This window comes from Variovorax sp. 770b2 (assembly GCF_900115685.1).
In the GTDB taxonomy this organism is placed as follows: domain Bacteria; phylum Pseudomonadota; class Gammaproteobacteria; order Burkholderiales; family Burkholderiaceae_C; genus Variovorax.
The window spans coordinates 226601-281676 of record NZ_FOXJ01000004.1 but is presented as its reverse complement, the minus strand read 5'-3'; the positions used below and the strand labels follow the sequence as shown (position 1 = coordinate 281676).

At 68.7% G+C, this 55076-nt stretch carries 56 protein-coding genes and 1 pseudogene (1 of these 57 cut by a window edge); 29 read left to right on the top strand and 28 right to left on the bottom strand.

Features of this window, described 5'->3' with window-relative positions; all coding sequences use genetic code 11:
* Window positions 1–29: 29 nt before the first annotated feature.
* Together BM133_RS23065 and BM133_RS23060 are read left to right on the top strand one after the other, a co-directional pair.
* Window positions 30–338 (top strand): hypothetical protein, encoded by a 309-nt coding sequence (locus BM133_RS23065; RefSeq protein WP_013543214.1) that lies wholly within the window; start codon window positions 30–32, stop codon window positions 336–338.
* 57 nt (window positions 339–395) lie between these two features.
* Entirely contained in the window at window positions 396–1382 is a 987-nt protein-coding gene (locus BM133_RS23060; protein WP_093438866.1) for an ornithine cyclodeaminase family protein, read from the top strand.
* Between the two features lie 9 nt (window positions 1383–1391).
* Here BM133_RS23060 and BM133_RS23055 read toward each other — a convergent pair whose 3' ends face one another.
* Complete coding sequence (locus tag BM133_RS23055) at window positions 1392–2540, bottom strand: threonine synthase (protein WP_093438864.1); 1149 nt, start codon at window positions 2538–2540, stop codon at window positions 1392–1394.
* A gap of 104 nt (window positions 2541–2644) precedes the next feature.
* On the opposite strand from BM133_RS23055, the gene BM133_RS23050 reads away from it, so the two are divergent.
* The gene (locus tag BM133_RS23050; protein ID WP_093438861.1) at window positions 2645–3271 is read left to right on the top strand and encodes a helix-turn-helix transcriptional regulator; all 627 of its coding nucleotides are present in this window, start codon (window positions 2645–2647) and stop codon (window positions 3269–3271) included.
* A gap of 14 nt (window positions 3272–3285) precedes the next feature.
* On the opposite strand, the gene BM133_RS23045 is transcribed toward BM133_RS23050, so the two are convergent.
* Window positions 3286–4266 carry a Bug family tripartite tricarboxylate transporter substrate binding protein gene (locus BM133_RS23045; RefSeq protein ID WP_093438859.1) on the bottom strand — a complete coding sequence of 327 codons (981 nt, stop codon included), beginning with the start codon at window positions 4264–4266 and terminating at the stop codon, window positions 3286–3288.
* Window positions 4267–4282: 16 nt separating this feature from the next.
* The gene (locus tag BM133_RS23040; RefSeq protein WP_256219321.1) at window positions 4283–5521 is read right to left on the bottom strand and encodes a pyridoxal-phosphate dependent enzyme; all 1239 of its coding nucleotides are present in this window, start codon (window positions 5519–5521) and stop codon (window positions 4283–4285) included.
* Window positions 5522–5623: 102 nt separating this feature from the next.
* Between BM133_RS23040 and BM133_RS23035 the strand changes: the two genes are divergently transcribed.
* Window positions 5624–6544, top strand: coding sequence for a LysR substrate-binding domain-containing protein (locus tag BM133_RS23035; protein ID WP_093438854.1), 921 nt, complete (start codon window positions 5624–5626; stop codon window positions 6542–6544).
* A gap of 10 nt (window positions 6545–6554) precedes the next feature.
* Here BM133_RS23035 and BM133_RS23030 read toward each other — a convergent pair whose 3' ends face one another.
* The 3 genes from BM133_RS23030 to BM133_RS23020 form a co-directional block, all read right to left on the bottom strand.
* On the bottom strand, window positions 6555–7208 hold the full coding sequence (locus tag BM133_RS23030; RefSeq protein ID WP_256219320.1) for a hypothetical protein: 654 nt from the start codon (window positions 7206–7208) through the stop codon (window positions 6555–6557).
* Between the two features lie 182 nt (window positions 7209–7390).
* Entirely contained in the window at window positions 7391–8395 is a 1005-nt protein-coding gene (locus BM133_RS23025; protein WP_093438851.1) for a response regulator transcription factor, read from the bottom strand.
* A 20-nt stretch (window positions 8396–8415) separates the two neighbouring features.
* Window positions 8416–12030 (bottom strand): hybrid sensor histidine kinase/response regulator, encoded by a 3615-nt coding sequence (locus tag BM133_RS23020; protein WP_093439385.1) that lies wholly within the window; start codon window positions 12028–12030, stop codon window positions 8416–8418.
* 107 nt (window positions 12031–12137) lie between these two features.
* Here BM133_RS23020 and BM133_RS23015 point away from each other — a divergent pair, with 107 nt between their 5' ends.
* Genes BM133_RS23015 through ureC form a run of 4 tightly spaced genes read left to right on the top strand, consistent with a single transcriptional unit; the run spans window position 12138 to window position 15096 of the window.
* A complete protein-coding gene (locus BM133_RS23015) occupies window positions 12138–12440 on the top strand; it encodes an urease subunit gamma (RefSeq protein ID WP_057591402.1) in 303 nt (100 codons plus the stop codon).
* 23 nt (window positions 12441–12463) lie between these two features.
* Window positions 12464–13063, top strand: a complete 600-nt coding sequence (locus BM133_RS23010; RefSeq protein ID WP_093438849.1) for a HupE/UreJ family protein — start codon at window positions 12464–12466, stop codon at window positions 13061–13063.
* Between the two features lie 5 nt (window positions 13064–13068).
* Entirely contained in the window at window positions 13069–13374 is a 306-nt protein-coding gene (locus BM133_RS23005; protein ID WP_093438846.1) for an urease subunit beta, read from the top strand.
* 3 nt (window positions 13375–13377) lie between these two features.
* Window positions 13378–15096, top strand: coding sequence for an urease subunit alpha (ureC, locus tag BM133_RS23000; protein WP_093438844.1), 1719 nt, complete (start codon window positions 13378–13380; stop codon window positions 15094–15096).
* A 9-nt stretch (window positions 15097–15105) separates the two neighbouring features.
* On the opposite strand, the gene BM133_RS22995 is transcribed toward ureC, so the two are convergent.
* Both BM133_RS22995 and BM133_RS22990 read right to left on the bottom strand, forming a co-directional pair.
* Window positions 15106–15498, bottom strand: coding sequence for a type II toxin-antitoxin system death-on-curing family toxin (locus tag BM133_RS22995; RefSeq protein ID WP_093438842.1), 393 nt, complete (start codon window positions 15496–15498; stop codon window positions 15106–15108).
* Window positions 15495–15719, bottom strand: coding sequence for an AbrB/MazE/SpoVT family DNA-binding domain-containing protein (locus BM133_RS22990; protein ID WP_093438840.1), 225 nt, complete (start codon window positions 15717–15719; stop codon window positions 15495–15497). The genes BM133_RS22995 and BM133_RS22990 overlap by 4 nt, the downstream gene beginning before the upstream one ends.
* A 64-nt stretch (window positions 15720–15783) precedes the next feature.
* Between BM133_RS22990 and ureE the strand changes: the two genes are divergently transcribed.
* Genes ureE through ureG form a run of 3 tightly spaced genes read left to right on the top strand, consistent with a single transcriptional unit; the run spans window position 15784 to window position 17753 of the window.
* Entirely contained in the window at window positions 15784–16377 is a 594-nt protein-coding gene (ureE, locus tag BM133_RS22985; RefSeq protein WP_093438838.1) for an urease accessory protein UreE, read from the top strand.
* 26 nt (window positions 16378–16403) lie between these two features.
* Complete coding sequence (locus BM133_RS22980) at window positions 16404–17084, top strand: urease accessory protein UreF (protein ID WP_093438835.1); 681 nt, start codon at window positions 16404–16406, stop codon at window positions 17082–17084.
* An 18-nt stretch (window positions 17085–17102) separates the two neighbouring features.
* Window positions 17103–17753, top strand: coding sequence for an urease accessory protein UreG (gene ureG / locus BM133_RS22975; RefSeq protein WP_093438833.1), 651 nt, complete (start codon window positions 17103–17105; stop codon window positions 17751–17753).
* Window positions 17754–17768: 15 nt separating this feature from the next.
* Here the strand turns inward: ureG and BM133_RS22970 are convergent, their stop codons facing one another.
* The 4 genes from BM133_RS22970 to BM133_RS22955 all read right to left on the bottom strand — a co-directional run bounded on the left by BM133_RS22970 (window position 17769) and on the right by BM133_RS22955 (window position 20516).
* Window positions 17769–18296, bottom strand: a complete 528-nt coding sequence (locus BM133_RS22970; RefSeq protein WP_093438830.1) for a hypothetical protein — start codon at window positions 18294–18296, stop codon at window positions 17769–17771.
* Between the two features lie 73 nt (window positions 18297–18369).
* Complete coding sequence (locus BM133_RS22965) at window positions 18370–18963, bottom strand: sensor histidine kinase (RefSeq protein WP_093438828.1); 594 nt, start codon at window positions 18961–18963, stop codon at window positions 18370–18372.
* Between the two features lie 17 nt (window positions 18964–18980).
* Complete coding sequence (locus BM133_RS22960) at window positions 18981–19274, bottom strand: hypothetical protein (protein ID WP_093438825.1); 294 nt, start codon at window positions 19272–19274, stop codon at window positions 18981–18983.
* A gap of 84 nt (window positions 19275–19358) precedes the next feature.
* Window positions 19359–20516, bottom strand: a complete 1158-nt coding sequence (locus tag BM133_RS22955; protein ID WP_093438823.1) for a porin — start codon at window positions 20514–20516, stop codon at window positions 19359–19361.
* A 248-nt stretch (window positions 20517–20764) separates the two neighbouring features.
* On the opposite strand from BM133_RS22955, the gene BM133_RS22950 reads away from it, so the two are divergent.
* The 3 genes from BM133_RS22950 to BM133_RS22940 all read left to right on the top strand — a co-directional run bounded on the left by BM133_RS22950 (window position 20765) and on the right by BM133_RS22940 (window position 24590).
* Entirely contained in the window at window positions 20765–21421 is a 657-nt protein-coding gene (locus BM133_RS22950; RefSeq protein ID WP_093438820.1) for a nuclease-related domain-containing protein, read from the top strand.
* A gap of 66 nt (window positions 21422–21487) precedes the next feature.
* On the top strand, window positions 21488–23890 hold the full coding sequence (gene bamA, locus BM133_RS22945) for an outer membrane protein assembly factor BamA (RefSeq protein ID WP_093438817.1): 2403 nt from the start codon (window positions 21488–21490) through the stop codon (window positions 23888–23890).
* A 16-nt stretch (window positions 23891–23906) separates the two neighbouring features.
* Entirely contained in the window at window positions 23907–24590 is a 684-nt protein-coding gene (locus BM133_RS22940; RefSeq protein ID WP_093438815.1) for a response regulator, read from the top strand.
* Here BM133_RS22940 and BM133_RS22935 read toward each other — a convergent pair.
* Both BM133_RS22935 and BM133_RS22930 read right to left on the bottom strand, forming a co-directional pair.
* Window positions 24565–24822: a hypothetical protein gene (locus BM133_RS22935; protein WP_256219318.1), complete on the bottom strand. Its 258-nt coding sequence runs from the start codon at window positions 24820–24822 to the stop codon at window positions 24565–24567. The genes BM133_RS22940 and BM133_RS22935 overlap by 26 nt on opposite strands.
* Before the next feature lie 80 nt (window positions 24823–24902).
* On the bottom strand, window positions 24903–25178 hold the full coding sequence (locus BM133_RS22930; RefSeq protein ID WP_093438813.1) for a hypothetical protein: 276 nt from the start codon (window positions 25176–25178) through the stop codon (window positions 24903–24905).
* A gap of 185 nt (window positions 25179–25363) precedes the next feature.
* Between BM133_RS22930 and BM133_RS22925 the strand changes: the two genes are divergently transcribed.
* The 7 genes from BM133_RS22925 (at window position 25364) to BM133_RS22895 (ending at window position 32313) form a co-directional block, all read left to right on the top strand.
* Window positions 25364–26947, top strand: a complete 1584-nt coding sequence (locus tag BM133_RS22925) for an ATP-binding protein (protein WP_093438811.1) — start codon at window positions 25364–25366, stop codon at window positions 26945–26947.
* On the top strand, window positions 26944–27639 hold the full coding sequence (locus BM133_RS22920) for a response regulator (RefSeq protein ID WP_093438808.1): 696 nt from the start codon (window positions 26944–26946) through the stop codon (window positions 27637–27639). The genes BM133_RS22925 and BM133_RS22920 overlap by 4 nt, the downstream gene beginning before the upstream one ends.
* Window positions 27640–27674: 35 nt before the next feature.
* Window positions 27675–29900 (top strand): YccS family putative transporter, encoded by a 2226-nt coding sequence (yccS, locus tag BM133_RS22915; RefSeq protein ID WP_093439382.1) that lies wholly within the window; start codon window positions 27675–27677, stop codon window positions 29898–29900.
* Window positions 29901–29998: 98 nt separating this feature from the next.
* Window positions 29999–30364, top strand: coding sequence for a hypothetical protein (locus BM133_RS22910; protein WP_256219317.1), 366 nt, complete (start codon window positions 29999–30001; stop codon window positions 30362–30364).
* Window positions 30365–30519: 155 nt separating this feature from the next.
* Window positions 30520–31218 (top strand): Bax inhibitor-1/YccA family protein, encoded by a 699-nt coding sequence (locus tag BM133_RS22905; protein WP_093438803.1) that lies wholly within the window; start codon window positions 30520–30522, stop codon window positions 31216–31218.
* Between the two features lie 21 nt (window positions 31219–31239).
* Window positions 31240–31785 carry an Rrf2 family transcriptional regulator gene (locus BM133_RS22900; RefSeq protein ID WP_093438800.1) on the top strand — a complete coding sequence of 182 codons (546 nt, stop codon included), beginning with the start codon at window positions 31240–31242 and terminating at the stop codon, window positions 31783–31785.
* Window positions 31786–31953: 168 nt separating this feature from the next.
* Entirely contained in the window at window positions 31954–32313 is a 360-nt protein-coding gene (locus BM133_RS22895) for a hypothetical protein (protein WP_093438798.1), read from the top strand.
* A 175-nt stretch (window positions 32314–32488) separates the two neighbouring features.
* Here the strand turns inward: BM133_RS22895 and BM133_RS22890 are convergent, their stop codons facing one another.
* Window positions 32489–33115: a TetR/AcrR family transcriptional regulator gene (locus BM133_RS22890; RefSeq protein ID WP_093438795.1), complete on the bottom strand. Its 627-nt coding sequence runs from the start codon at window positions 33113–33115 to the stop codon at window positions 32489–32491.
* Between the two features lie 132 nt (window positions 33116–33247).
* Between BM133_RS22890 and BM133_RS22885 the strand changes: the two genes are divergently transcribed.
* Window positions 33248–34471, top strand: a complete 1224-nt coding sequence (locus BM133_RS22885; RefSeq protein ID WP_093438793.1) for an ABA4-like family protein — start codon at window positions 33248–33250, stop codon at window positions 34469–34471.
* A gap of 6 nt (window positions 34472–34477) precedes the next feature.
* On the opposite strand, the gene BM133_RS22880 is transcribed toward BM133_RS22885, so the two are convergent.
* Complete coding sequence (locus BM133_RS22880; RefSeq protein ID WP_177224912.1) at window positions 34478–35458, bottom strand: tripartite tricarboxylate transporter substrate-binding protein; 981 nt, start codon at window positions 35456–35458, stop codon at window positions 34478–34480.
* 123 nt (window positions 35459–35581) lie between these two features.
* On the opposite strand from BM133_RS22880, the gene BM133_RS22875 reads away from it, so the two are divergent.
* The gene (locus BM133_RS22875; protein WP_093438790.1) at window positions 35582–36127 is read left to right on the top strand and encodes a MarR family winged helix-turn-helix transcriptional regulator; all 546 of its coding nucleotides are present in this window, start codon (window positions 35582–35584) and stop codon (window positions 36125–36127) included.
* A 135-nt stretch (window positions 36128–36262) separates the two neighbouring features.
* Here the strand turns inward: BM133_RS22875 and leuB are convergent, their stop codons facing one another.
* The 4 genes from leuB to BM133_RS22855 are packed head-to-tail and all read right to left on the bottom strand — an operon-like array spanning window position 36263 to window position 40453.
* Window positions 36263–37342, bottom strand: a complete 1080-nt coding sequence (gene leuB / locus BM133_RS22870) for a 3-isopropylmalate dehydrogenase (RefSeq protein WP_093438788.1) — start codon at window positions 37340–37342, stop codon at window positions 36263–36265.
* A 22-nt stretch (window positions 37343–37364) separates the two neighbouring features.
* The gene (gene leuD / locus BM133_RS22865) at window positions 37365–37970 is read right to left on the bottom strand and encodes a 3-isopropylmalate dehydratase small subunit (RefSeq protein WP_093438785.1); all 606 of its coding nucleotides are present in this window, start codon (window positions 37968–37970) and stop codon (window positions 37365–37367) included.
* A gap of 27 nt (window positions 37971–37997) precedes the next feature.
* The gene (gene leuC / locus BM133_RS22860; protein WP_093438782.1) at window positions 37998–39416 is read right to left on the bottom strand and encodes a 3-isopropylmalate dehydratase large subunit; all 1419 of its coding nucleotides are present in this window, start codon (window positions 39414–39416) and stop codon (window positions 37998–38000) included.
* Window positions 39417–39442: 26 nt separating this feature from the next.
* Entirely contained in the window at window positions 39443–40453 is a 1011-nt protein-coding gene (locus tag BM133_RS22855; RefSeq protein ID WP_093438780.1) for a Bug family tripartite tricarboxylate transporter substrate binding protein, read from the bottom strand.
* Window positions 40454–40553: 100 nt separating this feature from the next.
* On the opposite strand from BM133_RS22855, the gene gcvA reads away from it, so the two are divergent.
* Complete coding sequence (gene gcvA, locus BM133_RS22850; RefSeq protein WP_093438777.1) at window positions 40554–41453, top strand: transcriptional regulator GcvA; 900 nt, start codon at window positions 40554–40556, stop codon at window positions 41451–41453.
* Window positions 41454–41486: 33 nt separating this feature from the next.
* Here the strand turns inward: gcvA and BM133_RS22845 are convergent, their stop codons facing one another.
* Complete coding sequence (locus tag BM133_RS22845) at window positions 41487–42026, bottom strand: 4-hydroxylaminobenzoate lyase (RefSeq protein ID WP_093438775.1); 540 nt, start codon at window positions 42024–42026, stop codon at window positions 41487–41489.
* A 42-nt stretch (window positions 42027–42068) separates the two neighbouring features.
* Window positions 42069–42995, bottom strand: coding sequence for a tripartite tricarboxylate transporter substrate-binding protein (locus tag BM133_RS22840; protein ID WP_256219316.1), 927 nt, complete (start codon window positions 42993–42995; stop codon window positions 42069–42071).
* A 199-nt stretch (window positions 42996–43194) separates the two neighbouring features.
* Here BM133_RS22840 and BM133_RS22835 point away from each other — a divergent pair, with 199 nt between their 5' ends.
* The 3 genes from BM133_RS22835 (at window position 43195) to BM133_RS22825 (ending at window position 46575) form a co-directional block, all read left to right on the top strand.
* On the top strand, window positions 43195–44190 hold the full coding sequence (locus BM133_RS22835) for a LysR family transcriptional regulator (protein ID WP_093439377.1): 996 nt from the start codon (window positions 43195–43197) through the stop codon (window positions 44188–44190).
* 89 nt (window positions 44191–44279) lie between these two features.
* Window positions 44280–44990, top strand: a complete 711-nt coding sequence (locus BM133_RS22830; RefSeq protein ID WP_093439374.1) for a nitroreductase — start codon at window positions 44280–44282, stop codon at window positions 44988–44990.
* A 127-nt stretch (window positions 44991–45117) separates the two neighbouring features.
* Window positions 45118–46575: a catalase gene (locus BM133_RS22825; protein ID WP_093438770.1), complete on the top strand. Its 1458-nt coding sequence runs from the start codon at window positions 45118–45120 to the stop codon at window positions 46573–46575.
* A 48-nt stretch (window positions 46576–46623) separates the two neighbouring features.
* On the opposite strand, the gene BM133_RS22820 is transcribed toward BM133_RS22825, so the two are convergent.
* Window positions 46624–47937, bottom strand: a complete 1314-nt coding sequence (locus BM133_RS22820; RefSeq protein WP_093439372.1) for an aspartate aminotransferase family protein — start codon at window positions 47935–47937, stop codon at window positions 46624–46626.
* A 95-nt stretch (window positions 47938–48032) separates the two neighbouring features.
* Here BM133_RS22820 and BM133_RS22815 point away from each other — a divergent pair, with 95 nt between their 5' ends.
* The gene (locus BM133_RS22815) at window positions 48033–48887 is read left to right on the top strand and encodes a LysR family transcriptional regulator (RefSeq protein WP_093438767.1); all 855 of its coding nucleotides are present in this window, start codon (window positions 48033–48035) and stop codon (window positions 48885–48887) included.
* Between the two features lie 69 nt (window positions 48888–48956).
* Here the strand turns inward: BM133_RS22815 and BM133_RS22810 are convergent, their stop codons facing one another.
* The 5 genes and pseudogenes from BM133_RS22810 to BM133_RS22795 all read right to left on the bottom strand — a co-directional run bounded on the left by BM133_RS22810 (window position 48957) and on the right by BM133_RS22795 (window position 54033).
* Window positions 48957–50171 carry a dienelactone hydrolase family protein gene (locus BM133_RS22810; protein ID WP_093438765.1) on the bottom strand — a complete coding sequence of 405 codons (1215 nt, stop codon included), beginning with the start codon at window positions 50169–50171 and terminating at the stop codon, window positions 48957–48959.
* A gap of 47 nt (window positions 50172–50218) precedes the next feature.
* The gene (locus BM133_RS35560; RefSeq protein WP_256219334.1) at window positions 50219–50716 is read right to left on the bottom strand and encodes a flavin reductase family protein; all 498 of its coding nucleotides are present in this window, start codon (window positions 50714–50716) and stop codon (window positions 50219–50221) included.
* Between the two features lie 3 nt (window positions 50717–50719).
* Window positions 50720–51952, bottom strand: a pseudogene (locus BM133_RS35775) (styrene monooxygenase/indole monooxygenase family protein); the annotation flags it as partial.
* Window positions 51953–51966: 14 nt separating this feature from the next.
* A complete protein-coding gene (locus BM133_RS22800; RefSeq protein WP_093438760.1) occupies window positions 51967–53205 on the bottom strand; it encodes a styrene monooxygenase/indole monooxygenase family protein in 1239 nt (412 codons plus the stop codon).
* Between the two features lie 36 nt (window positions 53206–53241).
* The gene (locus BM133_RS22795; protein WP_093438757.1) at window positions 53242–54033 is read right to left on the bottom strand and encodes an SDR family oxidoreductase; all 792 of its coding nucleotides are present in this window, start codon (window positions 54031–54033) and stop codon (window positions 53242–53244) included.
* A 207-nt stretch (window positions 54034–54240) separates the two neighbouring features.
* On the opposite strand from BM133_RS22795, the gene BM133_RS22790 reads away from it, so the two are divergent.
* On the top strand, window positions 54241–55076 hold the 5' portion of the coding sequence (locus BM133_RS22790) for an AraC family transcriptional regulator (protein ID WP_093438755.1). It continues 178 nt past the right edge of the window; the window shows 836 of its 1014 coding nt (coding positions 1–836); the start codon lies at window positions 54241–54243; its stop codon lies beyond the right edge, outside the window.

Here is a 55076-nt window from a genome sequence, read left to right as displayed (position 1 = left end):
CTGTCTTGTTACGACCTACCGGATTACCCATGTATCGCCGCCTCGCCCCCGCCATCAGCCTGCACCAGGCTGCAGAAGGCTCGCCCACGCTGGGCGGCCTGATGGCACGCGCGCGCGACAGCGCCGAGCGCCTGAAAGCCGTGGAAGGGTTGATTCCGCCGGCCATGCGCGGCGCCGTGCAGGCCGGGCCCGCCGAGGGCGACGTGTGGTGCCTGCTGGTCAAGGGCAGCGCCGCGGCCGCCAAGCTGCGCCAGCTCGCGCCCATGCTCGTCACGCGGCTCAAGAACCGCGGCTGGGACGTGGCGACCATCCGCATCAAGGTGCACACGGGGCGCTGATCCGGCCTGCCGTCTCGTTCGATTGATTTTTTGTCTGGAAATAGATAATATTTCCAGATGACACCATCGACGTCGCCTGCCGACGCACTTCTCCTGCTGCTCGACAAGCACCAGGTCAGCGCCCTCCTCTCCCCCGACGACGTGCGCCAGGCCGTGCGCGAGGCCTTCGTTCTCCACAGCGACCGCGAGGGCCGCGTGTTCCCCGTCGTGCGGGAGCCCCTCTCCACGGGCGGCGTGTTCGGCATCAAGTCGGGCGACGTGCAGGCGCAGGGGCTGCTCGGCTTCAAGGCCGCCGGCTTCTGGCCCGCCAACCGGCAGCGCGGCGGCGAGCCGCACCAGGCGACGATCCTCTTGATCGACCCCGCCACGGGCCGGCCGCTGTGCGTGATCGACGGCAACGCGATCACGACCGTGCGCACCGGCGCAGCGGGCGGGCTCGGCCTGCAGCAGCTCGCACGGCCCGACAGCACGCGGCTTTGCATCTTCGGCACCGGCGTGCAGGCGCGCATCCAGCTCGACTTCGCGCTGCGCCTGCTGCCCTCGCTGCGCGAAGTTCTCTACATCGGCGCCGATGGCGGCCGCAACGCCGCGTTCGAAGACAACTTCGCGGCCCGCTGCAGCATCGCGCCCGCCACCGACCGCAACGCCGCGGTCGCGCAGAGCGACATCGTGATCACTGCCACGCCGGGTGGCGGCGCGCTGTTCGATCTGCAAGCCGTCCAACCCGGCACGCACCTGAACTGCGTCGGCGCCGACACGCGCGGCAAGCGCGAACTCCCCGAAGGCCTGCTGGCGCGCGCCCGCCTCTTCGTCGACGACCGCACGCAGGCCCAACAGATCGGCGAAACCCAATGGGCGCCCGATACCGCGAGCACCGAACTGGGCGACCTCTTGAGCGGCAAGACTTCATTCGAGCGCGCACCGGGCGACATCACCGTGTTCGACATGACCGGCCTCGCCCTCCAGGACCTGACCGTCGCTCGCCTGCTTCACGAACGCGCGGCCGCCACAGGCACAGGCACGCGCCTCGCCTGGCCCTGGTAGATCGACAGATCAGGCGGCAGCGCCGCCGAAGAGCTCGGTCATGAACTGCGTCGACTTCAAGCCGGTGCCCGTCAGCAGCACGACCGTGGTTTCGCTGGCCCGGATGTCGCCCCGTTGCGCCAGCACCTCGATGGCCGCAGCGGCCGTTGCGGATGTCGGCTCGGCATAGAGGCCCGTCGAAGCCAGCCTGCGCACCGCCGCGGCAATCTGCTCTTCGGTCAGCGCCACCGTCTTGCCGCTCGTCTCGCGCAGCGCCTGAAGAATCTCCTGCAGCCGCACAGGCCGCTTGATGGCCGTGCCTTCGGCGATCGTCGGCTTCACGATGCGGTCGACCGGCGTGTCCACGCCGGCCACGAAACTCGCATCGACCGGCGAACAATTCAGCGGCTGCGCCACGAAGATCCGCGGCAGCTTCGCGATCTGCCCCGCGGCCAGCAGCTCCTTGAAGCCGATCCAGCACCCCAGCACATTGCTGCCCGCGCCCGCCGGAATCACCACGTTGTCGGGCGCGACGAAGCCCAGGTCTTCCCACAATTCATAGGCCAGCGTCTTCGTGCCCTGCAGGAAGAACGGATGCCAGTTGTGGCTCGCGTAGAAGATCGATTCGGACTGGCGCACCGCCTCGTATTCGGACTCCTCGCGCGGCCCCGGCACCAGTTGCACCTCGGCGCCGAAGGCCCGGATCTGCGCCACCTTGGGCGCCGGCGTGTAGCTGGGCGCGAGCACCTTGACCCTGACGCCCGCCGCCGCGCCTGCCGCGGCGATGGCCGCGCCGCCGTTGCCCGAGCTGTCCTCCAGCACCGCGTCGATGCCCTGCTGGCGCAGGAACGACACCATCACGGCCGCGCCGCGGTCCTTGAAGCTGCAGGTCGGGTTGAACCATTCGAGCTTGAAGTGCGGCTCGAACGCGCCCCAGCGCTTCTGCACCAGCGGCGTACAGCCTTCGCCCAAACTCACCGGCTTGTCGATCGCCACGGGCAGCGCCGCGCGATAGCGCCACACCGAGCGCTCGCGCGCATCGATGTCGTCACGGGTGATGCCGGCCAGCGGCGTCACCATCATCGGATTGCCGTCGTCGGAGCGCCAGCGGCGTTCGGTGAGCTCGTGGTACCGGCCGGTGCGGGGATCGATATAGCGTGCGGGTTCCTGGCGTGTCATGCGCGGTTCTCCTGGAGGATCTTTCCGATATTGGATAATATATCCAAACATGTACTTTTTGTACAGTTTGGATTCTTCGTCCAGAACTGGATACATTTCCCGCCATGAAGAAGAAGTCCAACAAGCAGGTCCTGGAGATGCTGCGCAACATGGCCGAGGGCCTCGGCGAGACCTTCGCGCCCTTCTGCGAAGTCGTGGTGCACGACCTGAGCAATCCGAAGAACGCGATCTACGCGATCGAGAACAACCTGAGCGGGCGGCAGGTGGGGCAGTCGGTCACCGAACTGGGCCTCGCACGCATCCGCGACCCCGAATACCCGGCGGTGATCGCGAACTACGCCAACACCTTCGCCGACGGCCGCAAGGTCAAGAGCACCTCCATCGGCGTGAAGGACGACAGCGGCGAGTACGTGGCCGCGCTGTGCCTGAACGTCGACCTCACGCTGTTCCAGAGCTTCCAGGGCGCGATCTCGCAGTTCACGCGCATCGACGACCGCGAAGTGCACGAGCACCTGGACACGGGCGCCAACCATTCGGACCGCATCCATTCGCGCATCGACGAATTCGCCGCCTCGCGCGCGACCACCTCGCGGTCGCTCAAGCCCGCGGACCGCAAGCAACTCGTGCAGGAACTGAAGAAAGCCGGCTTTCTCGAAATACGCCGTGGCGCCGAGATTGCCGCAGCGCACATGGGCGTCTCGCGCGCCACCGTGTACAGCGACGCGAAGTAGCGGCGAGCCGGGGCTTACTGCGGCTGCAGGCCGACCTCGCGTGCGACCTTCTGCCAGCGCTCGGCCTCCGAGCGCAGGAACGCGCGCAGCTCACCGGGCGTCGAGCCCTTCATCTGCACGCCCAGCACCGCCATCCGCTCCTTCACCGAGGGATGCTCGAGCGCCGCGATGGCCTCGCGGCGCAGCTTCTCGATCACGTCCAGCGGCGTGGTGGCCGGCGCCACCATGGCCCACCACTGGTCGATCTCCATGCCCTTGAGGTTGTTCTCCGCGAGCGCGGGCACGTTCTGCAGGCCAGCGATGTTCACGCGCTGCGTGCTGGTGACCAGCAGCGGACGGATCCTGTTGCCGCCCGCCAGGCTGGAGCCGCTGGCCAGCGTCGCGAAGTGACCGGCCACCGTGCCGGCCGCCACGTCGGTCAGCGCCGGCGCGGAGCCCTTGTACGGCACCATGTTGAAACGGATGTTCGTGCGGCTCGCGAGCATCTCGGCGGCCAGATGGCTCACGGTGCCCGCGCCGCTGTGCGCGATGGCCGGTGGCGACGGCTTGGCCGCAGCCGTCTTCAGGAAGGTCTTGAAATCCTTGCTGTCCTCGTCCATGCCCGCGAAGAACACCAGCGGCGAGGTGCCGATCATGGTCACGGGCGTGAAGTCGCGCAGCAGGTCGTAGGGGAGCCTGGCCGTCACCGCCGGCGCAATCGCATGCGGCAGCTCGACGATGGCGATGGTGTAGCCATCGGGCGCGGCCTTGGCGGCCGCGTCGGTGCCGATCATCCCGGCCGCGCCGGGGCGGTTGTCCACGATCACCGGGCTGCCGATGGTCTGGCCCATGCGCTGCGCCATGGCGCGTGCGATGGCATCGGTGCTGCCGCCCGCGGCCCAGGGCACGACGAGCTTGATGGGCCGCTCGGGGTAGGCCGCCCACGCGGGTCGTGCTGCAGCGAGCAGGGCTGTAGAGCCGGCGGCCAGAAAGGCCCGGCGATGCATCGTCGGCATGGGGGTTCCTTGGGGTTTAGACGGCCGGGTCGGGCCAGCTCGGATCGCTCGACGCGTTGGCGGTGAGCATCAGCACGACATGCGCATCGGCAGCGACGGCATTCGTCTCGCGCAGCTGCCGCAACGCGGCCAGGCCGCCGGCCGCGCACAGCTCGGCGCTCACGCCGGCGGCCGTGAGGAGCCGCCGCGCCGCGCGCGCCTCGTCGTCGCCCACCACCACCGCGCCGCCGCCCGTGGCCGCCGCGGCTTGCCACTGCAGGTAGGTCACGGTGGCGCCCGCGGTCGAGAACTGCGCGGTGTGGCCGGGATAGCTGCCGTTGATCGCGCCGCCCGCGAACACGCGCGCCAGACGCGGGAACGGCTCCACCAGCCAGAGCCGCGGCAGGCGCGGAATGCGCCCCGCGGCCAGCAAGTCGCGAAAGCCCGCGTAGATGCCCCAGGCGAGATCGCCGCGCGCGGTGGGAATCACGATGTGGTCCGGCAGGCCCGCGTCGGCCACGCATTCGGGGGCGATGGTCTTGTAGCCCTCGATGGCCAGCGGCGCGCTGCCCAGCGCGGGCAGGCGGTAGTTCGTCAATGCGAAGTAGCCGGGGTACTGCGAACGCTCGCGCACGAACGCCCACCGGCCGGCGTTGTCGGCGAACTCATAGCGCCGCGCGCCCAATGCATCGAGCTGCCGCGCATAGGTGGCCGGCATGCCTTCATAGGTGGCCACCTCGCAGCGCAGGCCTGCCGCCCACGCGTAGTGCGCCGCCGACACCGCCGCATTGCCCGACGACGCGAGCACCAGCGTGTGGGCACCGAAGTCCAGCGCCTGCGCCACGCCCACCGCCGTCATCCGGTCCTTGTGGGAGCCGGTGGGGTTGCTCGATTCGTCCTTCAGGCCGAGCCGTGCGACGTCGAAATGCCGGGCCAGCTCCGGCAGCTCCTGCATCGGCGTGTGGCCCTCGCCGAGGGTGAAACCCGGCGCGTAAGGCATGGGGATCGCATCGGGCTTCTCGGTCAAGTCGGGCAGGTAGCTCGCGCGGAGGGCGACGTGAAAGCCGGCGCGCTTGCAGGCGGGGCAGCCGTCGTGCGTCAGCGTGACCGGGTAGAGCGCATCGCAGCGCAGGCACTGCAAACCCCGCAAGCGCGGATTGCGCACCGGCTTGAGCGTCCGGGCGAGGGCGGAGGCCGTGGCGTTCCCCGGAGGGTGGGCCGGGGGGTCCGCGGGCAAGGCGGCGAACTTGAAGTCCAGAACTGGCGAGGGCGTCACGGGGAGGGAGGTTGGAAGTTGTGCCCAAATCTTATGCATTCGGAAATAAAATTACGCACCTCCAGATACTCAATCGATAAATAAACTTATCGATGGCCATCGATGCGATTCGCCGAAATCGAGACGTTCCGGGCCCTGATGCGGGGCAGCTCCACCCGCAAGGCTGCAGCCTTGCTGCACGTGACGCAGCCCGCCATCAGCCAGTCGCTCAAGCGGCTCGAGGCGCAGGCCGGCATGCTGCTGTTCCAGCGCACGGGCGGGCGGCTGGTGCCCACGCCCGAGGCGCGCGCGCTGTGGATCGAGGTGGAGCGCGTGTTCATCGGCATGGACGCCATCGAGCACCGCGTGAAGAGCCTGCGCGACTTCGGCGTCACCCAGCTGGAGCTCAGCTGCTTTCCGGCCTACGGCCTGGGCTTCATGCCGCGCGCCCTCGCCCGCCTGAAGGCGCACCGCGGCGCGAGCCCCTGGCCGCAGGTGTCGCTGCAGGTGCTCAGTTCCAAGGACGTGCGCGACCGGGTGGCCATGGGCATCTCCGACTTCGGGCTCATGGCCGACGAACTCTCGCTCGAAGGCATCGACCACTCGACCTTCTCGCGCCTTCCCGGTGTGGTCGTCATGCCCGAGGGCCACGCGCTGGCGCGCTTCAAGACCGTCAAGCCGGAGCAGCTGGCGGAGGCGCCCTTTCTCGCGCTCAACCCCGAGGACCCCTCGCACCAGCGGCTGGAGGCCGCGCTCGCGCCGTACGGCGTGGCGCCGCGCGTGCTGGTGCAGACGCCCTATGCGGCCAGCGTGTGCGAGATGGCGCTGCGCGGCCTGGGCGTGGGCCTGGTCAATCCGATCACCGCGCTGGACTACGTGGAGCGCGGGCTGGTGGTGCGGCGGCTGTCGATCGATGTGCACTTCACCTGCATCCTGGCGCTGCCTGCGGGCAAGGTGCTCTCGGCGACGGCGCGCGACTTTCTCTCGCTCATGCGCCTGCAGCTGGCGGAAGACGAGAAGCGCATGCAGCGCCACCTGCGCTAGGCAGGCCGGCTCACTTCCAGGTGAATTCGTGATTCAGGCCGACCACGAAGCCGGTCACGCCGCGCCCGCCAGGCGGCCGGGTGCGCGAGGCGCTGATGTCCACGCTGATCAGCGGCGTGAGGCTGAAGCGGCCGCCGATGCGCGATGTCCAGGCGCCCGACGCGCGATTGCGCTCCGCGATCACGGACACGGCATCGTCGAGGGCCCATTCGGCGGCCAGGCCACCGCGCGGGGTGCGCAGGCCGGTGCCGAGCGCCCAGTCGGCGCCGAGGTTCGCGTGGATCTGCAGGTTGGCGGCCAGCCGCCAGGTCACCGGCACCACGAACTGCCCGCCCATGCGGCCGCCGCGCCGCAGGTCGGAGACAGTGCCCATCGACACGGCGGCGCTGAGCGGTGCGTCTGCGGCTTGTCCGAGGAAAGTCCACTTGAGCTGCGGACCGGCGGTGATCGAATGCACGCCCTGCACGGAGAGCCGGTCGACGTTCAGCCCCAGCTCGACGGGCCCCACCCGGCACGACGGCCCGATGTGAAACCCCGTGACCGGCTCGACGCCGGTGCGACCCCACCAGGTCTCGTACTGGCACTGGCCGGGATCGAGCGTGCCGGCATCGTCCACGTCGAAATGGCCAGCGGCACGCGCACCCGTGCTCGCCAGCGTGCACACCGTGCACAACGTGCAAGACGCCCCCAGCCGCCAGCCGTGACGCAGTCGTCGGATTGTTGTTCTCTGCCTGTTCTTCATCGCGCGCATCCCCGAGGCCCTTGGACCATTCTAGGGAGGCGGAAAGTCGGCGCGGTGACGCGCTGCAACAAGGCGCAGCAGGCGCAGAAAGCGCTCTCGGCCTCCTAGATCTCGAACTGGGGCTGCAGCTCGCGGATGCGCTTGATGGCCACGCCGGCCGCGGCCGTCCGCGTCTCCACGCCCAGCTTCACGTACACCCGCTCCAGGTGCTTCTTGGCCGTGGCCGGGCTGCTGCCCAGGATCTCGCCGATGTCCTTGTTGGTCTTGCCCTTGACCACCCAGTACAGCACCTGGGCCTCGCGCGCGGTGAGCTTCAGGCTCAGGCTCATCGCCTCGATCACGCCGGTGTCGGACACCTCGCGCATGATGATCATCCACTCGTCGCCGTCGTCGTCCTGCCCGGTCTGCTGGTGCAGGCGCAGCGTGAGGCTGTTCGCGCCCTGGGCGATGGAAAGCGCCGGCGGCTCGATGCCGCGCTGGCGCGCATCGGGCGTGTGGCGCAGCAGCCATTCGAGCACCGCGGGCGGCGTCTCGGGGGCGCGCGTCTCGCAATACCGGTGCAGCAGATCGCGCGCCAGCGCGGTCTGCCAGATCAGCCGGCCTTCGGGCAGCCGCACGGTGATGCTCGCGTAGCCGAAGGCATCGAGCGCGTTGCGCGCCTGGCCGGCCTGCCGTGCGTCCTGCCGGGCGCGGCGCGCGCCCTGCAGGTGCACGTTCATGCGCGCCAGCACTTCCTTGGGCTTGATGGGCTTGGTGACGTAGTCGACGCCGCCCGCCTCGAGCGCGGCCACGAGGTGCTCGGTTTCGGTCAGGCCCGTCATGAAAACGATGGGAATGTGCGCGGTGGCGGCATCGGCCTTGAGCCGGCGCGCGACCTCGAAGCCGTCGATGCCCGGCATCATCGCGTCCAGCAGCACGATGTCGGGCCGCGCCTGCGCGGCGCGCTGCAGCGCCTGCTCGCCGCTGGTGGCGATGAGCACGGTGTAGCCCGACTCGTCGAGCGCGTCGTGCAGCACCGCGAGGTTGTCGGGCACGTCGTCCACGATCAGCACGAGGTCGCTGTTGACGCCTTCGTCGCGCAGCGCCCGGGCGAGGGGGGACGGTTCCATGGGAAGGGGTGGTGTCGAGGTCATGGCGCACTCACTGCTTGGGCCAGCGCGCGGCCCATGGCTTCGAACTGGAACTGGCGCGCCAGCACGCGCTGCGCCTCGGTCCAGGCCATGCACTCGGGCTGTTCGGTGTCGATGTCGTCCAGCTGGTTCATGATGCCGCGAAAGTAGCCCAGGCTCACCGCTTCGTCGAGTGCGCGCAGGCGCTCCCGCGAGGGCGGCTGCATCGTCCTGGGCGCGGCGGGCGGCGGCAATGCGGCGGCGGTGTCGGTCCACTTCAGGCCGAGCCGGCGCTCCAGCCAGTCGAGCAGCTCGGTGTGGCGCACGGGCTTCACGAAAAAATCTTCGGACGCGATGCCCACGTCGTTGTCCAGCCCCTTGTCGAAGGCGTTGGCCGAGACGATGGCCACGGCCGCATCGACGAGGCCCAATTTGCGCGCGCGGCGGATGGTTTCCCAGCCGTCGATGCCGGGCATCGCGAGGTCCACGAACATCGCATCGGGCCGGTAGCCGGCGGCGACGAGGTCCAGCGCATCGTGGCCGCTGGCCGCCGTGCGCAGCTCGAAGCCCAGCGGCGCGAGCACATGGTCGAGCAGGCCGCGGTCGGCCTCTTCGTTGTCCACCACCAGGAGGCGCCGGCGCACGCCTTCGTAGCCGCGGCGCGCACGCGCGACCTGCACCGGCCTGGTCGCGCCCACCACCGTGTCGTGCACGCGCGGCAGGAAGAGCCGCACGCAGAACAGCGACCCCACGCCCGGCGTGCTCTGCACCTTCATCTCGCCGCCCATCAGGTCGGTGAGCATCTTGGCGATGGTCAGGCCCAGGCCCGCGCCCGGCGCCGACGAGGCGGCCGCATTGCCGCGCGCGAAGGGCTCGAAGATGCGCTCGATGTCCTCGGCCGTCATGCCCGGGCCGGTGTCCTCGATCTCGATGGCCGCGAACTCGCGCGCATAGGCGAGCCGCAATGTCACCTGCCCCGTGGCGGTGAACTTGATCGCGTTGCCCAGCAGGTTGATGAGGATCTGGCCCACGCGCTTCTCGTCGGCGCGCACCACCTCGGGCAAAGCACCTCCCGCCTCGAAGCGGAACTCCAGCCCCTTCTCGGCCGCCTGCAGCTCGAACATGTCGGCCAGCTCCCGCATGGTGTCGGCAAAGCGCATCGGCCGCGCATGCAGCGTGAGCTTGCCGGCCTCGATGTGCGCGATGGCCAGCGTGCCTTCGATGAGCGAGAGCAGGTGCTCGCCGCCGCGCTTGATGACCGCGACCGCCTGCTGGCGGTGCGGCGGCACGGAGTGGTCTTCGCCCATCAGCTGCGCGTAGCCCAGGATGCTGTTGAGCGGCGTGCGCAGCTCGTGGCTGATGGCGCTGATGTAGCGGCTCTTGGCCTGGTTGGCCTGGTCGGCGGCGCGCTGGGCCTGCTCGGCCGCGAGCTTGGCTTGCTCGGCGACCTCCCTGGCCTCTTCGGCGGTCTGCTTGGCGGCCTGCAGGGCGCGGTCGGTTTCGCGGTGCAGCTCGATCTCGCGCACCAGCAAATGGGTCTGGCGGTTCGATTCCTCCTGCGCCACCTTGCGGCTCTGGTGCGCGAGCACCAGCCACCAGGCCACGATGCCCGCGATGACTAGGAGCGCCATGTAGGCCTTGAGAAAACCCGAGCGCAACGCCGACTGCTGCACACCCGACCAGACCTCGGACGCACCGGCCTGCGCCGCGAGTTCGAGCGCGCTTTCGGCAAGCGCACGCAGCTCCTGTTGATAGAGCACGCCGAACACCACCGCCAGCAGCGGCACGATGACCAGCATCAGCAGCAGGAAGTGCCCCAGGCCCGTGTCCAGGTAGCGCCAGCTGCGGCGCGGCAGCAGCCAGCGCAGCACGGCCGACCACTGCGACGACAGGCTCGCATGCGGCTTGCACAGGTCGCCGCAGCGCGCATCGAGCGTGCAGCACAGCGAGCAGATCGCGCCCTGGTATGCGGGGCAATGCGCCATGTCCGGCCCTTCGTACTCGCGCTCGCAGATCACGCAGTGCTGCACCTTCAGGCGCTGGTAGCTGCCGCTTTCCTCCGACTCGACGCGCGCCCAGCGCACGGCGCGCCCGCCCGCCGCCGGCGCGAAGGGCACGGCACCGGTCGCATCCGATGCCCGCGCCAGGTAGTACTTGCCGCCGGTCGCCCACGCCAGCAGCGGCGAGGCGACGAGCGCGGTGCCCAGCGCGATCAGCGCCGAGAACGCCTGCGCCAGCGGCCCGAACACGCCCAGGTGCGCGGTGATCGACAGCACCGAGGCCAGCGCCATGGCGCCCACGCCCACCGGGTTGATGTCCCACAGGTGCGCGCGCTTGAACTCGATGCCCGGCGGCGACAGCCCCAGCGGCTTGTTGATGACCAGGTCGGCCACCACCGACATCATCCAGGCGATGGCGATGTTGGCGAAGAGCCCGAGCACGTCGCCCAGCGCCTCGAACACGTTCATCTCCATCAGCATGAAGGCGATGAGCGCGTTGAACACCACCCACACCACCCGCCCGGGATGGCTGTGCGCCACGCGCGAGAAGAAATTGCTCCAGGCCAGCGACCCCGCATAGGCGTTGGTCACGTTGATCTTGAGCTGCGAGATCACCACGAAGAGCGCCGTCGCGGCCACCGCCCAGCCGTAGTTCGGAAACACGTACTCGTAGGCCGCGAGGTACATCTGGTTCGGATCGACCGCGCGCTCCACCGGCACCATGTGCGTGATGGCCAGGTAGGCCAGCAGCGCCCCGCCCAGCATCTTGAACACGCCCAGCACCACCCAGCCCGGCCCGCCCGCCAGCACGCCGGACCACCAGCGCCCGCGCGTGGTCGCGGTGCGCGCGGGCATGAACCGAAGGTAGTCGGCCTGCTCCCCCATCTGGGTGATCAGCGCGATGCCGACCGTCAAGGCAGCGCCAAACAGGTGCAGATCGAAGCCCTTGGTGCCGGACTTGACCCCGTTGTAGTGCACGATGCCCGCAAACGCACCAGGATCGCGCACAAGCACGAACACAAAGGGCACCACCAGCATCAGCAGCCAGAGCGGCTGCGTCCAGAGTTGCAGCCGGCTGATGGCCGACACCCCATGCGTGACCAGCGGAATGACCACCAGCGCGCACACCAGGTAGCCCCAGACCGGCGGGATGCCCAGCGCCAGTTCCAGCGCATAGGCCATCACGGCCGCCTCGAGCGCGAAGAAGATGAAGGTGAAGCTCGCGTAGATCAGCGAGGTGAGCGTGGAGCCGATGTAGCCGAAGCCGGCGCCGCGCGTGAGCAGGTCCATGTCGATGCCGTAGCGCGCCGCGTACACGCTGATCGGCAACCCCGCCAGGAAGATGATGAGCCCGGTGACCAGAATCGCCCAGAAGGCGTTGGCGAAGCCGTACTGCACCAGCAGCGTGGCGCCCACCGCCTCCAGGATGAGGAACGATGCCGCCCCGAAGGCCGTGTTGGCCACCCGCCATTCGGACCACTTGCGAAAGCGCTGCGGCGTGTAGCGCAGCGCGTAGTCTTCGAGCGTTTCGCTCGCGACCCAGCTGTTGTAGTCGCGCCGGACCTTGACGATGCGCTGGGGCGCGTCGTCGGGGGTCGTGGTCGTGGCGTCTGGATTCACACCGTTTCGGTGCATCTTTCGTGCCATCCGTACGACTTTTGGCGAACAGGGCACGACTGTTGCAAAGAAGAAGGCTTGCCCATAATGGCCGACTCTTCTTCCAGCCACCCGATGCCGCTCCCATGGAACTGACCCCGCGCGAAAAAGACAAGCTGCTGATCTTCACCGCGGCGCTGCTGGCCGAACGGCGCAAGGCCCGCGGCCTGAAGCTCAACTACCCCGAAGCCATCGCCCTGATCTCCGCCGCCGTGATGGAAGGCGCGCGCGACGGCAAGAGCGTCGCCGAACTCATGAGCGAGGGCCGCAGTGTCCTCACCCGCGCCGACGTGATGGACGGCATCGCCGAGATGATCCCGGACATCCAGGTCGAAGCCACCTTTCCGGACGGCACCAAGCTGGTCACCGTCCACCAGCCGATCGTCTGACCCACTCGAAAAAAAGAACTGTCATGCGCCACACCACTTCCAAGACCCTCGCCCTTCTTGCTCTCCTGCTACCGCTTGCGGCCAGCGCCCATACCGGCGTGGACGGCGGCCTGCACCACGGCTTCACCACCGGTTTCCTGCATCCGCTGACCGGCGCGGATCACCTGGCCGCCATGGTCGCGGTCGGCCTCTGGAGCGCGCTGGCCGCGCGCCGCGCCTGGCCCGACCTGCTATGGGCACCGCTGGCCTTCGCCGGCATGCTGCTCGTGGGCGCGCTGATGGGGCTGGCCGGCGTGCAGTTGCCCGCAGTCGAACCGATGATCGCGGCCTCGCTGCTGGTGCTGGGGCTGCTGGTGGTCACGCGCGTTCATCTGCCGGCCGTCGTCGCCATGGCCGTGGTCGGCGTGTTCGCCGTCTTCCACGGCGTGGCCCACGGCCACGAACTCGCGAGCGAGGAAGGCGCTGCGCTCACGCTGGCCGGCATGGTCGGCGCGACCGTGTTGCTGCACCTCGCGGGCATCGCGCTCGGCTGGGCCCTGCGCCACGCCAACGCCTGGCTGCCGCGCGTAGCCGGTGCCGCCGTGGTGGTGCTCGGCGCAACGCTGCTGGCACAGGCGGTCTGATTGCCATGACGCCCGGCGAACTCCTCATCGACGACGGCGAGCACACGCTCAACCCCGGTCGCCGCACCCTCACGCTGGTGGTGCAGAACACCGCCGACCGGCCGATCCAGGTCGGCTCGCACTACCACTTCGCCGAGACCAACGGCGCCCTGGGCTTCGACCGGGAGGCCGCGCGCGGCATGCGGCTGAACATCGCCTCGGGCGCCGCGGTGCGCTTCGAGCCGGGTCAGCAGCGCACGGTCGAGCTGGTCGATTACTCGGGCGATCGCATCGTCTACGGCTTTCGTGGCCTGGTTCAAGGGAAGCTCTAAAACATGGCCACCATCGGGCGACGCGCCTACGCAGAAATCTTCGGCCCCACCGTGGGCGACCGGGTCCGTCTTGCAGACACCGAACTGCTGGTCGAAGTCGAGGCCGACTACACGCTGCGTGCCGGCGGCTATGGCGAAGAGGTGAAGTTCGGCGGCGGCAAGACCATCCGCGACGGCATGGCGCAATCGCAGCGCACGCGCGCGCAAGGCGCGGTCGACACCGTGCTCACCAACGCGCTCATCCTGGACCACTGGGGCATCGTGAAGGCCGACATCGGCCTGAAGGACGGCCGCATCGCCGCCATCGGCAAGGCCGGCAATCCCGACGTGCAACCGGGTGTCGATATCGTCATCGGCCCCGGCACCGAGATCATCAGCTGCGAGGGCAACATCGTCACCGCGGGCGGCATCGACAGCCACATCCACTTCATCTGCCCGCAGCAGATCGAGGAGGCGCTGTCCTCGGGCGTCACCACCATGCTCGGCGGCGGCACCGGCCCCGCCACCGGCACCTTCGCGACCACCGCCACGCCTGGCCCCTGGCACATCGAGCGCATGCTGCAGGCCGCCGATGCGTTCCCGATGAACCTGGGCTTCCTCGGCAAGGGCAACGCGAGCCTGCCCGATGCGCTGCACGAGCAGATCGAGGCCGGCGTCATCGGCCTGAAGCTGCACGAAGACTGGGGCACCACGCCCGCGGCCATCAGCAATTGCCTGGACGTGGCCGACGCCACCGACACGCAGGTGGCGATCCACAGCGACACGCTCAACGAATCGGGCTTCGTCGAGAACACCATCGCGGCCGTGGGCGGCCGCGCCATCTGCGCCTTCCACACCGAAGGCGCGGGCGGCGGCCATGCGCCGGACATCCTGCGCGTGGTGGGCGAGGCCAACTTCTTGCCCTCCTCCACCAACCCCACGATGCCCTACACCGTGAACACGCTCGACGAGCACGTCGACATGCTCATGGTGTGCCACCACCTGGACGCCGGCATCGCCGAGGACCTGGCCTTCGCCGAGTCGCGCATCCGCAAGGAAACCATCGCCGCCGAGGACGTGCTCCACGACCTGGGCGCGATCAGCATGTTCAGCTCCGACAGCCAGGCCATGGGGCGCGTGGGCGAGGTGATCATCCGCACCTGGCAGACCGCGCACAAGATGAAGGTGCAGCGCGGCACGCTGCCCGAAGACAGCGAACGCAACGACAACTTCCGCGCCAAGCGCTACGTCGCCAAGTACACGATCAACCCGGCGATCGCGCACGGCATCGCGCACGAGGTCGGCTCGCTCGAGGTCGGCAAGTGGGCCGACATCGTGATCTGGAAGCCCGCCTTCTTCGGCGTGAAGCCCTTCACCATCCTGAAGGGCGGCACGATCGCGATGGCGGCGATGGGCGACCCGAGCGCGTCGATCCCGACACCGCAGCCGGTGCACTTCCGGCCGATGTTCGGCGCGTATGGCGGCTCGCTCGCGAAGAGCTCGCTCACTTTCGTCTCGCAGGCCGGGCTGGCTTCGGGCATCAGGGAGCGCTACGGTCTGGCCAAGAACCTCAGCGCGGTGAAGAACATCCGCAACGTGCGAAAGAAAGACCTGATCCACAACGGCTACGCGCCGAAGATGGAGATCGATGCGCAGACCTATGCGGTGCGCGCCGATGGGCACCTGCTGACCTGCGAGCCGGCGAAGCTGTTGCCGATGGCGCAGCGGTATTTCCTGTTCTAGACGCCGCGGTCAGCCAGAACGAGCCTTCAGGTGATCGCGAATCCAGGCAGCAAAGCCGCTTTCGTCGCTGGCACTGGCTGCGACGTCGAGCACCACGAGGGTAGCTTCGGTTTGCGTGACAACCAGTCGTTGGCCGTTCAAGGCCAGGAACAAACCCACGGCAAGAAAGGCGGCGCGCTTGTTGCCGTCGACGAAGGGATGATTCTTGGCGAGGCCGATGCCATAGGCGGCTGCAAGATCCGCGATGTCAGGCGAACCATAAGCCACGAGATTCAGCGGCCGCGCCAAGGCCGATTGGAGCAGCCCTTCGTCGCGCAGGCCCGGTGCACCGCCATGCTCGGCCAGGCTCTCGTCATGCAGCAGAACGAGCGCACGCCGGTCGATCCAACGCCACTCGCTCACTTGGCAAGCTGGTGGAAGGTATCGCGGTACTCGCGCATGAATTCGCGACCCAGCTTGAGTTGCTCATCCACGTCAGGGTCGTATGGCGTGAGGGTCACGCCGTTGGCCGCTTCGGTCATGAAGACGGTGTCGCCCTTTTCCAGCTTCAGGCGTGCCAGGACTTCCTTGGGCAGGATCACGCCCACGGAGTTGCCGATCTGGGTCAGTTTGAGCGCCGACATTGGGACTCCCAAGTTATAACGATTGTTATATTATCGGCAACTTGCCGCTGAAATCAAGCACACCATGCTCACCGCCAACAAACTCATGCCGCAGGGCCGCGGCCTCGCGCCCGTGCTGCTCAAGCGCGCCGCCACCATCGAACTCGACTGGGACGTGCGCCAGAAAAGCCGCTTCGACGCCACCGACTCGCAGGGCCGCCAGATCGGCATCTTCCTGCCGCGCGGCACCGCGGTGCGAGGCGGCGACGTGCTGGTGGCCGAAGACGGCTCGCTCATCCGCGTCATCGCGGCGCCGCAGCCCGTGCTTCGCATCACGCACTGCACGGCCCACGGCACGCCGTTCGACCTGACGCGCGCGGCCTATCACCTGGGCAACCGGCACGTGCCGATCGAGTTGAAGCCCGATCACCTGAAGATCGAACCCGACCACGTGCTGGCCGACATGCTGCGCGCGATGCACCTGATCGTCGTCGCGGCGGAAGAAGCCTTCGAGCCCGAGGGCGGCGCCTATGGCTCGCACGAACACGGCCACGGCAGTCATGACCATCACGGCCATGACCACAGCCACGACCACGGCCATTCCGGTCATTCGCACGCGAAGGGCCCCAAGCCCCTCGTGCTCGCACCCGAACTGCTCGACGACCATGACCATGCCTGATCCGGCGCGCGCGGCCGAAAGCTGACATGCCCGACCCGGCCAGCGCCCACAGCCTGCTGCAGCTCATCTGGCTCGCCTCCCCGGCCTTGCCCGTGGGCGGCTTCTCGTACTCCGAAGGCGTCGAGGCGGCAGTCGAATGGGCCGGCATCGACTCGGAGGCCAAGGCCGCCGAGTGGCTCGCCGACCAGCTGCACCTGAGCTTCGCGCGCGGCGACCTCGCGCTGATTGCGCAGGCCATCCCCGCCTGGCGTGCGAACGACACGGCGCGCATCCGCCAGCTCAACGAGTGGGTCATGACCACCCGCGAATCGGCCGAGTTCTTCCTGCAAACGGAGCAGATGGGCCGATCCTTCGTCGAGTGGCTCAAGCTGCACCACGCGGACACGGCCGAGGTCTTCAAGGACCTTCCCGCGACTTATCCCGTGGCCTTTGCCTTCGCGCTCAGCCGCACCGGCGCCACGGCGCACGACGGGTGCCTCGCCTTCGCCTTCGGCTGGGCCGAGAACATGGTGGCGGCGGCCGTGAAGGCCGTGCCGCTCGGGCAGAGCGCAGGCCAGCGCATCCTTGCACGGCTCGCCAACGAAATCCCCCCGGCCGTCGACCGTGCGATGAAGCTGGGCGACGACGAGCGCCAAGCCTTCGCGCCCCTCCTGGCCGTGCTGTCGGCCCGCCATGAAACACAATATTCCCGCCTCTTTCGAAGCTGACCGAACCGGACAACGCCCATGACTTCCGCCCTGCACCACATCCCCCATCGCACCAAGAGACTGCCGCCGCTGCGCGTGGGCATCGGCGGTCCGGTCGGCTCGGGCAAGACCACGCTGCTGGAGATGCTCTGCAAGGCGATGCGCGACAAGTACGACCTCATCGCCATCACCAACGACATCTACACCAAGGAAGACCAGCGCCTCCTGACCGTGGCCGGCGCGCTGCCCGCCGAACGCATCATGGGCGTGGAGACCGGCGGCTGCCCGCACACCGCGATCCGCGAAGACGCCTCGATCAACCTCGAGGCCATCGACCGCATGCTCGAGGACTTTCCGGACGCCGACGTGGTGTTCGTCGAGTCGGGCGGCGACAACCTCGCGGCCACCTTCAGCCCGGAGCTCTCGGACCTCACGATCTACGTGATCGACGTGGCGGCCGGCGAAAAGATCCCGCGCAAGGGCGGCCCCGGCATCACCAAGAGCGACCTGTTCGTGATCAACAAGATCGACCTGGCGCCCTACGTGGGCGCGAGCCTGGAAGTGATGGAGCAGGACACGCAGCGCATGCGCCGCCAGCGGCCCTACGTGATGACGAACCTGAAGACCCACACCGGCGTGGCCGAGGTGGTGGCCTTCATCGAGCAGCGCGGCATGCTCACCGAAGGCTGACAGGCCTTCTGGCGCTCAGAGCTCGCTGCCGTCCCGCAGCTGCCGCGCCTTGTAGACCAGGCGCACGCTCGCGCGGCGCGGGTCGCTGACCTGCTGCACATAGACATCGGTGTCGCCGCTCGTCCACGCGGCATAGGCGCTGCCCGGATCGCGCGACGCGAGTTCGTTGCCGAACACACCACGCCCCCATTGCACGAGTTGGCCGAACGCCGATGCGCCGCTGTCGGGCGCGGCCTGCGCAGTGGCCACGTATTCGACGCGCCGCAGCTCCGAAGCCGCGAAGAAGAAGGTCGGCTCGAACATCAACCCCGCCATCTCGACAGGCGCGGCGCGCCAGCTTCCGAGCAGGCCGCCGGTCAGCCGTTGCGGGCGCTGCACGCGCTCTGCGGCGGGCAATGCAGACTGCAGTTCATCGGCCGTCATGCCGAGCCGCACGCCCGGCGGCAAGGCTTGCGCATGCAGTGCGCCGGCGGCAAAGAAGATCGCGCACGCAGCGAGCGCACGGACAAGGATCGGGGAGGCTGTGAATCGCACGTTCGGCATCGAAAGGAAAAGCGGCGGCACCGTGGGACCGCGAGTATGCCGCGGAGTTCCACGGCGCAGCGGCCCGTGCCTCTCAAGACCCGGCGTTGGACTCGTGCAATGGCAGCCGCAGCGTCAGCCCCAGCGCGCCGTCGGCATGCGGTGCCGAATAGATGCGTCCGCCATGGCGGCTGGCAATGCGCTCGCAGACCCGCGCACTGGCTTGCGAGGCCGCGTCGAGCGCATCAAAGAACCGCGCGAGCGGCGGCCGCACCTCTTCCGCATCGAGATCGCGCCAGTGAACGACCGCATGCCCGCGTTCCACGCGCGCTGAGACCTGCAGCGTCGCTCCAGCGAACATCACGCTCGCCGCATGCGCCGCGACCTTGGAAAGCAGGTCGCGCAGCTCCGCCTCGATGGCGAAGACGGGCACGGCATCAGGCGGAAGCCGGACATCGAAGCGAATGCCCGATGCATCCGGCGTCGCACCGAGCAACGGCCGCAGGTCCTGCACGCTGCTAGCGCGCATCTTCTGCCGCGCATCGTCGCGTGCCTGTTCCGCCAAGCCGCGCGCCTGTGCGCCGGCCCGCATGTTCGCGATCAGCAAGGCGCCCATCATCGCGACCACGCCAGCGAGTCCGAGCAGGATGGCAGCCGCAATGACAAGCCCGAGATTGCCGGAGTACATGCCTGCAATCCTTCTCTTCAGCGCGGCCCGGGCCCGCGGTATTCCAGTGCACCCGAAGCACCGCGCTCGCAGGTGCCCGACAGCGCATCCGCGCGCGGCCCCGGCAGCGCAGGCCGCGCGCCCTCGGGTTGGCCCTCGCACACATCCCACCGCGCCATCGGCGGGCTGCGATGCTCGAACGACATCGGAAATGGCGGCCCGCCACGGAACGCCGGCGGCGGCCTCGCAGGCATGGGTGGCGGCAGCATGATGCAACCCGACAGGCCGGCTGCCGCCAGCACGCCCGCCAGGTGATGGATTCTTCGCGTCATCTTTGAAAGCAACTCACGACGTTGAAAAAAAGGCCGCCCGCGTGCGACAGGGCAAGCGCCCTGCCGCAACGGCCGGGCGTGTCGTCAGAACGCGTGGCGGATGCCGAAGTCGTAGCCCGTCGACGAACGCGGCAGACCCGTGAAGCCCACGCCGCTGCTGCCGTAGCCGGTGGTGGCCGCGGCCGCCAGGCTGCCGGTGTAGGCCGCGTCGTTGCGGTTGTTCACGCGCGCGACGGTGGCATACAGCGCGGTGCGCTTGGAGAGGTTGTGCACATAGCCGATCGCGAACTTGTTCACGCGCGGGTCTTCGCCCGTGATGCCGATGGCGCCTTCGTTGTAGCGCACCGTGGAGTACGACGCGCGGATCAGGCCCGCGCCCACCGGCATGCTCGCGCCGATCAGGTAGCCGTTGTAGCTGTCGTGGCTGTTGCCCACCGCGAGCGCGAACTTGTTCTGCACGTTCGAGAGTTCGCCGAAGAGCTTGACCGGGCCGAAATCGTACGACGCGCCGAGATTGACGGTCTGCACCTTGCGCGTGAGCGTGGTGGTGTCGACCGCAACGCTCTGGCCCACCGCCAGCGCAATGTCGAGCGGCCCGTTCGCGTAGCCGAAACGACCGCCGACATAGCGGCCCGCGCTGCTGCTGATCTCGGCAGTCGTGTCGGTCGCGCTGGTCTTGGTGTTCTCGTTCAGGCTGTACTGCACCTGGCCATAGAAGCCACCGAGGTTCGGCGGCAGGAAGTAGCCGACCATGTTGCTCGCGCGCGCATAGTTCGAGTTGGCAAGGCCCGCGCCGCCGCTCACCGAGTAGATCGCGCTGGAGCCCGAGCCGTTGGTGCCGAACGGATCGAACACCGTGTCGTTCCAGAAGGTGGCCGTGTAGTCGCGGCCCAGCCGCACTTCACCGAAGCCGCCGGAGAGGCTGACGGTGGAGCGGCGGTTGAAGTTGGCGATGCCGGTGGCGCCGTCGTCGTTGCCGATCGGCGCTTCGAGCCAGAAGCTCGCGGCCAGGCCGCCGCCCAGGTCTTCGGTGCCGCGAAAGCCGATGCGGCTGGAGTTGTAGCCGGAGTTGGCAAGACTCCATTGGCTCTGCTTGCTGCTCGCACCGGTGACCGGGTCGCGCGACGTGGCGCTCTGGTAGGTCACGCCGGCATCGATGACGCCGAACAAGGTAACGGACGATTGGGCAGAGGCCAGGCCGGTGACGGCCAGCGCGGCGAGTGCCGTGAGGGATTTCTTCATTCAGGTTTCTCCGGGTTTTCAGCTGCTCTTCATCGAGCGGCTGAACGGATGGTCTCGTTCAAATTTGGAGGAATCTGGTGGACGCCGCGTGCTTTGCACACGGTGTTGTTTTGAGCGCACTCGCCGCGACGCGAGCGGCACAGTGAGGCCCGCAGCGCCGCAGTGCAGACCGCGCACCCCCTTCAAAGCGCACGTACCAGAAGTCTCCCAAAAGCCAAGCAATGCTTCGGCCTTCCGAAGGAGTCCACATGACCATTGTTTTGCAAAGCACCGTCGCCGCATCGCTGGGCATCCAGCAGTTGGCGAATGCATTCACACCCGCCTTCTCCCACCTGCGCATTCTTCGCAACCTCATCATTCCAATGCCCTCGGGGTGCGCGGTTCCCACGGCGCGCATCGATGCCGTCATCGTGTGCGAGACCGGTGTCTACCTGTTCGAGATCAAGGCGTGGCGCAACGCCTTCGTCTACCGCAAGAAGTCCGGCGAGGCCCCGCCGCGCTGGTTTCTCCGGCTCCACGGATGCACGCGCGCACGCGAAGTGAAAGACCCCGCATGGCAAGGCGGCCGCAAGACGACGCAGCTGCGCAGCCTGCTGCCCGACGACCTGCGCCTGCAGTACTTCGTTCTCTTGCCGTGCGAGGGCGTCGAGCTCGAAGGCGTCATGCCCGCCGCCGTCATCACGCAGCAAGACCTGCCCTACATCGCGCGGCTCGTGCGCAACAACGGGCGCACCGCGCGCACCTATCCGCTGCTCGATGCCCATGCGGTCGAACGCACCGTGCAGCGCCTGCTCGACATCCAGGGCGATCTCTCCATGGAGGCGCATCTGCAGAACTGCCGCGACAGAAGCGAGCATCCGATCTCCATGCGATGGCCCGCCATGAGCATCATGGGATTGCAGTAACGCTCTTTACCGAAGGCCCTGGGGAGCGTCCCATATTTCTCCGACATTGGCGAAGACCATGCGGCGATGCATCTCCCCAAGTCCCTCGCGGCCATCGCTGCACTGTTCATCTGGATGGCCGCTGCGCCCGCATGGGCCGCCGACCCGTTCACCGTGCGCGACATCCGGCTCGAAGGCCTGCAACGCGTCGAGCCCGGCACGGTCTTCTCCACCCTCGGCCTCAAGGCCGGCGACAACTACAGCGACGAACGCGGCAGCGTGGCCATCCGCGCGCTGTTCGAACTCGGTTTGTTCAAGGACGTGCGCATCGACGTCGATGGCAACGTGCTCGTCGTCATCGTGGAAGAACGGCCCACCGTCGCCGATGTCGACTTCGCCGGCACCAAGGAATTCGACAAGGCGGCGCTCCAGAAGGCCTTGCGCGAAATCGGCGTTGCCGAAGGCCGCCCCTTCGACAAGGCGCTTGCCGACCGCGCCGAGCAGGAGCTCAAGCGCCAGTACGTGAGCCGCAGCCTCTACAACGCCGAGGTCGTGACCACCGTCACGCCGCTCGAACGCAACCGCGTCAACGTCACGTTCACCGTCGTCGAAGGCGAGTCCGCGCGCATCAAGAGCGTGCGCGTCGTCGGCAGCAAGGCCTTCAGCGAGAGCACGCTGCTCGACCTGTTCGACCAGGACAGCGGCGGCTGGCTCGCCTGGTACACCAAGTCGAACCAGTACTCCCGCAGCAAGCTCGCCGCCGACCAGGAAACGCTGCGCTCCTACTACCTCACGCGCGGCTACCTGGAGTTCCGGATCGACTCCACGCAGGTCGCCATCTCGCCGGACCGGCAGTCGCTGGACCTCACGCTCAACATCACCGAGGGCGAGAAGTTCGCCGTCGCCGGCGTGCGGCTGGAGGGCAACTACCTCGGCCGCGAAGACGAGTTCAAGACCCTCGTGACGGTGCGCCCCGGCGCGCCCTACAACGGCGAGGACGTGGCCGCCACCACCAAGGCCTTCACCGACTACTTCGGCACCTTCGGCTACGCGTTCGCGCGGGTGAAGGCCGAGCCCGACATCGATCGCACCAACAACCGCGTCACGATGGTGCTGAAGGCCGAGCCCGCGCGGCGCGTGTACGTGCGGCGCCTGAACATCGGCGGCAACGCGCGCACGCGCGACGAGGTGATCCGTCGCGAGTTCCGCCAGTTCGAAGGCGCCTGGTACGACGGCAACAAGATCAAGCTCTCGCGCGATCGCGTCGACCGGCTGGGCTACTTCACCGAAGTGAACGTGGAGACCGCCGAGGTGCCCGGCAGCAACGACCAGATCGACCTCACGGTCAACGTGGCCGAGAAGCCCACCGGCTCGCTGCAGCTGGGCGCTGGCTACTCGTCGACCGACAAGATCTCGCTCACTTTCGGCATCACGCAGGAGAACGTGTTCGGCTCGGGCAACTACCTCGGGCTGCAGGTGAACACCAGTTCGTACAACCGCTCGATCTCGCTCACCGCCACCGATCCGTACTTCACCAAGGACGGCATCTCGCGCACGATCAACGTCTTTCACACCACCACGCGGCCCTACTACGAGGCCGACGGCAACTACAAGCTGGCGAGCGACGGCGGCTCGGTGCGCTTCGGGCTGCCGGTGGGCGAGCTGGACACCGTGTTCCTGGGCATCGGCGTGGAGCGCTATTCGTTCACGCCCGGCACCAACGGTTCGTACACGCTGGTCGACGGTTCCTACGTCTACACCGGCACGCCGCAGGCCTACCTGGACTACTTCAAGTGCACCGGCACCGCGCCCAGCGTGGTGTGCACCGGCAGCAATGTCGTGGGCATTCCCGCGACGCTGGGGTGGTCGCGCGACGACCGCGACAGCGCGCTGGTGCCGACCACCGGCCGCCTGCAGCGCGCGAACCTGGAGGTGGGCGTGGGCAGCGCGCTGCGTTATCTCAAGACCGACTACCAGTACCAGCAGTACTTCGCGCTCTCCAAGCAGTACACGCTGGCCATCAACGGCCAACTCGGCTATGCGAAGGCATTGGGCGGCAGCACCTTCCCGATCTTCAAGAACTTCTATGCGGGCGGGCTCGGCTCGATCCGCGGCTTCGAGCAGAACTCGCTCGGGCCGGTCGATGCGATCACGGGCGGCTCGCTGGGCGGCACGCGCAAGGCGATCTTCAACATGGAGTTCAGCACGCCCTTCCCCGGCGCGGGCAACGACCGGTCGCTCAGGCTCTACACCTTTTTCGATGCGGGCAACGTGTTCGCCGACCGCACCGCGAGCATGACCGATGCGCAGTGGAAGGCGCAGAACCGCATCCGCGCCTCGGCGGGCCTGGGCATCAGCTGGATCTCGCCGCTGGGGCCGTTGCGGCTGGCGTACGCGGTGCCGCTCGCCTACCAGAAGGCGGACACCGCCAACGGCATCGCGGCGGACCGCACGCAGCGCTTCCAGTTCCAGATCGGAACCTCCTTCTAAAGCAAAGGAAGACGCCATGAGCCGCATCCTGATGGTCGAAGACGGTCGCGACAGCGCCTCGGCGCTGCTGGACCACCTGTACAACGCCGGCCACGAGGTCGAGCACATCGGGGACGGCGCCGCGGCGCTGGACCGCATCCTGAGTTCGCCGCCCGCGCTCACGCTGCTGGACGTGGTGCTGCCGCAGATCGACGGCCTGCAGGTGCTGCAGAAGGTGCGCTCGCACAGCGACCATCCGATCATCATGCTGACGGCGCGCACGCGCGAGGTCGACCGCCTGCGCGGGCTCGACCTGGGCGCCGACGACTATGTCTGCAAGCCGTTCTCGCCGCGCGAAGTGGTGGCACGCGTGCACACGGTGCTGCGCCGCCATGCGCAGCGCGATGGCGCCGCTGCGGCGCCGTCGAAGTCGGTGTCCTTCCGGGATGCGCACGGCGGCGCGCAGCTGGAGGGGCACGCGCTCGATCTCACGCGCCGAGAGCTCCTGCTGCTGCGCACGCTCTCGCGCGATCCGGGGCGGGTGTTCACGCGCTCCAAGCTGCTGGAGGCGGCGTTTCCGGAAGCGCTCGACGTGAACGAGCGCGCGGTCGATGGGCACATCAAGAACCTGCGCAAGAAGCTCACGGCCGCGGCGCCTTTGCACGGCTGGATCCGCTCGATCTACGGCGTGGGCTTCAGCTTCGCGGAGCGGCCTGCCTGAGCGAGTGAGCGCGGCACGCTGTGTCGCGCCGCACGGCGTCGAGCGGCGCGACAGGGCCGGTGCGCATGATGGGCGCGAGGGTCGAGAGACCCGCGTTGCGCTCCTCGGCCGGATGGCGCTCGCCGCATCCTCCGCGCGCGGCGATGAGAATGCCCAGCGCGAGGCCGCTGAATGCCAGCAGGCCCACGAGGCGCCGCGCCAGCGGCAGCACGCCGGCTGACGGTGTCGCCACGGGATGCAGCCAGGCGGTTTCGCTGTGAGACGGCATCGCGGTCCGCAACGCTCAGCCTTCGGTGAATTGCGCGTTGCCGTTCATGCGCTTTCCTCCTCGGCTTCGCCGACCGGCTCTTCGGCACGCGTGGCGCGCGCCTCCGCCCAGACGACCAAGAGCGTCCATGCATGCGTGACCACCCAGAAGATCGCCGTCAGCCACAGCAGGACAAGGTCCATGCCGGGGGCGGACCAGACGTCCGCCCACGACCAGGTGGAACGCGCCGGCGTGCAATGCCCCGGGCTGGCCCAGGCCAGCACGGCGGCAGCGAAGGCGTGAAGGAACTTTTTCGGTGAGCGAAGAATGACCGGGTTCATGGGCACGCATCGTGCGTTTCGAATCGGTAGAAATGTGGGAGGGCCGCCCGCGCCCGATTCCCCCCACGCCCTCCCAGGTTCCTCCCAGATTTCTCCCCATTTGCCCGCCAAGATCCGCCGCTTGCCTATGACGCCCCCTGCCCGAAACGCATGTCGCAGAATGCGGCCATGCCTGCCCTGAGCCCATGCCGCGTCTGACACTCTCCCGCAAGATCTTCCTGGCGCTGGCCGCCTTGCTCATCGTGCTGCTGCTCAGTTTCGTGGGCTTCTCCATCGTCGCGCTGCAACGGGGCCTGGGCGCCTATGTCGCCGAGATCGAGATCCGGCGCATGGACTGGCTCTCCCAGCTCCTCTTGAAGCACTACGTTGCCAACGGCGACTGGAAGAAGCTGCGCGACAACGACGAGGCCTGGCACCGCCTGCGCATGGGCCAGCTGGCGATCGTGCTCGACGGCGCGGCCAGCCCCGACGACCGGCGGCTTCCGCCCTGGTACGAGCGCCGCAGCACACGTCCCGACGGCGACCCGGACAACGGTTCGCCGCCGCCGCTGCCTCCCGCCTCGTCTTCGTCCGCATCGCCGCAGCTGGACCTCTTGCCCCGGCGCTTCTCGATGCCGCCCCCGCCCTGGTTCTTTCCCGACCCGCGCTCGGCAGCCGATTCGATCTACCAGCGCCTGGCCGTGCTCGACGCGCAGGGCGCACCGGTGGTCGGCGCCACCATCGACCTGGAGAACGCCGCGCGCATGCCGATCCGGCGCGGGCGCTCCGTCGTCGGCTACCTTGCGCTCGCGCCCGCGCAAGGCTTCGAGAGCGAAGCCGACCGCGCCTTCCTCGCGCGCCAGTCCGGCGTGATCGCCCTCACCGGCATGTGCGGCCTGGCCTTTGCGCTGGTGCTGTCGTGGCTGCTGGCGCGCCGCTGGTTCAAGCCCATCGACGAACTGACGCAGGCGGCGCAGGACGTGGCGCGCGGGCGGCTCTCCACGCGCGTGGCCGTGCACGGCTCGGACGAGCTCGCGCTGCTGGGCAAGACCTTCAACGACATGGCGCAGCGCCTGGACAAGGTCGAGGCCTCGCGGCGCGCCTGGCTGGCCGACGCGGCGCACGAGCTACGCACGCCGCTCGCGGCCATGCGCGCGGAAATCGAAGCGCTGCAGGACGGCGTGCGCACCTTCGACGAACGCACCGCGCTGCGCATGCACCGGCAGGTGATTCGCCTCGGCCAGCTGGTCGACGACCTGCGCAGCAGCATGCGCGAGCCGCAGAACGACCTGCTCGCCACTTCGGTGTTTCCGCTCACGCTGCTCAAGGAGGCGCTGGACCACACGCGCGACCGCTTCGTGCAGCGCGGCATCGCGGTCGACCGGGAGGCGATCGACCGCATCGCCGCATCGGCCCAGCCGGTGATCGACGGCGACGCGCACCGGCTGCACCAGGTCTTCATGAACCTGCTGGAGAACACGCTGGCCTACACGGATGCCGGCGGCCAGTTGCGCATCGATGTGATCGTCGAAGGCGCGTGGACCGGAAACTGCCTCACGCTGCTGTTCGACGACAGCGCGCCGGGCGTGTCCGACGAAGAAATTCCGCGGCTCTTCGACCGCCTTTTCCGCGGCGAGACCTCGCGCAGCCGCGCGCTGGGCGGCTCGGGCCTGGGCCTGTCGATCTGCCGCGCGACCATCGAGGCGCATGGCGGCAGCATCGAGGCGGCGGCCTCGCCGCTGGGGGGCCTGCGCATGACCCTGACCCTTCCGCTGGCGGCATCCGCATGACACGCATCGTCATCGTCGAGGACGAGATCGACATCGCCTCGGTGGTGCAGGACTACCTGCGCCACACCGGCTACGAAACCGAGCACTTCACCGACGGACAGAGCGCGCTCGAAAGCATCGTCGCCGCGCCGCCCGACCTGACGCTGCTGGACATCATGCTGCCGCGGCTGGACGGCATCGAGGTGCTGCGCCGCGCGCGCGAGCACACGGCGCATCCGATCATCATGCTCACCGCGCGCATCGAGGAGGTCGACCGCCTGCTCGGCCTGGAACTGGGCGCGGACGACTACGTGTGCAAGCCCTTTTCGCCGCGCGAGCTGGTGGCGCGGGTGCGCGCGGTGCTACGGCGCACGGCGCCCGGGAATGTGCCCGGGCAAGCGCCGCAAGGCGATGCACCGGGCCTCGTGCTGGACGACGTGCACTGGCGCGCCTCGCTCGAAGGCACGCCGCTGAACCTCACGCGCCGCGAGTTCGGTCTGCTGCAGGTGCTGTCGCGGCACCCGGGGCGCATCTTCTCGCGCGCGCGGCTGCTGGAGCTGGCCTACGACGACACGGTGGACGTGACCGAGCGCGCCATCGACAGCCACGTGAAGAACCTGCGCCGCAAGCTGGGCGCGGTGTCGCCTTCGCATGACTGGATTCGTTCCGTGTACGGTGTCGGCTTCGCGTGGGAGGCGCCGCCGCACGCCTGACGGCGCCGTGGCATGCATCGTGCAAGATTGCGGCCATGCTCCCCCTGTTTCCCGATTCACTGCGCCAACGCCTGCGCTCCTTTGCCTCCCGCGCGCAGCCGCTGCGCATTCTTCTCACGCTCGGCAGCCTGATGGCGGTGTGCGGCTACACCGGCCATCCCGATGCGGTGATCCCGCTGTTCCTGGGCGCCATTGCCAGCGCGCTCGCCGAGACCGACGACAGCTGGCGCGGCCGCCTTCGCGCGCAGCTGGTGACGCTCGCATGCTTCGCGGTGGTGGCCTTCTCGGTCGAGGCGCTGTTCGGCCGGCCGGTGCTCTTCATCGCGGGGCTGGCGTTCGCAGCCTTCTGGCTCACGATGCTGGGCGCGGTGGAGGCGCGCTACAAGGCCATCGCCTACGCGACGCTGATCCTGGCGATGTACGCGACGCTCGGCGTCGAGAACCAGGCCACGCACGGTCATGACGGCGGACGCGAGCCGTTGCTGCTGCTGGCCGGTGCCGCGTGGTATGGCGTCTTCTCGGTGCTCTGGTGCGCGGCCTTTCCGGCGCAGCCTGTGCAGGCGCGGCTGGTCACGCTCTTCACGGTACTGGGCAACTTCGTGCGCTTCAAGGCGTCGCTGTTCGAGCCGCTGCGGGGCATCGACATCGCGCAGAAGCGCCTGTCGCTCGCGCAGCTCAACGCCCAGGTGGTGAGCGAGCTGAATGCCGCCAAGGAAAGCATCTTTCGCCGCATCGGCGCGCGGGCGCCGACCGGGCGCATCTCGCGCTACCGCGGGCTCTACCTGATTGCGCAGGACGTGCACGAGCGCGCGAGCTCCTCGCACGACGACTACAACGCGCTGGCCGACGCCTTCTTCCACAGCGACCTTTTGTACCGCTGCCAGCGTGTGCTCGGGCTGCAGGGGCTGGCCTGCCAGCGCCTGGCCGTCTCGATCGCGCGGCGCGAGCCCTTCGAGGTGGGCGGGGAAACCGTGCAGGCGCTGGCCGACCTGCGCGGCGCCATCGCGCACGAGCGCTCGCGAGCGACCACGCCGGAGCGGCTCGCATTGCTCGCCTCGGTGGAGGCGCTCGCGCGCAACCTTGCGCAGCTCGACGGGCAGCTCGCCGGTGCGAGCCAGCCGTCGGCGCGTGCCGGGCGGACCGAGATGGGTCTCTTCAATCGCTCGCCGCGCTCCTGGCGCGATGCGGCCGAGCGCGTAAGGCGGCAGCTCACGCCGCGCTCGCCGCTGTTTCGCCACGCGCTGCGGCTGGCGATTGCGCTCGCCGCGGGCTACGGCGTGATGCACCTGATCCACCCCGCGCAGGGCTACTGGATCCTGCTGACCACGCTGTTCGTCTGCCAGCAGACCTTCGGCGACACGGTCTCCCGCATGGGCCAGCGCATCGCGGGCACGGCCCTCGGCGTGGTCGCGGGCTGGGCGCTGCTGCAGCTTTTTCCGCAGCCGCTGGTGCAGTCGGTGATCGCGGTGGCGGCCGGGGTGCTGTTCTTCGCGACGCGCGCCACGCGCTACCTGCTCGCGACGGCCGCGATGACGCTGCTGGTGCTGATGTGCTTCAACCAGGTGGGCGACAGCGGCCTCCTGCTCGTGCCGCGGCTGGTCGACACCGCCATCGGCAGCGCCATCGCCGGCCTCGCGGTGCTGCTGGTGCTGCCGCACTGGCAGGCGCGCCGCATCAACGAGTTGGCGGCCACGGCGATGCGCAGCCACGCGGGGTATCTCCGCCGGATCGTCGAGCAGTACGGCACGGGCCCGAGCGACCATCTCGACTACCGCCTCGCGCGGCGCAACGACCACAACGCCGATGCGGCGCTCTCCACCGCGGTGTCGGACATGTTCCGCGAGCCGGGCTATGTGCGGCCGCGCGCGGGCACCGCGCTGCGCTTTCTCATCCGCTCGCACACGCTCCTGAGCTACCTGTCGGCGCTGGGCGCGCACCGCGCCGCGCTGCCCGATTCGCCGCACATGGCGGTGCTGCGCGAGGCGGCCGAGGGCGCGGCGTCGGCGCTCGATGCGTTGGCCGGCGGGCTGCAGGGCGGTGCGATCGCGGTCGCAGACGAGCCCGCCACCGAAGCCGCCGTGCGCGCGGCCCTGGCGGCCGCCGTGGCGCCCGCCAGCGATGCCAGCGATGCCGGCGCGGCGGAACGCACCATCCACACCGAACTGGCGCTGGTCTGGCTGCAGATCGACGCGCTGCGCACCCATGCGCGCGAGTGGCTGCAGCCCGGGGACGACGCCACGCCCGCCACCCTGGAAGCCTGAAACATCCGACTGCCCGGGTGGGAGAAACAACCCGCAAAACACCCGAAAAATACCCGCAAAGGGGTCCGGCGGGGCGCGCCGGGTAAAATCGCGGCTTCATGTCACGCTGGTTCGCCGCTACTGTCCTCACCCTCATGTTGTCCTGCTACGGCCTTGCCGTGTTCGCGCAGGGCCTGATGGGCGCCGGGCATCCCGCGCATGCGGGCGCCGACATGCAGGCCTGCGCAACAACCAGCATGTCGCTCTCCGATGCCTTCGTGAGCGACGCCATGGACCTGGCGGACGAACTCCCCTCCCATGACGAGGCGGGCTCCGAACACGTCGAACTGGTCGACGCCCGGCACCCCGTGCCGGCCGTGCTCTTTCTCTCGGAACAACCGCGCGGCCTCGCCCTGACGCCCGCGCTCTCGCCGCTCCTGGATCGGCCCAAGCGGCCACCCCGCGGCACCGCCCTGGTCGCTTAAGGCTCCGCCGCGACCTGGAGCCTTTGCGGCTCCCGCCTTTGTCGATCCGACCGGATCGCCGCATTCCGGCATCCGCGCGCATCGCGAACACACCGCTCCCCTCGTGCCATACCGCGTTCCCGCCTTGCCGGGACGCCCGATCAAGGAATCAGAGAATGAACAACGGTCAACCCACCTACCACCCCGGCTTCGACGCACCGATCGCGTCGGCCCAGGAACGCAACCGCGTCCTTCGCAACACCTACTGGCTGCTCGCGCTGTCGATGGTGCCCACCGTGCTGGGCGCCTGGATCGGCGTCTCCACGGGCCTGGCACGCGCCATGTCGCCGGGCATCGGCCTCATGGTGTTCCTCGGCGGCGCCTTCGGCTTCATGTACGCCATCGAGAAGACCAAGAACTCGGCCGCCGGCGTGCCGGTGCTGCTGGCCTTCACCTTCTTCATGGGGCTGATGCTCTCGCGCCTCGTGGGCTCGGTGCTCGGCTTGTCCAACGGCGCGAACCTGGTGATGACGGCCTTCGCCGGCACCGGCGCGATCTTCCTGGGCATGGCCACGCTGTCGTCGGTCATCAAGCGCGACCTGTCGTCCATGGGCAAGTGGCTCTTCATCGGCGCCATCCTGCTGCTGGTGGCCGGCATCGCCAACTTCTTCATCCAGTCGAGCGCGCTGATGATGACGCTGGCGGTTGCCGCCATCGGCATCTTCTCGGCCTTCATCCTGCACGACCTGAAGCGCGTGAAGGACGGCCTGGAGACCAACTACATCTCCGCCACGCTGGGTGTCTATCTCAGCATCTACAACGTGTTCCAGGCACTGCTGGCCCTCTTGGGCCTCGGCGGCGGCCGGGACGAGTAACGCTCAAGAAGGGAGCCTTCCATGCGCCTCACCACCAAGGGCCGCTTCGCGGTCACCGCGATGATCGACATCGCACTTCACGGCCGCTCGGGCCCGGTCACGCTGGCCTCGATCAGCCTGCGCCAGCGGGTCTCGCTGTCGTACCTGGAACTGCTGTTCGCCAAGCTGCGCCGCAACGACCTGGTCGAATCCACGCGCGGCCCGGGCGGCGGCTACTCGCTCAGCCGCAAGGCCGCGCTCATCAGCGTGGCCGACATCGTGCTCTCCATCGAGGACCACGGCACCGAGACCACCCGCCGCCGCGCCGGCGACGGGGCGGACGACACCGGCCGCTGCGAGGTCGACGAGCTCTGGGCCTCGGTCAACCTGCGGGCGGTCGAGTTCCTGAAATCGATCTCGCTGCAAAGCCTGGTCGACGAGCAGAAGGCCAAGGGCGTGCAGGCCGCCACAAGCGTGGCCGGCAGCCGGCGCACGACCGTGGTCGGCACGCCTGTGCGCAAGCCGTTCGTCGTGGACGCGCCGAACTCGGTGTTCGCACTGGGCCGGCGCCAGCAACGCGCCGGCTAGGTCGGCGAACCGGCACCCACGCGAGTGGGCAGCCAACGATTCGGAGCGGCCCCGGGGGCCGCTTCGATCGTTGGCTTTTTTTGCGCCTTTTTTACGCGCGCTTCGATAGTCTTGCTGCTCCGGTCCGCTGCTTGAACCCGTTCGCAGCGCGGCCGTCGGAGCATCGAAATGCAAGCAAGAACAAACCTCTGGTCCCGCTTCGCGGGCTGGGCGAACGCGGCGCGGCAGCCGCAAGACATGACACTGGAATGGACCTGCTGCGGCACGCCCGGGCGCGACCCCACCGAGGCCTACCTCGGCCGTGTCGATGCGTACGAACTCACGATCCATTCGTGCCTCCACTGCGGCGCGCTCTGGCTGCAAGTGCAGTCCGTGGCGACCACCGTGGCGCGGTCCGAGCCGCTGTCCAGGGCGGATGCGGAGGCCTTTCTCGCGGCCGCCCCCGGCACCGAACGGCGCACGATGATGCGGACCTGGCTGCAGCGGCACCTGCAGCCGGCGGCATCGGGCGCTTCGCGCGCTTCGTGAGCCGTCGGCCCTTGCGCGCCGCCGGCGTCCATCGCTGGCCGAAGGCCACGAAGTCCACGCCGATTGCCACCAGCGGATAGGCGATCGCATCGCGGCGAAGGCGAAGACTCTCCCTCGATCGTGAAGGCGCACACGGTCCCGCGGCGGCTGCCGCCGTTGCGACTGGCCTGGTTCTCTAGGGCCAGAGCTGGCGCAGGATTTCCGGCAGCATGCGGTCGACGAAATCCCGCGTGCCTTCGGCACCGGCCGGCGCTCCGAACTTCTCGTCGAGCGCGAGGTGCGCGAAGCCGTGCACCGTGGACCAGGCCGCCAGCACGGTCGCCTGCGTCGCGCGGTTCAGCGCCTTCTCGCGGCCCCAACCGGTGTAGTCGCGCACCACCATCTCCAGTTCGGCATAGGCGGCGTCGCCGGCCTCCTTCAGGCGCGGCTCCTGCATCAGCCGGTCCTTGCGGAACATGAGCTGGAAGCGGCCGGGGTAGGCCAGCGCGAATTGCACATAGCCCATGCCCTGCCCGCACAACCGGCGCGCAGGGTCCTTGCCGCCGGTGGCAGTGCCGGCGCGCAGCGAGCGCGTGAGTTCCTCGTACCCCAGGATGGACACCTCGGTCAGCAGGCCGGCCGCGCTGCCGAAGTGATGCAGCGGCGCGGCCGGCGACACGCCCGCGCGGCGCGCCACCTCGCGCAGCGTGAAGCCCTCGATGCCGCGTTCGGCGAGCAGGCCTTCCGTGGCCTCGATGAGCGCCGCGCGCAGGTCGCCGTGGTGGTAGGGCGCGGGGGCTTCGGCTTTTTTTCTCGTTGCCATGACTGCTGGGTTCCCGGGTGTCTTCGATGCCGCAACTTTACATTGTTTAAATTTCGATGGATTTTTAATTTAAACACTGTCAAGATAAAGCCTCCAGTTCCTGTTTGAACCCTTTTGAATGCGAGGTCACCCATGTTCGATTCGCTCTTCAGCGCAGGCGGCACCATCGCCCTTCCCGCCTGGGCGGCCCTCGGCGCGGCGCCGTGGCTCGGCCGCGCCAAGCCCGCCATCTGGGCACTGACCGGCATCGTCATTCCGGTCGGCCTGGGCCTGGTCTACTGGTGGTTGATGGCAACGTACTGGTCGTCGGCCGAGGGCGGCGGCTACAGCTCGCTGTCGGCGGTGCATGCGCTGTTCCAGCATCCGGGCCTGCTCACGGCGGGGTGGTTCCACTACCTGGCCTTCGATCTCTTCGTGGGCACCTGGATCGCGCGCGAAGGCGAGCGCGCCGGCATCGCGCCGGTGCTGCTGATTCCCTGCTTCGCGCTCACCTTCCTGTTCGGGCCGGTCGGGCTGCTGGCCTTTCTTGCGCTGCGGGTGGCGCCAGCCTGCGCGCGGCTGGCGCGTGCGTTGTATGCGCGACAGCCGCAGCTCGCGGAGTTCGGCGGCCTGCTGCTCGCGATCATGGTGCCCGCGCTGGTGGCGAACTACCTGGACCCGCGCACGCTGAATGGCGTCGGCGTGTGGGTCAAGCCGCTGAAGTTCATGGCCTCCGTGAGCCTCTACACGCTGACCACGGCCTGGCTCATCGGCGACCTGCCGCGCGAGCGCCGCGACTCGCCCGTGGTGCGTGCCATCGTCGCGGTCATCATCGCCGCGGGCACTTTCGAGGTCGGCTACATCACGCTGCAGGGTGCGCTCGGGCAGGCCTCGCATTTCAACAACGACTCGACCTTCCACGTGGTCATGTATGCGCTGATGGGCCTGGGCGCGTTGGCGCTCAACGCCACGGCATTGCCGCTCGCGTGGCAGTTCGCGCGCCATGGCGACGCGCTGCCCCCGGCCTACCGGCTGGCGACGGTGATCGGCCTGGTGCTGACCTTCGTGGCCGGCGCCGGCGCGGGCATTGCGATCAGCCAGCACGAGGGCTCGACCTTCGGCGCGCTCGCGGGTGGCGCGATGCTGCCCGTGGTCGGCTGGTCGGCCACCGGCGGCGATCTGCGCATCCCGCATTTCCTCGGGGTCCATGCGCAGCAGGTGCTGCCGCTGGCCGGCGCGCTGATCGCGATGTGGCGCGTGCCGTTCGGGCGCGCGGCGGTCTGGCTGCTGACCGCCGGCTATGCGGCGGCCATCGTCTACGCGTTCAGACTGGCGTATGCGGGCGTGCCGCTGCTGCGGCTGCCGCTCGGCAACTGAGTTGCATCAGGGCGCGAAGCCCGAGCGGCGCACCACCGGCTCCCATTGCTGGCGGTAGGCCTTGAGCATCTGCGCGGTCTCCGCGGCGGTGCTCACGACCGGCGTGATGTAGAGCGCATCGGCCGCCTTCTGCAGCCCCGGGTCCTGCATGACTTCGCGGATCTTCGTGGCCAGCAGCTGCACCTTCGGCTGCGGCATGCTGCTCGGCGCGAAGAAGGTGTTCCAGCCATCGGCATCGATCTTCATGCCGGCCTCGCGGAAGGTCGGCACCGAAGGCGCGAAGCTCGCGCGCTTCTTGCCCGACACCGCCAGGATGCGGATCTTGCCGGCCACGTGCTGCGCATAGAGCGAGTCGAGTGTGTCGATCGCGATCGGCAGCGAGCCGCCGCTCAGGTCCGCCGCGAGCGGCGCGGAGCCGCCGTAGCCCTTGATCTGCGGCTGCACGCTGAGCGCATCGCCCACCATGAGCCCGAAGAAGTGCGGCAGGCTGCCGGTCGCGGGCACGCCGAAGATCGCTTCTTCCGGATGCGCCCAGAGCCGGCCCACCAGGAACATCGCGCGGTCCAGCTGCAGCTTGTTGCCCACGGCCAGCGCGAAGTCGTAGCTGCTGACCTGGGAGACGGGCACGAAGTCCTTGTCGGGGTCGTAGCCCGCGTCCTTGATGACGAGGGGCGCGATCAGCATCACCGCGGGGTTGCCGAGCATCAGGATGTTTTCTGCAGCGGTCGCGCGCTTGATCTGCTTGGCCGCGAGCCGGCCGCCTTCGCCGGGGCGGTTCTCCACGGTCACGGGCACGCCGAGCTTCGGACTCAGCCGCTCGGCGATGAGCCGCGCCATGCGGTCGGTGCTGCCGCCGGGCGCATAGCCAACGACGAGCGTGAGCGGGCCGTCCAGGTTCTGCGCTTGAGCGGACGCGACGGCGGCAAAACCCGCAAAGGCGGCGATGCACCATGCGGTGAGTTTTCGCCGGGAAAAGACAATGGCCACGAGATCTCCTGCTTCCGGCGATAGGCCGGCTTTTGTTACTTTGTTTATACGTAGGTAACAAATAGTTGATCTAATCCATCATCGGCTGCCGAGGCGGCGCAGCCACAACCCCTTGTCATTTCCATGCCAGCTTTTCCCGATGCGGGCGCCTTGCGCGCTCCCCGTTCCCTGGACGACCTGCTTCTGTATCGCCTCTCGCGCGCGGCACGTGCCGGCAGCGGCATGGCAACGCGCATGGTCGAAGGCGGCTTCGGCATCACGCGCCGCGAATGGGGAATGATCGGCACGCTCGCGGAGGTCGGCGAGATCACGCCCTCGGCGCTCGCCGAGCGGCTCGACCTGGACCGCGTGCGCACCTCGCGGGGCCTGCGCAGCCTCACCGACAAGAAGCTGGTGGAGCGCCGCCAGGACGCCGAGGACCGCCGCGAAGTGCATGTGCGCCTGAGTCCCTCGGGCCGGCAGCTTTTCGGCGAGCTGTTCCCCCGCATCGCGCGCCTGAACACCGAGCTGCTCGACGGCATGGATGCCGCGCACATCGAGATCTTTCTCCAATGCCTGCGCCGCCTCGAATCGCGTGGCACCGAATTGAGCGCGCAGGGCGTGGTGCCGGAAAAGGCCGACCGCCGCTCGGGCGGCACGCGCCACCACTGGCCCAAGCGCGGCGCCTGAGCGCCGCGTTTTCAGAGGCGGCAGCCCACGCGCGCCGCTTGAAGGCCCGCCCTCGCGAACCAGACTGGATGGCGAGGGCACCCGCTGCACGTGCTCACGCACTCGCACATCCCTGTGCTGGTGCTGCGCTAGCCCCTAGGCCGCGGCCTTTCCGAGCGCCGCCACCACCGCATCGCCCATCTCCCCGGTGCCCACGCGGGTGCAGCCGGGCTGGAAGATGTCGCCGGTGCGCAGGCCGTCGGCCAGCACGCGGCGCACGGCGCCTTCCACGCGCTGCGCATTGCCCGCCTGGTCGAACGAGAAGCGCAGCATCATCGCCATCGACAGGATCGAGGCCAGCGGGTTCGCCAGGTTCTTGCCCGCGATGTCGGGCGCGGTGCCGTGCACCGGCTCGTACAGCCCGAAGCTGCCCGCCGCCATCGAGGCCGAGGGCAGCATGCCGATGGAGCCGGTGAGCATCGCGGCGGCGTCCGAGAGGATGTCGCCGAAGATGTTGCCGGTGACGATCACGTCGAACTGCTTCGGTGCACGCATCAGCTGCATCGCGGCCGCATCGACGAACAGGTGCGAGAGCTCGACGTCCGGATAGTCCTTGCCCACGCGCGTGACCACCTCGCGCCACAGCTGCATCACCTCCAGCACGTTGGCCTTGTCGACCGAGCAGAGCTTGCGGCTGCGCGCGCGTGCCGTGCGGAACGCGACGTGCGCGATGCGCTCCACCTCGGGCTCCGAGTAGCGCATCGTGTTGAAGGCTTCGCGCTCGCCGTTGGCGTTGAGGCCGCTGCCGCGCGGCTCGCCGAAGTACACGTCGCCGGTGAGCTCGCGCAGGATCATGAGGTCGAGCCCGTCGACCACCTCGGGCTTGAGCGTCGAGGCGCCGATCAGCTCGGGGAACAGGAAGGCCGGACGGAAGTTGGCGAAGAGGCCCAGTTCCTTGCGCAGGCGCAAGAGACTCGCGCCCGGCCGCATCATGAACGGGATCTCCTCGTCGCCGGGCATGCCGGCCGAGCCGAACAGGATGGCGTCGGCCTTGCGCGCGATCTCGCTCGTGGCCGGGGGCAGCGGGTCGCCGGCGGCGTCGATGCCGGCCTGCCCGATCGCCGCTTCCACCAGCTCCAGCGGTTGGCCATGGCCCACCACGGCCTTGAGCACCTTCACGGCCTGCGCCGTGACCTCGCGGCCAATGCCGTCGCCCGGCATCACTGCAATCTTCATTTCAAACCTTTCAGGTCACACTTCAAAGAGGAGCCGCGCCGCGCGTGCGGCCTTGCTCGAATGCGTCGATGGCCGCGTGCTGCGCCAGCGTGTAGTCGATCTCGTCCAGGCCTTCGAGCAGGCACTGGCGCGGGAACGGGTCGATGCGGAAGGGCTCGACGCGGCCATGCGGGCCGGTGACGGTCTGCGTGCGCAGATCGACCGTCATGCGCGTGCCCGGTGCCGCGAGCAGGTCGTCCAGCATCTGCTGCACCACGGCCTCGGGCAGGCGCACCGGCAAGAGGCCGTTCTTCAATGCATTGCTGAAGAAGATGTCGCCGAAGCTCGGCGCGATCACCGCGCGAAAGCCCCCGTCGTACAGCGCCCAGACCGCGTGCTCGCGCGACGAGCCGCAGCCGAAGTTGGGTCCGGCCACCAGGATGCGCGCATCGGCATACACCGGCGCGTTGAGCACGAATTCATCGCGGCGCCGGCCCTGCACGTCATGCCGCACGTCGTGAAAAAGATAGTCGCCGAAGTTGTCCGAGCGCGGCTTCTGCAGGTACAGCGCGGGCACGATCTGGTCGGTGTCGATGTTGGCGCGGGCCAGCGGCACCGCGAGTGCATCGAGTCGTGTGAAGGCTTCCATGGGATGGCTCTGTTCAGGGGGTGTCTGTCAATGCGCGGCAAGCAGGCTGCGCACGTCGGTCAGCCGTCCGGTGATGGCGGCGGCCGCGGCCATCGCCGGGCTCATGAGGTGCGTGCGCGAACCCGGTCCCTGGCGGCCGACGAAGTTGCGGTTGGAGGTCGAGGCGCAGCGCTGGCCCGCGGCCACCTGGTCGCCGTTGGTGCCCAGGCACATCGAGCAGCCGGCATGGCGCCACTGCAGGCCCGCCGCACGGAACACGGCGTCGAGCCCCTCGGCTTCTGCCTGCTGCTTCACGAGGCCCGAACCGGGCACGACCCAGGCCTCCACGCCCTCGGCCACGCGCCGGCCGCGCACCACCTCGGCGGCGCTGCGCATGTCTTCGATGCGGCCGTTCGTGCAGGAGCCGATGAAGACGCGGTCGACCGCCACCTCGTCGAGCATCTGCCCCGCCTCCAGGCCCATGTAGGCCAGCGTGCGCTGCATCGACGCGCGGCGCTCCGCCGTGGTGGCTTCCGCGGGGTCGGGCACGCGGCCGGTGATCGGCAAGGCGTCCTCGGGGCTGTTGCCCCAGGTGACCATCGGTGCGATGTCGCCCGCGAAGAGGCGCAGCTCGGCGTCGAACACCGCGCCGTCGTCGCTGGGCAGCTGGCGCCAGCGCGCGACCGCTTCGTCCCACGCGGCGCCCTGCGGCGCCTCGGGCCGGCCGGCGAGCCATTCGAAGGTGGTGTCGTCGGGCGCCACCATGCCCGCGCGCGCGCCGGCCTCGATGGACATGTTGCACACCGTCATGCGCCCCGCCATCGAGAGCGCGCGGATCGCCTCGCCCGCGTACTCGATGACATGGCCCGTGCCGCCCGCGGCGCCGAGCCGCGCGATGACCGCAAGGATGATGTCCTTGGCCGAGACGCCTTCGGACAGCCGCCCGTCGATCGTCACGCGCAGCGTGCGGGGCTTGCGCTGCCACAGCGTCTGCGTGGCGAGCACGTGCGCCACTTCCGAGGCGCCGATGCCGAAGGCCAGCGCGCCGAGCGCGCCGTGCGTGGCGGTGTGGCTGTCGCCGCAGACGATCACGCTGCCCGGCAGGCTCAGGCCCTGCTCCGGGCCCACCACGTGCACGATGCCTTGGCGCAGATCGTCCAGGCCGAAGAAGCGGATGCCCGCGGCCGCGCTGTCGTCCTCAAGCGCCTGCGCCATCGCGCGCTTCTCTGGATCGGCGATGTCGGCGAGCGCGCGCGAACCGGTGGGCACGTAGTGGTCGGGCGTGGCGAAAGCGCGCTCCGGGCGGCGCACCGCAAGGCCGCGCTGGCGCAGCATCTCGAAGGCCGGCGCGGAGCCGTCCTGCACCAGGTGGCGATCGACGTACAGCAGGCTCTGGCCGTCGTCGCGCTGCGTCACCACGTGCGGCTGCCAGATCTTGTCGAAGAGGGTGCGGGGAGCGAGGGACATGGAGAAAGGAAGAGAAAGAAAGGTGATCAGTCGAGCTTCACGCCGGAGATGCGCACGATCTCCGCATAGCGCTTGGTCTCGCTCGCCATGAAGCGCCCGAAGTCCTCGGGCGTGCCGCCACCGACCTCCGCGCCGAACGCGGCCATGCGCTTCTGCAGCTCGGGCGACTTGAGCACCGCGTTGGCCTCGGCGTTGAGCTTGTCGATGAGGGGACGCGGCGTGCCGGCCGGCGCCGAGAGGCCGTACCACGACGAGGCGTAGACGCCCTTCAGGCCCACCTCGTCGAAGGTCGGCACGTCGGGCAGCGCCGGGTTGCGCACCTTGGAGGCCACGGCCAGCGCGCGCATGCGGCCGCCGGCGATGAAGGGCAGGCAGGTCGTGGTGTCGAGCATCAGCGAGACGTGGCCCGCGGCGAGGTCGGCCTCGGCCGGCGCGGTGCCCTTGTAGGGCACGTGCACGATGTCGATCTTCGCGGCGGCGGCGAACTGCACCGCCGCCAGATGCTGCGAGGAGCCGATGCCGCCCGAGCCGTAGTTGAGCTTGCCTGGGTTCGCGCGCGCCGCGTCGATCACGTCCTTGACCGTCTTGAACGGCGAACTGGCCGGCACCACGAGGATGTTGGGCACGGCCGAGACGTACACGATCGGCTCGAAGTCCTTCACCGGATCGAAGCCCAGCTTGGTGTACAGGCTGATGTTCACCGCGTTCGGGCTGATCGAGGACATCAACAGGTTGTAGCCATCGGGCCTCTGTCGCGCCGCGAGCTCGGTGCCGATGTTGCCGCCCGCGCCCGCGCGGTTGTCCACCACGAAGGGCTGGCCCAGGCGATGGCCGAGCAGCTCGGAGACGATGCGCGCGGTGGTGTCCACGCCGCCGCCGGCCGGCCACGGCACCATCAGCTTGATGGGCTGCGACGGATAGCCCTTGGCCGCCGAGTCGTCGGCCGATGCGGCACCGTGGGCGCCAAGCAGCACGGCGGCCATCAGGCACGAGTGCAGGCAGGAATGCATGCAGGCATGCAGTTTCTTCATCGTCATCGCGTGTCTCCTGTCTTTGTAATGAGCGCATGCTATGCCTCGACCCGCACGCTTCGCAATCACAATAAAGGCATGCAGGCATGAGTAAACTTCATACCCCATGACACGCAAGCTGCCCCCGCTCAACGCCCTGCGCGCCTTCGAGGCGGCCGCCCGCTGCGGCAACTTCACGCGCGCCGCGCAGGAGCTGTTCGTGACGCAGGGCGCCGTCAGCCGGCACATCGCCACGCTGGAGGACTGGCTTGGGGTGCAGCTCTTCGAGCGCGGGCGGCACGGCATCCGCCTCACGCCCGCCGGCGAGCGCTACTTCGCGAGCATGCGGGTGGCGCTCGACCAGATCGAGCACGGCACCCGCCAGCTGCAGCAGCAAAGCCCCGACGAATGGCTGCTGCGCATCAAGCTGCCGCCGACCTTCGCGATCCGCTGGCTGATTCCGCGGCTCGCGCGCTTTCATGCGCTGCATCCGCGCATCGACGTGCAGATCACCACCTCGCACAAGCCGACCGACTTCGAGCGCGACGACATCGACGTGAGCATCCATTCGGAGCCGAGCCCGCCGGTCGGCCCCGGCTACCGGCTGCTGTTCCGCGAAACGCTGCTGCCGGTGTGCGCGCCGGCGCTGCTGCGGCGGGAGCCCCCGCTCAAAGCGCCGGCCGATCTCGCGCACCAGGCGCTGCTCAGCTCGCTCAACCGGCCGCACGACTGGCAGACCTGGCTCGCGGCGGCCGGCGCGCCCGGCATCGACACGCGGCGCGGCCTGCAGTTCGAGAACGCCGCCATGGCCTACCAGGCGGCGGCCGAGGAGCTGGGCGTGATGGTAGGGCTGCTGGCCTTCGTGCGCGACGACCTGGCCAGCGGCCGGCTGGTGGCGCCCTTCGACCTGCGCGTGCCCACCGAGGGCGGCTACTTCATGGCCTGGCGCGCGGACCGGCCGGTGCCCCAGCGGGTGCGCGATTTCGAGAGCTGGATCGCCGCCGAAGCCGCGACCAGCGAGGCCTGAGCGAGGCCTGAGGGGGCCTGCTCGAGGCGTGCGCTACGACGTGATGCCCGGCGCCTTCATGTCGTAGGAGATCCGCCCCGCCGGCAGGTAGAACAGCGCGATGACCGCGCCGCCCTTGGCCTCCGGATAGTGATGGCTCCCCGGCGCGGGCGCGGTCCACCCGCCGTAGCACCACCCGTTGGGGCCCGCCAGCGCGGCGCCGTCGTTCAACGGCACCACCATGTTGAATTCGCCGTAGGGGTGCGCGTGGTAATCGCCACGAAAGCTCCCCTCGGGGTTGCCCTGCGTGTTGTCCGTGCTGTCCATGTAGACCGCGGTGATGCTGAAGTTGAACGTGCGCGCCGACGGGTCGCACAGCCGCGCGCGCCGGTACTTGCGCCCCTGGATCTCGACGTTGGCGGCCCAGCCGTCGCGCACGCCCGCCTTCACCAGCGTGGCCAGTTCGTCGTAGAGCGGCGAGCCCGGCGGGTACGTGGCGTTGAGCCACTGCTCCACCTGGGTGCCGGTGGTCATGTTCTGGATTTCCGCGAGAAACGGGAGGCTCGTCTCGATCAGTTTTTCCTGGTCGGTCATGGGGTAGTTTTTCCTTTGCTTTGAGGATCGGGTTCTTCCTGCTTACTCGTCGGCCCTGAAGCCGGAGGCCGCGACCACCGGCTTCCATCGCTCGCGCTCGGTGGCGATGAGGCGCGTGCAGTCGGCCGGCCCGAGGTAGGCCACTTCCAGGCCGATCTGCGAGAGGCCCGCAATGAGCGTGCTGTCGCGCGATGCGGCCTGCGTGGCTTCGGCGAGCAAGGCCGCCGTCTTCTCCGGCGTGGCGGCCGGCGCGTAGACGCCGTAGCTCTCGAGCCCGGTCACGGTCTCGAAGCCCTGCTCGGCGAAGGTCGGCACGTTCTTCAGGAAGCGCGAGCGGCGTTCGCTGGTCACGGCCAGGAGGCGCAGCTTGCCGCCCTCCAGGTACTGCAGGAAGTCGCCCACGAAGCCGAGGTAGGCCGGAATCTGGCCGCCCAGCAGGTCCTGCACCGCGGGCGCGGAACCGCGATAGGCCACGTGCGTGAGCGGCACGCCCGCCGCCTGCGAGAAGCGATAGCCCAAAAACTGCGCGAGCGAGCCCGCCGCGGGCGATGCGTAGGTGCGCCCGGTCTCGGTGCGCTTGAGCCAGCGCACGTAGTCGGCCAGCGTCTTCACATCGGGCGGCACGGCGCTGCTCACGGCCAGCACGCAGGCCGCGGAGGACAGCAACGCGACGGGCCTGAAATCCTTCGCGGGGTCGTAGGCGAGGTTGGCGTAGACGTGCGGGTAGATCGTCATGGCCGAGGTGTGCGTGCACAAGAGCACGCTGCCGTCCGGCTTCTCGCGCTTGAGCTGCGCATTGGCAATGCGCCCGGCGGCGCCCGGCCGGTTGTCCACGAGGTACGGCCGGCCCTGCGTGCGCCATGATTCGGTCAGGCGGCGCGCCGTCTGGTCGAGCGTGCCGCCGGGCGGATAGCCCACGATGAGCCGCCCCATCGCCGCATCGGCCTCTGCGAATGCGAGCGTAGGCAACAGCGCCGCGCCCGGCACGAGACATGCGACGCGCTTTGCGAAAGACCGCCTTGAAATGTGATGCACCATTGAAAGCTCCAGTTGAATGTCCCGCCAGGAACGCATGGGGCGAACGGTGCCACCGGGCATCCGCCACTGGAAGCGATGAATCTGCAACACGACAATGCAGCGCGTGCAACATGAGGAGAACAAGATGGCGGTGAACCCCAGCCGGATGGACCTGAACCTGCTTCGCGTCTTCGATGCCGTCTTCGAGGACCAGAACCTGCTGCGCGCGGGCAAGCGCCTGCACCTGAGCCAGTCCGCGATCAGCCATGCGCTGTCGCGCCTGCGGGAGGCCCTGCAGGACGAACTCTTCATCCGCACCGCGCGCGGCATGGAGCCCACCGCGCGTGCGCTGGCCATGGCCGCGCCGCTGCGGGAGGCCCTGCGCAGCATCCACGACACGCTCGGCGTGCAGCCCTTCGATCCCGCGACCGCCTCGCGCACCTTCGTGCTGGCCGCCAACGACTACGTGACCTCGGTGCTGCTGGTGGGCCTCGGCCACCGCGTGAACGCCCTCGCGCCGGCGGTGGACCTGGTCGTGCGGCCGTCCACGCGACTGGACCTGGCCGAGCAGATCGACGTGGGCCGCATCGACCTGGCGATCGGCATCTTCGCGGAGGTGCCGCCGCGCTTCCAGAGCGGCCCCGTGTGGACGCAGGAGGACGTGCTCGTCATGCGCAAGGGCCATCCGCTGCGCCGACGCAGCTTGCGCGTCGACGACCTGGCGGAATTTCCGCTGGTGACCGTTTCGCTCGGCGGCCAGGAGGAAGGCGCGGTGAGCGGCTACATCGTGGAGCGCGGGCTGGCGCGCCAGTCGGAGATGTTCGACCGGCAGGCGCTGGAAGATGCGCTCGCGGCCATCGGCCAGCGCCCGCGCTACCGCATCACGGTGCCGCACTCGCTCGCCGTGCCCGATCTGCTGCTGGGCACCGACATGGTCTCCATCGTGCCCGCGCCGCTCGCGCAGGCCTTCGTGCGCCGCGGCGACCTGCATGCCAAGCCGCTGCCCTACGAGGTGGCGAACGCGAGCCTGCGCGCGATATGGCACCGGCGGCACGAGCACGACCCGGCCCACGTCTGGCTCCGGGAGCAGCTCACGGAACTCGCGGAATCCACACGTGACGAAGGCGCCTTGCGCAGCGTGAGGTAAGGGGTAACCCACCCAAATCCGATGGCGTGCATACCCATGCTGTGCAAGTTTCAATGGGCAGCCGCGCACCTGCGTGCGAGCATCGCGCCATGACGAAAGCTCTCCCCAAGGATGACGCGGCGCGAGGCGTTGTCGACGAGGTCATCCGCTCGCGCGCGGCGGTTCGCGCCTTCCAGCCCACACCGGTTCCCAAGGCGCTGGTGGTGGAAATCCTCGAGGTCGCGCGCTGCGCGCCGAGCAACTCGAACACGCAGCCGTGGTCGGTGCATGTGCTCGAAGGAAACGCCAAGCGCCGGTTCAGCGAGGCGCTGCTGCGCTCGCACGAGCGCGACGACCTGCCGGCCTCGCGGCACTTTCCCGACGAGTTGCCCGCGTCGTGCAAGTCACGGCAATCGGATTTCGGCGCGCGCTACTACACGACGCTGGGCATCGATCGCGCGGATGCGGCCGCGCGCTACACGCAGACGGGGCGCAACTACCTGTTCTTCGATGCGCCCATCGGCCTCATCTTCACGATCGACGAGCGGCTGATGCCGCACAGCTGGGCCGACTACGGCATGTTCCTGCAGACCTTCATGCTCGCGGCCAAGGCACGCGGGCTCGACACCTGCCCGCAGGTGTCGTTCGTGCGGCACGAACCGGTGGTCCGCGAATGCCTGCAGCTGCCCGCGGGCCAGACAGTGGTGTGCGGCATGTCGCTGGGCTACGCGCAGACTGGTGCGGCGCTGCACCGCCTTGCAATGCCGAGGGAACCGGTGCACGCGTTCGCGGTCTTCCACGGCTTCGATGGCGGGACCTGAATACGCGCATTCGTTCTTTCGTATGCCTCGCGCGCTCAAAGGCGTTCGGGCCCTACGGATGAAGTTGTGAACCGCCATGGAATGAACGTAGAGTGGCACCGCCTTCATCCCCAAAAGACGGACACCCATGACCAATCCCACCGATGACTCCAGGAAGACCCCGCTGACCACCGCCTTCGGCGCCCCCGTGGTCGACAACCAGAACAGCCTCACCGCCGGCCCGCGCGGCCCTGTGCTGATGCAGGATGTGTGGCTGCTCGAGAAGCTGGCCAACCTGAACCGCGAGATCATTCCCGAGCGCCGCATGCACGCCAAGGGCTCCGGCGCCTTCGGCACCTTCACCGTCACGCACGACATCACCAGGTTCACCCGCGCCAGGCTCTTCAGTGCCGTGGGCAAGAAGACCGAGATGTTCGCCCGCTTCACCACCGTGGCCGGCGAACGCGGCGCGGCCGATGCCGAGCGCGACATCCGCGGCTTCGCGCTCAAGTTCTACACCGAGGAAGGCAATTGGGACCTGGTGGGCAACAACACGCCCGTGTTCTTCCTGCGCGACCCGCGCAAGTTTCCGGACCTGAACAAGGCCGTGAAGCGCGACCCCAAGACCAACATGCGCAGCGCCACCAACAACTGGGACTTCTGGACGCTGCTGCCCGAGGCGCTGCACCAGGTCACCATCGTGATGAGCGACCGCGGCATTCCGGCCAGCTACCGCCACATGCACGGCTTCGGCTCGCACACCTACAGCTTCGTGAACGCGGGCAACGAGCGCTTCTGGGTCAAGTTCCACTTCAAGACGCAGCAGGGCATCAAGAACCTCACCGACGCCGAGGCCTCGGCCCTGGTGGGCGGCGACCGCGAGAGCCACCAGCGCGACCTGTTCGACTCGATCGGGAGCGGCGACTTCCCCAAGTGGACGCTGTACGTGCAGGTGATGGCCGAAGCAGATGCAGAGAAGGTGCCCTACCACCCGTTCGACCTCACGAAGATCTGGCCCAAGAAGGACTACCCGCTGATCGAGGTGGGCGTGATGGAGCTGAACCGCAACCCCGAGAACTTCTTCGCCGATGTGGAGCAGAGCGCCTTCGCACCCAACAACCTGGTGCCCGGCATCAGCGTGTCGCCGGACAAGATGCTGCAGGCGCGCCTCTTTGCGTACTCGGATGCGCAGCGCTACCGCCTGGGCGTGAACCATCACCAGATCCCGGTGAACGCCGCGCGCTGCCCGGTGCACAGCAACCACCGCGACGGCACGATGCGCGTGGACGGCAACTACGGCGGCACGCTGCACTACGAGCCCAACAGCTTCGGCCAGTGGCAAGAGCAACCCGACTACCGCGAGCCGCCGCTCAAGCTGCGCGGCGATGCGGACTTCTGGAACTTTCGCGAGGACGACGCCGACTACTACAAGCAGCCGGGCGACCTGTTCCGCCTGATGAAGCCCGAGCAGCAAGAGGCGTTGTTCGGCAACACGGCGCGTGCGATGGGCGATGCGCCGGAGTTCATCAAGCGCCGGCACATCGACAACTGCACCAAGGCCGATCCGGCCTATGGCGCGGGGGTGGCGAAGGCGCTGGGTCTTTGAGCTGAGCGCAGCCCCGGCGCAGATGCCGGGGTGTCCTCTCTCTTTTCGCTACGTTCCGCGAACGGCCGTCGCGATCGCCTTGTCGAGCAGCTCCAGGCCGAGGTCGATCTCGCTGTCGCTGATCGTCAGCGGCGGCGCGATCCGGAAGACGCCGCCCATCGAGGGCAGCTTCACGATGTTCATGCTCAGCCCGAGCTTCATGCACTCGCGTGTGACGGCCTCGCCGAGCTCGAAGGCCGGCTCGCGCGTCTCGCGGCTGGCGACGACTTCCAGCCCGAGCAGCAGGCCGCGGCCGCGCACATCGCCGATGCATTCATGGCGCGACTGCAGTTCCCGCAGTCCCTTTTCAAGACGCGCGCCGGCGATGCGCGCGCGCTCGACCAGCCCGTCGCGCTCCACGACCTGCAGCACCTTCAACCCGACCGCGGCCGGCAGCGGGTCGGAGACATGCGTCGTGTAGAAAAGGAAACCGCGCGCGTGAGCCTCTTCCTCGATCGCGGCGGTCGTCACCATCGCCGCCAGCGGCAGGCCCGCGCCCAGCGTCTTGGAGAGCGTCAGGATGTCGGGCGCGACGCCGTCGCGCTCGCACGCGAACATGAGGCCTGTGCGGCCGACGCCGGTCTGCGCCTCATCGAGGATCAGCAGCATGCCGCGCTCCTGGCACTTCTGCTTGAGCGCCGCCATGTAGCCGGGCGGCAGTTCGAGGATGCCGCCGCTGCTGAGGATGGGCTCGGCGATGAAGGCGGCGAGCGCGCCGGTGGATTGCCGGTCGACCTGCTCGAAGCCGTCGTCCAGTTCGCGGCGCCAGTCGAGCGCGCCGTCCGGCGTCGTGAAGCGCGGCCGGTAGGCGTTGGGCGCCGGAATGGCCAGCGAGCCCGCCGCGGCCGGCCCGTAGCCCTTGCGGCCGGCGCTGTAGGTGGCCGCGGCCGCGCTGCCCGTCATGCCGTGCCAGGACTGCGTGAAGGCCACCACCTCGTGCCGGCCCGTCACCAGCTTGGCCATGCGCAGCGCCGCCTCGTTCGACTCCGCGCCGGTGCTCAAGAGCAGGCAGCGTTCCAGCCCCGGCGGCGCGTGCCGCGCGATTTCCGCGGCGAGCGCCACCACCGGCCGCGACAGCATGCCGCTGAAGAGATGGTCGAGCGAGCGGATCTGCTCGGTGACCACCGCGACGATGTCCGGGTGCGAATGGCCCAGCAGCGCGCTCATCTGGCCCGAGGTGAAGTCCAGGATGCCGCGGCCATCGGCGTCGTAGACGAAGCAGCCTTGTGCGCGCTCGATGATCAACGGCTCGAAGGTGCCGCCATAGCGCACCAGATGCTGCCGGGCCTGCTGCCAGAACTTGGGGTCGTCGTTGCTGCTCATGGGGATGGTGCCGATCAAAATGACGCACATTACGCAGGGGCGCCCCCGCCGGGAAGCGAATTGTTTTGACATCAGCTATCAGGAGAATTCATGCCGTGAGCCAGTCGCTGGACATCGACCTCTTGCGCAGCTTCGTGGCCATCGCCGAGACCGGCGTGCTGGGCCAGGCGGCCCTGCGCGTGGGGCGCACGCAGTCGGCGCTCAGCATGCAGATGCAAAGGCTCGAAGGCATCGTCGAGCAACCGCTCTTGCACCGCACCGGGCGGGGCGTCACGCTCACCGCGACCGGCGAGCGGCTCCTCGTGCGCGCGGGCGAACTGCTGCGCAAGCACGACGAAGCGCTGGCCGAGCTGCGCGGCGAGCACCTGTCCGGCGTGCTGCGCTTCAGCTGCCCCGACGACTATGCGGTCGTCTTCCTGCCCTACCTGCTGCAGAGTTTTGCGAGCCTGCATCCACGCGTGCAGCTGGAAGTGATGTGCGCACCGACACCGCGGCTGCACGAGCTCCTGGCCCGGCACGCGGTCGACCTGGCGCTGGTGTCGGTGGCCGCCGATGCGGCCGGCGACGTGATCCGCCACGAGCCACTCGTGTGGGTGGCGCACCGCGACGGCGCCGCCGCGTCGCTGGACCCGCTGCCGCTGGCGCTGGGCGCACCGGATGCGCTGGACCACCGGCTGCCCAGGCAGGCGCTGGAAGCCGCGGGCCGCGCCTACCGGCTCGCCTACGCCAGCAGCAGCCTCTCGGGCCTGGTCGGCATGGCGCGCTCGGGCCAGGCCGTCATCGTGCTCACGCGCACGGCCGTTCCCGACGATCTGCAGATCCTCACGCCCGAGCAGGGGTTTCCCGACCTGCCGAGCGTCGGGGTCACGCTGGCGTTCGACCGCGAGGCGCCGACGGCGTTGACGGCGGCATTCGCGGCGCATGTCAGGAAGTTTCTTCCTGCGGCCTGAACTGCGTTGCCGGAGATCGGGCTGCCGCCTCGGGAAGCCTCAACCCATCTCGACGCTTCAGCTTCTTCTCTACAACCGCATCAAGGTGTTCGAGGGCAGCGTCTCGTCCAGCAGCTTGCGCGCCGTCTCGATGCCCGCCACCGGCAGCAGCTTCGCATCGAGCAGGCCCACCTGCACCAGCACGCTGGCCTGGTCCCAGTAGATGTGCTCGTGATAGAGCTTGTCGCCGCGGAACTTGATGACCGCGAGCAGCGGAATCTCCACGCGCTTGCCGGTCGGTGCCACGCCCGGGAGCATCCATGGGATTTCGGTGGTGTGCGTGAAGCAGAACAGCATCTCGTCGACCACCTGCGAGGCGCCCACGGTGCGCGAGATCGGCACCAGCGAGGTGTCGGGCGGGTTGCTGTTGACGAAGTGGTTCGTATAGAAGGCGTGCAGCGCCTTGTAGCCCACGCCGCCGGTCATGGTCGGGATGTGGTTCACATACGGCTCGGCGACCATGGTGCCCATGGTGTCGTCGACGTTGCGCGTGCCGAACTCGTACTCGCAGTGCTTGTCCCAGAGCGCCGAGAGGTCGTAGTTCGGGCCGATCGCACCCTTGAGCGCCGCGATGCTGCGCTCGTGCGCCATCAACGCCGAGGGCTTGTGGAAGTGCTCGCCACCGTTGCGTGCGAAGGCATGGTCCATGCCGGGGTACACGTACAGCGAAACGCCGGGCCGGCCCGACAGCGTCTGCACGATGCGGTCGCGCGCCTCGGGCGGGCAGAACTTGTCGAGCTCGGCGATGTGCAGCGTGAGCGGGCGCTTGATGTGCTCGGCCTCATCGAGCGCGGCGTCGATGCCCACGCCGTAGTAGCCGACGGCCACGTCCGCATCGGTGCGGCACGCAGCCAGGTAGGCGAGCTTGCCGCCGAGGCAGAAGCCGAGCACGCCAACTTTTTTCTGCTGCACTTCGGGCCGCTGGCGCAATGCGGTGATCGCGGCCTGCATGTCTTCCATGCCCTTGGCCTCGTCGAAGCCGCCATAGAGCGCGAAGGCGCGCTGCCAGTCTTCCGGCGAATAGCCGAGTTCGACATCGGGCTCCTGGCGCCAGAAGAGGTCGGGCACCAGCACGACGTAGCCTTCTTCCGCGTAGTAGTCGGCCACCTCGCGCATGGTGTGGTTGATGCCGAAGATTTCCTGCGCGATCACCAGGCCCGGGCCGCTGCCGGCCTTGGGCAGTGCGAGGTAGCCGTTGAAACTGCCGCTGCCGTCGGTGGCCTGGATGCGGATTTTTTGCTGCATGTGAACTGCTCCGTGGATGAGGTGGGGTGGTGCTGCGGGCGGCGTGCTCACTGCATGCATTCGGGGTGTCGCGTCGTCACCTGGTAGTAGCCCGAATGAAAGACCAGCGGCTCGCCGTCCAAGCGATCGTAGCGCTCGACCTCGCCGATGAAGATGAGATGGTCGCCGCCGTCGTACTGCTTCACGTTGCGGCAGACGAAGCGGGCGATGGCGCCGTCCAGCAGCGGCACGCCGGCCGTGCCTTCGCAGCAGCCGACGCTGGCGAACTTGTCCGCCTGCGGCGTGGAGAACTGCCGCGACAGGTGATGCTGGTTCGCCGCGAGCACATTGATCGCGAAGTGGCTGGCGCCGGTGAAATCGTCCACGCTCGGCGCCTGCCGCGCCAGGCTCCACAGCACCAGCGGCGGATCGAGCGAGACCGAGGAGAACGAGTTGGCGGTCATGCCCACGCGGCGGCCGTCGATGGCACGGGTGGTGATGACGGTCACGCCGGTGCTGAACTGGCCGAGCGCCTTGCGGAAGTCGCGCCGGTCGAAGCGGTCCACGACTGCCTCGCGCGCCCGGGCTTCGAGAAAGCGATCGGCCTCGGCGGCATCGAACCACCACGGCGCGAAGATGCGCGGATCGTCGAAGCCGTTGACGATGGTGCTCGCCACCGCGGGCATGTGGGTCGCGCTTTGCAGCAGCTTTTGCAGGTGCGGCTTCGGCGGCGCGAGCAGGCTGTTCGTCCAGTCGGTGGCCCAGCGTGCATAGCCCTCCCAGTAGCGGTCGAAGGTCTCCTGCATCCATGCGGCATCGAACGGCGCGTCGCCACGCTCGAGGATGCGCTTCAAGTAGATGTCTGCGCACTTGGCCGCGTTGTTGGCGCCCTGCCCGGTGATCGGGTCGTTGAGCACCAGCGCATCGGCCAGGCCCAGCACCTTGCGGCCCGAGGGCAGCGTCGCCACGGGCTTGCGCACCGTCGGCGTGAAGCGGCCCGCGAGGATGCCGTGGTCGTCGGTCAGTTCGATGTGGGTGCAGCGCTCGGCCTCCCACGGCAGGAAGGTTTCGAGAATCTGCTTGCTGCGCGCGAGATGTTCCCCGGGCGTCTTCACGTCGGCCCAGCAGTCCATCGGGCCGCCGGGCACGCCTTCGAACACCATGATCTCGCACGGCCCTGTCGTCGTCAGCGCGGGGAACACGAAGTACTCGCCCACGCCGGGAATCAGGTTGAAGCACACGCGCGCATACGGCTCGGCCGGCTTCATGCCTTTCACGTAGGTGAGCGCCAGCGCGCGCTGCGGCTGGTCGCAAGGGGAGCGCGCGTCGTCGCGCTCGAAGAGTTTCGAGATCTCGCCCTTGCCGCTCGCCACGACCACGAGGTCGTGCGTCTGCGCGCAGGTTTCCAGGTCGTCGAGCCCCACGTCCTGCAGCACCAGCCGGCCGCCACGATCTTCGAACCCGGCCATCCACGCGGGGATCTTGAGGCGCTGGTCGACCGACTGCGCCGGCCCATCGAGTCGCGCGCACCATTCGATGGCCTTGCCGCCCTCGGGGTTGCGCACCGCGATGCCGATGCCGTCGATCGCGGGGCATTCGTCCGCCCACCAGTCCAGTTCCAACTCGCGCTCGGTCTGCAGCGCGGTCTCGAACATGCATTGGCTGGACATCACCGGTCCTTCGAGAATCTCCCGCGCCGAACGGTTCGAGAAAACCGTCACCTCATGCCCCGCACGCTGCAGGCCGAGCGCCAGCTGCATGCCGGACTGCCCGGCGCCGACGATGGCCACGCGTCGCTTCATGCGTTCGCTCCGGGTTATGCGACAGCCGCGCAGGTGGCGATGTAGCGCTCCGATTCCGCGGCGTCCGCGAACCACGGGAAGAAGGTGCGCGGATCGTCGAAGCCGTTGGCAAACGCGCTCGCCAGCGGCGGCACCGCGCCGGCACTGCCGAGCAGGTTGAGCACATGGGGCGGTGGCGGCGCGAGCAGCATGTTGGTCCACTGCGTGACCCATTGCGCATAGCCGAACCAGTAGCGGTCGAAGGTCTGCTGCATCCAGGCCGCATCGGCCGCGCCGTCGCCGCGCGCGAGGATGCTCTTGAGGTACGTGTCGGCGCACTTGGCCGCGTTGTTGGAGCCCTGCCCCGTGATCGGGTCGTTGAGCACCACCACGTCGGCCAGGCCCAGCACCTTGCGCCCGGAAGGCAGCGTTGCCACGGGCTTGCGCACCGTCGGCGCGAAGCGGCCTGCCAGGATGCCGTTGTCGTCGGTGAGTTCGATGTCCTTGCAGCGCTCGGCCTCCCACGGTGTGAAGGTATCGAGGATCCACTTGCTGCGCGCGAGGTGTTCCTCGGGCGTCTTCACGTCGGCCCAGCAATCCATCGGACCGCCGGGCACGCCTTCGAACACCATGATCTCGCAGGGCCCTGTGGTCGTCAGCGCGGGGAACACGAAGTACTCGCCCACGCCGGGAATGAGGTTGAAGCACACCGCCGAGAACGGCGCGCGCGGCGCCATGCCCTTCACGTAGGTCAGCGCCAATGCACGCTGCGGCTTGTCGTAGGGCGACTTGTGCGCATCGCGCTCGAAGAGCCTGGAGATCTCGCCCTTGCCGCTCGCGAGCAGCGTGAGGTCGTGGCTCTGCGTGCAGGCCTCCAGCTCGTCGATGCCCGCGTCCTTGAAGACGAGCTCGCCGCCTTTCTTCTGGAATTCATCCATCCACGCCGGGATCTTCACGCGCTGGTCGACCGACTGCGCGCTCGCGTTCAGGCGCGCGGCCCAGTCGATGGCCTTGGCGCCCTTCTGCTCAGGGTGCGGCACGGCCAGGCCGATGCCGTCCACCGTGGGGCAGATGCTCGCCCAGTGGTCCAGGCCCAGGTCGCGCTCGATCTGCAGCGAGGTGTCGAACATGCACTGGCTCGACATCACCTTGCCGCGGCGGATGTCCTCGCCCGTGCGGTTGCTGAACATCGTGACCTCGTAGCCTGCAGCGAGCAGGCCCAGCCCCAATTGCAGGCCCGACTGGCCCGCGCCGACGATGGCAATTCGCTTCATTTCATCTGCTCCTTCTTGCTCCGCTAAGAGCTCTGTTCAATCCATCAACAGGGGAATGGCTGGCACGGCCTGCTCGGGGCCCATGGCGGAATAGCCGCCGTCCACCGCGTAGTCGGCACCGGTCACGAAGCTCGCGTGGTCCGAGCACAGGAACAGCACCACCTGCGCCACCTCGTCCGGATCGCCGACGCGCCCGAGCAGGTGAAAGGGCGCGGCCACGCGATCGGTCTTGGCGCGGTCGCCGCCGCTCAGGCGCTCCATCACGGCCGACCAGGTCCAGCCCGGCGAGACGCTGTTCACCCGGATGTTGTCCTGTGCGAGATCCATCGCCATGTTGCGCGTGAGCTGCGCCATCGCGGCCTTGCTCACCGGATAGAGCCAGCGCCCCGTCTGCGCCACGCGCGAGGAAATGCTCGTGAAATTGACCACCGCCCCGCCCCCGGCGGCCACCATGTGCGGATGCGCGGCCTGAAGCATCGCCACCGCGCTCGCCACGTTCACGTTGAACGAGGTGAGCCAGTCGGCGCGCGGCGACTTGAAGCCGTCGTCCACATACGAGCACGCGAGGTTGACCAGAAAGTGCACCCCGCCGTGCTGCGCCGCCGCCTCGGCCACGCAGGCCTGCACCTGCGCGTCGTCGGTGATGTCGGTGCGCACGAAGCGCACGCCGGCGCCCAGCGAATCGGCCAGCGCCTGGCCGTTGTCGGCATCGATGTCGGCGACCACGACCTTCACGCCGGCCGCATGCAGCGCGCGCACCAGCCCCACGCCTATCAATGTGGCGCCGCCGGTGACGATGGCGCTCTTGCCTGCGAGTCCCTTGAACATGACGCTTGCTCTCCTCGGTGGGTCGATCGGCTGATCGGTCGATGGATCGATCAGGCAGGCCTGGCTGGCCTGTGGAGCGAACGTTACGAGGGGGTGGGCCGCTGGAGCGTCCCGCAAACGCAGGCGATGTCCCTGGCGCGCAGGTTTTTGCCGAGGGGTGGCCCGAATTGTGGGTGGGGATGGTTTTTGCTAGGGTGCCTTCGCCCCATGGAAACCGTCACGACCCCCACGTTGCCTCTGCCGCTGCAGCGCTATCGGCTGTTCGAGAGCCACGACATGGACGAGGCACGCGAAAGCGTGGCCCGCGTGTTCTGCCCGCACGGGCTGGTCATGCTGCGGCCGCGCACCGAACTGGATGCCTGCCACCACAGCGCGCGGCTGCACCGGGACGTAAGCCTCAACTACGTGCAGTACGGGCCCGGCGTACAGATCGACCCCGGCTACCTGCAGGACTTTTTCCTGCTGCAGATTCCGCTGCGCGGCGGCGCCGAGATCCGCTGCGGCGCGCAGCAGGTGGACGCCACGCCCCGCCTCGCTTCGCTGCCCTCGCCCACCGAACCGCTCTCGATGCGCTGGGCCGACGACAGCCCGCACCTGATCGTGCAGCTGTCCCGCCCGGCATTGCTCTCGCGGCTCGAATCATTGCTTCAGGCGCCCGTCGGGCAGGCACTGGTGTTCGACCTCGGCGTGCCGCTGGACAACCCGGCACTGGCGCCGCTGGTGCATTTCATCGACTACCTGCGGCTCACGCTCGACGCGGGAAATGCGCTGCAGGCTGGCAGCGCGTTGGCTGAGCATGCGGAGGCGTATCTGATGTCCAGCCTGTTGATGTCGGCGGGGCATAACCACTCGCGGACTCTTGCCGGGGACGCCCAACGCCGCTTGCTGCCGCGCGTGGTGCGCCGGGCACAGGAGTACATGGCGGCGCATGCCGAGGAACCGCTGTCGCTGGCCGATGTGTGCCGGGAGGTCGGGTGCAGTGCGCGTGCGCTGCAGTTGGCGTTTCGCCAGCACGCGGGGCAAGGGCCGATGGAGTTTCTGCG

Bases quoted from the DNA above. Each gene is read 5' to 3' on its own strand.
- BM133_RS22925 (WP_093438811.1), top strand. From the start codon at position 25,364: ATGCCGCGTCTGACACTCTCCCGCAAGATCTTCCTGGCGCTGGCCGCC.
- BM133_RS23055 (WP_093438864.1), bottom strand. From the start codon at position 2,540: ATGACACGCCAGGAACCCGCACGCTATATCGATCCCCGCACCGGCCGG.
- BM133_RS22895 (WP_093438798.1), top strand. From the start codon at position 31,954: ATGCAAGCAAGAACAAACCTCTGGTCCCGCTTCGCGGGCTGGGCGAAC.
- BM133_RS22830 (WP_093439374.1), top strand. From the start codon at position 44,280: ATGACGAAAGCTCTCCCCAAGGATGACGCGGCGCGAGGCGTTGTCGAC.
- BM133_RS22845 (WP_093438775.1), bottom strand. From the start codon at position 42,026: ATGACCGACCAGGAAAAACTGATCGAGACGAGCCTCCCGTTTCTCGCG.
- BM133_RS22940 (WP_093438815.1), top strand. From the start codon at position 23,907: ATGAGCCGCATCCTGATGGTCGAAGACGGTCGCGACAGCGCCTCGGCG.
- leuB (WP_093438788.1), bottom strand. From the start codon at position 37,342: ATGAAGATTGCAGTGATGCCGGGCGACGGCATTGGCCGCGAGGTCACG.
- BM133_RS22825 (WP_093438770.1), top strand. From the start codon at position 45,118: ATGACCAATCCCACCGATGACTCCAGGAAGACCCCGCTGACCACCGCC.
- gcvA (WP_093438777.1), top strand. From the start codon at position 40,554: ATGACACGCAAGCTGCCCCCGCTCAACGCCCTGCGCGCCTTCGAGGCG.
- BM133_RS22885 (WP_093438793.1), top strand. From the start codon at position 33,248: ATGTTCGATTCGCTCTTCAGCGCAGGCGGCACCATCGCCCTTCCCGCC.
- BM133_RS23035 (WP_093438854.1), top strand. From the start codon at position 5,624: ATGCGATTCGCCGAAATCGAGACGTTCCGGGCCCTGATGCGGGGCAGC.
- BM133_RS22795 (WP_093438757.1), bottom strand. From the start codon at position 54,033: ATGTTCAAGGGACTCGCAGGCAAGAGCGCCATCGTCACCGGCGGCGCC.
- BM133_RS22990 (WP_093438840.1), bottom strand. From the start codon at position 15,719: ATGTCGGCGCTCAAACTGACCCAGATCGGCAACTCCGTGGGCGTGATC.
- BM133_RS22810 (WP_093438765.1), bottom strand. From the start codon at position 50,171: ATGCAGCAAAAAATCCGCATCCAGGCCACCGACGGCAGCGGCAGTTTC.
- BM133_RS23015 (WP_057591402.1), top strand. From the start codon at position 12,138: ATGGAACTGACCCCGCGCGAAAAAGACAAGCTGCTGATCTTCACCGCG.
- BM133_RS23025 (WP_093438851.1), bottom strand. From the start codon at position 8,395: ATGGAACCGTCCCCCCTCGCCCGGGCGCTGCGCGACGAAGGCGTCAAC.
- BM133_RS22910 (WP_256219317.1), top strand. From the start codon at position 29,999: ATGTCACGCTGGTTCGCCGCTACTGTCCTCACCCTCATGTTGTCCTGC.
- BM133_RS23050 (WP_093438861.1), top strand. From the start codon at position 2,645: ATGAAGAAGAAGTCCAACAAGCAGGTCCTGGAGATGCTGCGCAACATG.
- bamA (WP_093438817.1), top strand. From the start codon at position 21,488: ATGCATCTCCCCAAGTCCCTCGCGGCCATCGCTGCACTGTTCATCTGG.
- BM133_RS22905 (WP_093438803.1), top strand. From the start codon at position 30,520: ATGAACAACGGTCAACCCACCTACCACCCCGGCTTCGACGCACCGATC.
- ureC (WP_093438844.1), top strand. From the start codon at position 13,378: ATGGCCACCATCGGGCGACGCGCCTACGCAGAAATCTTCGGCCCCACC.
- BM133_RS22930 (WP_093438813.1), bottom strand. From the start codon at position 25,178: ATGAACCCGGTCATTCTTCGCTCACCGAAAAAGTTCCTTCACGCCTTC.
- ureG (WP_093438833.1), top strand. From the start codon at position 17,103: ATGACTTCCGCCCTGCACCACATCCCCCATCGCACCAAGAGACTGCCG.
- ureE (WP_093438838.1), top strand. From the start codon at position 15,784: ATGCTCACCGCCAACAAACTCATGCCGCAGGGCCGCGGCCTCGCGCCC.
- BM133_RS22970 (WP_093438830.1), bottom strand. From the start codon at position 18,296: ATGCCGAACGTGCGATTCACAGCCTCCCCGATCCTTGTCCGTGCGCTC.
- BM133_RS22950 (WP_093438820.1), top strand. From the start codon at position 20,765: ATGACCATTGTTTTGCAAAGCACCGTCGCCGCATCGCTGGGCATCCAG.
- leuD (WP_093438785.1), bottom strand. From the start codon at position 37,970: ATGGAAGCCTTCACACGACTCGATGCACTCGCGGTGCCGCTGGCCCGC.
- BM133_RS23005 (WP_093438846.1), top strand. From the start codon at position 13,069: ATGACGCCCGGCGAACTCCTCATCGACGACGGCGAGCACACGCTCAAC.
- BM133_RS23065 (WP_013543214.1), top strand. From the start codon at position 30: ATGTATCGCCGCCTCGCCCCCGCCATCAGCCTGCACCAGGCTGCAGAA.
- BM133_RS22960 (WP_093438825.1), bottom strand. From the start codon at position 19,274: ATGACGCGAAGAATCCATCACCTGGCGGGCGTGCTGGCGGCAGCCGGC.
- BM133_RS22900 (WP_093438800.1), top strand. From the start codon at position 31,240: ATGCGCCTCACCACCAAGGGCCGCTTCGCGGTCACCGCGATGATCGAC.
- BM133_RS22800 (WP_093438760.1), bottom strand. From the start codon at position 53,205: ATGAAGCGAATTGCCATCGTCGGCGCGGGCCAGTCGGGCCTGCAATTG.
- BM133_RS22855 (WP_093438780.1), bottom strand. From the start codon at position 40,453: ATGACGATGAAGAAACTGCATGCCTGCATGCATTCCTGCCTGCACTCG.
- BM133_RS23045 (WP_093438859.1), bottom strand. From the start codon at position 4,266: ATGCCGACGATGCATCGCCGGGCCTTTCTGGCCGCCGGCTCTACAGCC.
- BM133_RS23020 (WP_093439385.1), bottom strand. From the start codon at position 12,030: ATGCACCGAAACGGTGTGAATCCAGACGCCACGACCACGACCCCCGAC.
- BM133_RS23010 (WP_093438849.1), top strand. From the start codon at position 12,464: ATGCGCCACACCACTTCCAAGACCCTCGCCCTTCTTGCTCTCCTGCTA.
- BM133_RS22965 (WP_093438828.1), bottom strand. From the start codon at position 18,963: ATGTACTCCGGCAATCTCGGGCTTGTCATTGCGGCTGCCATCCTGCTC.
- BM133_RS22820 (WP_093439372.1), bottom strand. From the start codon at position 47,937: ATGAGCAGCAACGACGACCCCAAGTTCTGGCAGCAGGCCCGGCAGCAT.
- BM133_RS22955 (WP_093438823.1), bottom strand. From the start codon at position 20,516: ATGAAGAAATCCCTCACGGCACTCGCCGCGCTGGCCGTCACCGGCCTG.
- leuC (WP_093438782.1), bottom strand. From the start codon at position 39,416: ATGTCCCTCGCTCCCCGCACCCTCTTCGACAAGATCTGGCAGCCGCAC.
- BM133_RS23060 (WP_093438866.1), top strand. From the start codon at position 396: ATGACACCATCGACGTCGCCTGCCGACGCACTTCTCCTGCTGCTCGAC.
- BM133_RS22920 (WP_093438808.1), top strand. From the start codon at position 26,944: ATGACACGCATCGTCATCGTCGAGGACGAGATCGACATCGCCTCGGTG.
- BM133_RS22875 (WP_093438790.1), top strand. From the start codon at position 35,582: ATGCCAGCTTTTCCCGATGCGGGCGCCTTGCGCGCTCCCCGTTCCCTG.
- yccS (WP_093439382.1), top strand. From the start codon at position 27,675: ATGCTCCCCCTGTTTCCCGATTCACTGCGCCAACGCCTGCGCTCCTTT.
- BM133_RS22890 (WP_093438795.1), bottom strand. From the start codon at position 33,115: ATGGCAACGAGAAAAAAAGCCGAAGCCCCCGCGCCCTACCACCACGGC.
- BM133_RS22980 (WP_093438835.1), top strand. From the start codon at position 16,404: ATGCCCGACCCGGCCAGCGCCCACAGCCTGCTGCAGCTCATCTGGCTC.